At 61.9% G+C, this 57,671-nt stretch carries 53 protein-coding genes (2 of these 53 cut by a window edge); 10 read left to right on the top strand and 43 right to left on the bottom strand.

Annotated features, from left to right (window positions below):
• From ABD884_RS18975 to ABD884_RS19055, 17 genes are all read right to left on the bottom strand, one after another.
• On the bottom strand, positions 1-376 hold the beginning of the coding sequence (locus ABD884_RS18975) for an MBL fold metallo-hydrolase (RefSeq protein WP_345049638.1). Its footprint begins 581 nt before the window's first position; 376 of the gene's 957 nt are visible here — the first part of the coding sequence; it begins with the start codon at positions 374-376; its stop codon lies beyond the left edge, outside the window.
• A 39-nt stretch (positions 377-415) separates the two neighbouring features.
• Positions 416-2,536, bottom strand: coding sequence for a 3-hydroxyacyl-CoA dehydrogenase NAD-binding domain-containing protein (locus ABD884_RS18980; RefSeq protein WP_345049642.1), 2,121 nt, complete (start codon positions 2,534-2,536; stop codon positions 416-418).
• Complete coding sequence (locus tag ABD884_RS18985; protein WP_345049648.1) at positions 2,533-3,735, bottom strand: acetyl-CoA C-acetyltransferase; 1,203 nt, start codon at positions 3,733-3,735, stop codon at positions 2,533-2,535. Before ABD884_RS18985 ends, ABD884_RS18980 begins: the two co-directional genes overlap by 4 nt.
• A gap of 139 nt (positions 3,736-3,874) precedes the next feature.
• The gene (locus tag ABD884_RS18990) at positions 3,875-4,735 is read right to left on the bottom strand and encodes an ABC transporter ATP-binding protein (protein ID WP_345049652.1); all 861 of its coding nucleotides are present in this window, start codon (positions 4,733-4,735) and stop codon (positions 3,875-3,877) included.
• A 14-nt stretch (positions 4,736-4,749) separates the two neighbouring features.
• Positions 4,750-5,538 (bottom strand): ABC transporter permease, encoded by a 789-nt coding sequence (locus ABD884_RS18995; RefSeq protein ID WP_345049656.1) that lies wholly within the window; start codon positions 5,536-5,538, stop codon positions 4,750-4,752.
• Positions 5,538-6,341 carry an ABC transporter permease gene (locus ABD884_RS19000; RefSeq protein WP_345049660.1) on the bottom strand — a complete coding sequence of 268 codons (804 nt, stop codon included), beginning with the start codon at positions 6,339-6,341 and terminating at the stop codon, positions 5,538-5,540. Before ABD884_RS19000 ends, ABD884_RS18995 begins: the two co-directional genes overlap by 1 nt.
• Entirely contained in the window at positions 6,338-7,339 is a 1,002-nt protein-coding gene (locus ABD884_RS19005) for an ABC transporter substrate-binding protein (protein WP_345049666.1), read from the bottom strand. The genes ABD884_RS19000 and ABD884_RS19005 overlap by 4 nt, the downstream gene beginning before the upstream one ends.
• Before the next feature lie 115 nt (positions 7,340-7,454).
• Positions 7,455-8,828, bottom strand: a complete 1,374-nt coding sequence (locus tag ABD884_RS19010; protein WP_345049669.1) for an MFS transporter — start codon at positions 8,826-8,828, stop codon at positions 7,455-7,457.
• 179 nt (positions 8,829-9,007) lie between these two features.
• Positions 9,008-9,781 carry a carboxymuconolactone decarboxylase family protein gene (locus ABD884_RS19015; protein WP_345049674.1) on the bottom strand — a complete coding sequence of 258 codons (774 nt, stop codon included), beginning with the start codon at positions 9,779-9,781 and terminating at the stop codon, positions 9,008-9,010.
• Between the two features lie 38 nt (positions 9,782-9,819).
• The gene (locus ABD884_RS19020) at positions 9,820-10,590 is read right to left on the bottom strand and encodes a methyltransferase domain-containing protein (protein WP_345049678.1); all 771 of its coding nucleotides are present in this window, start codon (positions 10,588-10,590) and stop codon (positions 9,820-9,822) included.
• Between the two features lie 49 nt (positions 10,591-10,639).
• A complete protein-coding gene (locus ABD884_RS19025; RefSeq protein WP_345049683.1) occupies positions 10,640-11,467 on the bottom strand; it encodes an SDR family NAD(P)-dependent oxidoreductase in 828 nt (275 codons plus the stop codon).
• Positions 11,468-11,585: 118 nt separating this feature from the next.
• Positions 11,586-12,065 (bottom strand): cupin domain-containing protein, encoded by a 480-nt coding sequence (locus ABD884_RS19030; RefSeq protein ID WP_345049686.1) that lies wholly within the window; start codon positions 12,063-12,065, stop codon positions 11,586-11,588.
• 57 nt (positions 12,066-12,122) lie between these two features.
• Positions 12,123-13,763 carry a flavin-containing monooxygenase gene (locus tag ABD884_RS19035; protein ID WP_345049688.1) on the bottom strand — a complete coding sequence of 547 codons (1,641 nt, stop codon included), beginning with the start codon at positions 13,761-13,763 and terminating at the stop codon, positions 12,123-12,125.
• A 195-nt stretch (positions 13,764-13,958) separates the two neighbouring features.
• Positions 13,959-14,750, bottom strand: coding sequence for an IclR family transcriptional regulator (locus ABD884_RS19040; RefSeq protein ID WP_345049693.1), 792 nt, complete (start codon positions 14,748-14,750; stop codon positions 13,959-13,961).
• 50 nt (positions 14,751-14,800) lie between these two features.
• On the bottom strand, positions 14,801-15,628 hold the full coding sequence (locus ABD884_RS19045) for a fumarylacetoacetate hydrolase family protein (RefSeq protein ID WP_028266054.1): 828 nt from the start codon (positions 15,626-15,628) through the stop codon (positions 14,801-14,803).
• A 41-nt stretch (positions 15,629-15,669) separates the two neighbouring features.
• Positions 15,670-16,590 (bottom strand): VOC family protein, encoded by a 921-nt coding sequence (locus tag ABD884_RS19050; protein ID WP_345049701.1) that lies wholly within the window; start codon positions 16,588-16,590, stop codon positions 15,670-15,672.
• A 24-nt stretch (positions 16,591-16,614) separates the two neighbouring features.
• Positions 16,615-18,228, bottom strand: a complete 1,614-nt coding sequence (locus ABD884_RS19055) for an FAD-dependent monooxygenase (RefSeq protein ID WP_425548295.1) — start codon at positions 18,226-18,228, stop codon at positions 16,615-16,617.
• A gap of 155 nt (positions 18,229-18,383) precedes the next feature.
• Here ABD884_RS19055 and ABD884_RS19060 point away from each other — a divergent pair, with 155 nt between their 5' ends.
• Positions 18,384-19,265: a LysR family transcriptional regulator gene (locus ABD884_RS19060; protein WP_345049708.1), complete on the top strand. Its 882-nt coding sequence runs from the start codon at positions 18,384-18,386 to the stop codon at positions 19,263-19,265.
• A 24-nt stretch (positions 19,266-19,289) separates the two neighbouring features.
• On the opposite strand, the gene ABD884_RS19065 is transcribed toward ABD884_RS19060, so the two are convergent.
• Positions 19,290-20,258: a quinone oxidoreductase family protein gene (locus tag ABD884_RS19065; RefSeq protein ID WP_345049714.1), complete on the bottom strand. Its 969-nt coding sequence runs from the start codon at positions 20,256-20,258 to the stop codon at positions 19,290-19,292.
• Positions 20,259-20,508: 250 nt separating this feature from the next.
• Between ABD884_RS19065 and ABD884_RS19070 the strand changes: the two genes are divergently transcribed.
• The gene (locus tag ABD884_RS19070) at positions 20,509-22,032 is read left to right on the top strand and encodes an MFS transporter (RefSeq protein ID WP_345049719.1); all 1,524 of its coding nucleotides are present in this window, start codon (positions 20,509-20,511) and stop codon (positions 22,030-22,032) included.
• Here ABD884_RS19070 and ABD884_RS19075 read toward each other — a convergent pair.
• The 3 genes from ABD884_RS19075 to ABD884_RS19085 all read right to left on the bottom strand — a co-directional run bounded on the left by ABD884_RS19075 (position 22,024) and on the right by ABD884_RS19085 (position 26,168).
• Complete coding sequence (locus ABD884_RS19075; protein WP_345049726.1) at positions 22,024-23,211, bottom strand: acetyl-CoA C-acetyltransferase; 1,188 nt, start codon at positions 23,209-23,211, stop codon at positions 22,024-22,026. The genes ABD884_RS19070 and ABD884_RS19075 overlap by 9 nt on opposite strands.
• The gene (locus ABD884_RS19080; protein WP_345049730.1) at positions 23,208-25,361 is read right to left on the bottom strand and encodes a 3-hydroxyacyl-CoA dehydrogenase NAD-binding domain-containing protein; all 2,154 of its coding nucleotides are present in this window, start codon (positions 25,359-25,361) and stop codon (positions 23,208-23,210) included. The genes ABD884_RS19075 and ABD884_RS19080 overlap by 4 nt, the downstream gene beginning before the upstream one ends.
• A gap of 66 nt (positions 25,362-25,427) precedes the next feature.
• Complete coding sequence (locus ABD884_RS19085; protein ID WP_345049735.1) at positions 25,428-26,168, bottom strand: TetR/AcrR family transcriptional regulator; 741 nt, start codon at positions 26,166-26,168, stop codon at positions 25,428-25,430.
• 71 nt (positions 26,169-26,239) lie between these two features.
• Here ABD884_RS19085 and ABD884_RS19090 point away from each other — a divergent pair, with 71 nt between their 5' ends.
• The 3 genes from ABD884_RS19090 (at position 26,240) to ABD884_RS19100 (ending at position 29,457) form a co-directional block, all read left to right on the top strand.
• Positions 26,240-26,959 (top strand): GntR family transcriptional regulator, encoded by a 720-nt coding sequence (locus ABD884_RS19090; protein ID WP_345049741.1) that lies wholly within the window; start codon positions 26,240-26,242, stop codon positions 26,957-26,959.
• A 122-nt stretch (positions 26,960-27,081) separates the two neighbouring features.
• Positions 27,082-28,296 (top strand): CaiB/BaiF CoA transferase family protein, encoded by a 1,215-nt coding sequence (locus ABD884_RS19095; protein WP_345055076.1) that lies wholly within the window; start codon positions 27,082-27,084, stop codon positions 28,294-28,296.
• Positions 28,297-29,457 carry an acyl-CoA dehydrogenase family protein gene (locus ABD884_RS19100; RefSeq protein ID WP_345049744.1) on the top strand — a complete coding sequence of 387 codons (1,161 nt, stop codon included), beginning with the start codon at positions 28,297-28,299 and terminating at the stop codon, positions 29,455-29,457.
• A gap of 43 nt (positions 29,458-29,500) precedes the next feature.
• On the opposite strand, the gene ABD884_RS19105 is transcribed toward ABD884_RS19100, so the two are convergent.
• The 14 genes from ABD884_RS19105 to ABD884_RS19170 all read right to left on the bottom strand — a co-directional run bounded on the left by ABD884_RS19105 (position 29,501) and on the right by ABD884_RS19170 (position 45,054).
• Entirely contained in the window at positions 29,501-29,992 is a 492-nt protein-coding gene (locus ABD884_RS19105; RefSeq protein WP_345049749.1) for an HtaA domain-containing protein, read from the bottom strand.
• A 62-nt stretch (positions 29,993-30,054) separates the two neighbouring features.
• Entirely contained in the window at positions 30,055-31,449 is a 1,395-nt protein-coding gene (locus tag ABD884_RS19110; protein WP_345049753.1) for an MmgE/PrpD family protein, read from the bottom strand.
• Between the two features lie 11 nt (positions 31,450-31,460).
• Positions 31,461-32,255, bottom strand: a complete 795-nt coding sequence (locus ABD884_RS19115) for an SDR family NAD(P)-dependent oxidoreductase (RefSeq protein ID WP_345049759.1) — start codon at positions 32,253-32,255, stop codon at positions 31,461-31,463.
• 31 nt (positions 32,256-32,286) lie between these two features.
• Positions 32,287-33,477 (bottom strand): cytochrome P450, encoded by a 1,191-nt coding sequence (locus tag ABD884_RS19120; protein ID WP_345049767.1) that lies wholly within the window; start codon positions 33,475-33,477, stop codon positions 32,287-32,289.
• A gap of 105 nt (positions 33,478-33,582) precedes the next feature.
• Positions 33,583-34,377 (bottom strand): N-acyl homoserine lactonase family protein, encoded by a 795-nt coding sequence (locus tag ABD884_RS19125; protein WP_345049771.1) that lies wholly within the window; start codon positions 34,375-34,377, stop codon positions 33,583-33,585.
• The gene (gene tcuA, locus ABD884_RS19130; RefSeq protein ID WP_345049776.1) at positions 34,374-35,918 is read right to left on the bottom strand and encodes an FAD-dependent tricarballylate dehydrogenase TcuA; all 1,545 of its coding nucleotides are present in this window, start codon (positions 35,916-35,918) and stop codon (positions 34,374-34,376) included. Before tcuA ends, ABD884_RS19125 begins: the two co-directional genes overlap by 4 nt.
• A gap of 50 nt (positions 35,919-35,968) precedes the next feature.
• Positions 35,969-36,886: an NAD(P)-dependent oxidoreductase gene (locus ABD884_RS19135; RefSeq protein WP_345049779.1), complete on the bottom strand. Its 918-nt coding sequence runs from the start codon at positions 36,884-36,886 to the stop codon at positions 35,969-35,971.
• Positions 36,883-38,412, bottom strand: coding sequence for an aldehyde dehydrogenase (locus tag ABD884_RS19140; protein ID WP_345049781.1), 1,530 nt, complete (start codon positions 38,410-38,412; stop codon positions 36,883-36,885). Before ABD884_RS19140 ends, ABD884_RS19135 begins: the two co-directional genes overlap by 4 nt.
• A gap of 160 nt (positions 38,413-38,572) precedes the next feature.
• Positions 38,573-39,298 (bottom strand): GntR family transcriptional regulator, encoded by a 726-nt coding sequence (locus ABD884_RS19145; protein ID WP_345049784.1) that lies wholly within the window; start codon positions 39,296-39,298, stop codon positions 38,573-38,575.
• A gap of 145 nt (positions 39,299-39,443) precedes the next feature.
• Positions 39,444-40,400, bottom strand: a complete 957-nt coding sequence (locus ABD884_RS19150) for a PDR/VanB family oxidoreductase (protein WP_345049787.1) — start codon at positions 40,398-40,400, stop codon at positions 39,444-39,446.
• A gap of 11 nt (positions 40,401-40,411) precedes the next feature.
• On the bottom strand, positions 40,412-41,683 hold the full coding sequence (locus tag ABD884_RS19155; protein ID WP_345049795.1) for a cytochrome P450: 1,272 nt from the start codon (positions 41,681-41,683) through the stop codon (positions 40,412-40,414).
• Between the two features lie 116 nt (positions 41,684-41,799).
• Complete coding sequence (locus ABD884_RS19160; protein WP_345049807.1) at positions 41,800-42,594, bottom strand: ABC transporter ATP-binding protein; 795 nt, start codon at positions 42,592-42,594, stop codon at positions 41,800-41,802.
• Between the two features lie 17 nt (positions 42,595-42,611).
• A complete protein-coding gene (locus ABD884_RS19165) occupies positions 42,612-43,895 on the bottom strand; it encodes an ABC transporter substrate-binding protein (protein WP_345049812.1) in 1,284 nt (427 codons plus the stop codon).
• A 58-nt stretch (positions 43,896-43,953) separates the two neighbouring features.
• Positions 43,954-45,054 (bottom strand): branched-chain amino acid ABC transporter permease, encoded by a 1,101-nt coding sequence (locus ABD884_RS19170; protein ID WP_345049818.1) that lies wholly within the window; start codon positions 45,052-45,054, stop codon positions 43,954-43,956.
• A 397-nt stretch (positions 45,055-45,451) separates the two neighbouring features.
• Here ABD884_RS19170 and ABD884_RS19175 point away from each other — a divergent pair, with 397 nt between their 5' ends.
• From ABD884_RS19175 to ABD884_RS19185, 3 genes are read left to right on the top strand one after another with little or no spacing between them, the layout of a single operon-like run.
• Positions 45,452-46,651, top strand: coding sequence for a serine hydrolase domain-containing protein (locus ABD884_RS19175; RefSeq protein ID WP_345049824.1), 1,200 nt, complete (start codon positions 45,452-45,454; stop codon positions 46,649-46,651).
• Positions 46,652-46,658: 7 nt separating this feature from the next.
• The gene (locus ABD884_RS19180; protein WP_345049829.1) at positions 46,659-47,474 is read left to right on the top strand and encodes an ABC transporter ATP-binding protein; all 816 of its coding nucleotides are present in this window, start codon (positions 46,659-46,661) and stop codon (positions 47,472-47,474) included.
• The gene (locus ABD884_RS19185; RefSeq protein ID WP_345049833.1) at positions 47,471-48,373 is read left to right on the top strand and encodes a branched-chain amino acid ABC transporter permease; all 903 of its coding nucleotides are present in this window, start codon (positions 47,471-47,473) and stop codon (positions 48,371-48,373) included. The genes ABD884_RS19180 and ABD884_RS19185 overlap by 4 nt, the downstream gene beginning before the upstream one ends.
• Positions 48,374-48,426: 53 nt before the next feature.
• Here ABD884_RS19185 and ABD884_RS19190 read toward each other — a convergent pair whose 3' ends face one another.
• From ABD884_RS19190 to ABD884_RS19205, 4 genes are all read right to left on the bottom strand, one after another.
• Positions 48,427-48,972: a TetR/AcrR family transcriptional regulator gene (locus tag ABD884_RS19190; protein ID WP_028266035.1), complete on the bottom strand. Its 546-nt coding sequence runs from the start codon at positions 48,970-48,972 to the stop codon at positions 48,427-48,429.
• The gene (locus ABD884_RS19195) at positions 48,969-50,939 is read right to left on the bottom strand and encodes an MFS transporter (protein ID WP_345049842.1); all 1,971 of its coding nucleotides are present in this window, start codon (positions 50,937-50,939) and stop codon (positions 48,969-48,971) included. The genes ABD884_RS19190 and ABD884_RS19195 overlap by 4 nt, the downstream gene beginning before the upstream one ends.
• A gap of 233 nt (positions 50,940-51,172) precedes the next feature.
• Positions 51,173-52,510 (bottom strand): NADP-specific glutamate dehydrogenase, encoded by a 1,338-nt coding sequence (gene gdhA, locus ABD884_RS19200; RefSeq protein WP_345049846.1) that lies wholly within the window; start codon positions 52,508-52,510, stop codon positions 51,173-51,175.
• 396 nt (positions 52,511-52,906) lie between these two features.
• Complete coding sequence (locus ABD884_RS19205; protein ID WP_028266033.1) at positions 52,907-53,626, bottom strand: SDR family NAD(P)-dependent oxidoreductase; 720 nt, start codon at positions 53,624-53,626, stop codon at positions 52,907-52,909.
• 254 nt (positions 53,627-53,880) lie between these two features.
• On the opposite strand from ABD884_RS19205, the gene ABD884_RS19210 reads away from it, so the two are divergent.
• A complete protein-coding gene (locus ABD884_RS19210; RefSeq protein ID WP_345049853.1) occupies positions 53,881-54,195 on the top strand; it encodes a hypothetical protein in 315 nt (104 codons plus the stop codon).
• Between the two features lie 185 nt (positions 54,196-54,380).
• Positions 54,381-55,538 (top strand): COG1361 family protein, encoded by a 1,158-nt coding sequence (locus ABD884_RS19215; protein WP_345049856.1) that lies wholly within the window; start codon positions 54,381-54,383, stop codon positions 55,536-55,538.
• A 266-nt stretch (positions 55,539-55,804) separates the two neighbouring features.
• Here the strand turns inward: ABD884_RS19215 and ABD884_RS19220 are convergent, their stop codons facing one another.
• The 4 genes from ABD884_RS19220 to ABD884_RS19235 all read right to left on the bottom strand — a co-directional run.
• Entirely contained in the window at positions 55,805-56,131 is a 327-nt protein-coding gene (locus ABD884_RS19220; RefSeq protein WP_345049859.1) for a hypothetical protein, read from the bottom strand.
• A 193-nt stretch (positions 56,132-56,324) separates the two neighbouring features.
• On the bottom strand, positions 56,325-57,212 hold the full coding sequence (locus ABD884_RS19225; RefSeq protein WP_345049864.1) for a DsbA family protein: 888 nt from the start codon (positions 57,210-57,212) through the stop codon (positions 56,325-56,327).
• Positions 57,196-57,489 carry a hypothetical protein gene (locus ABD884_RS19230; RefSeq protein WP_345049868.1) on the bottom strand — a complete coding sequence of 98 codons (294 nt, stop codon included), beginning with the start codon at positions 57,487-57,489 and terminating at the stop codon, positions 57,196-57,198. Before ABD884_RS19230 ends, ABD884_RS19225 begins: the two co-directional genes overlap by 17 nt.
• Before the next feature lie 4 nt (positions 57,490-57,493).
• A protein-coding gene (locus ABD884_RS19235; protein WP_345049870.1) for a hypothetical protein crosses the window boundary here: on the bottom strand, positions 57,494-57,671 show its 3' portion. The gene runs 134 nt beyond the window's last position; only the last 178 of its 312 coding nucleotides appear in the window; the start codon falls outside the window, past its right edge; it ends in the stop codon at positions 57,494-57,496.

Genomic DNA, 57,671 nt, shown 5'->3' on the forward strand with positions numbered 1-57,671 from the left:
CGGCGCGGCTCACAAACTGGGCAGCGGCGTCGTGCCTATGCATCGCAAGGGTGGCGCCGCTCACCTGCCGCAATCTCTCGGCAAGCCCCCGATGATCCCGATGCAGGTGAGTTACGGTCACGGAACGGACATCCTCAACCACGTGACCGATCCGGCGAAGTCCCTGCGACAGTGCATACCACGCCTCTTCGGTGTCCCAACCGGCATCCACCAAGTGGAGCGCGCAATCGGCGTCCTGAATCGCGTACACGTTGATGTCTGCGGGCCTTTTGTTGCCAGGAAGCGGCACGGGAACCCGCCAGATGAGGTCGGCCACCTCGATGACACCACCGCCGATCTCCTCCTCCATAGATCCCTCCCGTGTCGATTCAACCATTGACGAGTGCCTCGCCGTTTCCTTGCTGCCCAGTGCGGCCTACCGGGCCGTCGGGTGAAATGGCTTCCCGTTGGCGCGCATGGAGGCGCCGGACCGATCCAGGTACGGCGTGATGCCGCCCAGGTGCAGCGGCCAGCCGGCCCCTGCAATCATGCACAGGTCGATGTCCTGCGCAGCGGCCACGACACCTTCATCGAGCAGGAGCCCGATTTCCTCGGCCAACGCTTGCTGGACTCGTTCGAGCAATTCTTCGGAGGCGGCGGGCGATGTGCCGAAATCCAAGGCGTCCAGTGTGGACTGCGTGACGGAGCGGTGGCCGTCGTTATCAACGGCCCAGATTCCCTTGATCCCTTTGTCGATCAGGGTTTGCTGGTTCGCTGAGACGGGGAACCGATCACCAAAGGCGGCGTTGAGGGATTGGGTGACGTGTTGGGCCACCGGGATGCCGATCATCGCCAGGAGCGTGAATGGGGTCATGGGCAGGCCCATGGGTTTGAGCGCATTGTCCGCCACGTCCGCGGGGGTGCCTTGGTCGAAGGCCTGGATGACTTCACCCATCAGCCGCAGGAGGATACGGTTGACCACAAAGCCGGTGGTGTCCCGTGTCAATACTGTGGTTTTCCTCAGGGCCTTGCCCAGGACAAATGCCGTGGCCAGGGCTATGTTGCTGCTCTGCGGGGCGGGGACGATTTCCACCAGGGGCATAACGGCGACCGGGTTGAAGAAGTGGAACCCGACCACCCGTTCGGGATGCCGCAGCTCCGCGGCCATGTCCGTGACGGACAACGAGGAGGTGTTGGTGGCGAGGATGCAGTCTTCGGAGACCACGGCTTCGACCTCCGCGAAGACCTGCTTCTTGACAGAGAGTTCCTCGAAGACCGCCTCGATGACGAAGTCGGAGTCGGCGAAGACGTCCTTGCTGACGGATCCGGTGACCAGTGCCTTGACACGTGTGGCGTCCTCGGCGGAGATCTGTTTCCTGGACAGGAGCTTGTTCACCTCGGCATGGACGTAGCCCACGCCTTTGTCCACCCGGCCCTGATCAATATCGGACATGATTACCGGGATTTGGAGTTGCCGGGCGAAGAGCAGCGCCAGTTGCCCGGCCATCAGGCCGGCGCCGACGACGCCGACCTTCCGGACGGGCCGTGCGAGATCCGGGTCCGGCGCGCCGGAGGGATTCTTGGACCGGCGCTGGAGCAAGTCCAGGAGCGCGTACACCGAGGCCTTGAATTCCGGCGTCAGGATCAGTTCGGTGAGCGCCTGGATCTCCAGTTCCGCGGCCTCGGCCTGGCTCAAGGTCCGGCAGCGTTCAAGCAGTTCCAGCACGCGGGACGGTGCGGGTGTGCTGGTGGCGTTCCTCGCTGTGAGAAAGGCATGGCCCGCGCGGAGGGCTGCGTCCCAGTCGACGTCGGCGACTTGGGCTTTTTCGGTGCGGCGGGCTGCCAGCGCTTGGAGGACCCTCCGGTCGTTGGCGATGATCGAGCCCGCCCACGCGAGGGACTGTACCAAGAAATCGGCTGGGTCATAGATGGTGTCGGCAATCCCCAAGTCATGGGCGGCCCGGCCGCCGAGGGCCTTGTTGCTACTCAGCGCGTTCTCGATCATCACCTTGACCGCGTTCCTCGGGCCGATCAGCCGCGGCAGCCTGTATACCCCGCCCCACCCAGGGACCAGGCCCAGATACGCCTCCGGCAACGCGATCCCGTTCGCACCGGCCGAGACCGACCGGTAGTCGGCGGCGAGGGCGATTTCTAGGCCCCCGCCGATGGCTGAGCCGTTGATAAACGCGAACGTTGGCACCGTCATCTCGGCGAGAATACGGAAGACAGCATGGCCGAGGGCGGCGATCTCCCGTGCCGCGTCCGGATCCGTGAGGTCCCGCATTACCGTCAGGTCGGCACCGGCCACAAAACTTCGGCCTTGACCGATAATACCGACACCGACAAATTCACCAGCAGCCGAACGAGCCATAACATCGCGAAGGAACATACCGAGTTCGTTCAATGATTCAGGGCTGAAGGTAGCCGGTTTGCCGGCACGGTCACCTGTCAGCGTAATGAGGGCGAAGATGCCCACTCCCGGCAACTGGATTTCCTCCAGATACGAATAAGTGGTGCTCACACTTCCGGCCCGAGCGCCGGAGACTGCGGCGTTCACTGGGCTGCCTTGAGGATCAGCGCATCGCCCTGCCCGCCACCACCGCAGAGGGCGACCACGCCTGTGCCCCCGCCCCTGCGCTGCAGTGCCAGGGCCTGGTGGAGGACGAGCCGGGCACCGGACGCGCCGACCGGATGCCCGAGGGCGATGGCGCCGCCGTCGGCATTGATCCGGTCCGTTGCGATCCCCAGATCCCTGGCCGACTGGACGAGCACGGAGGCGAACGCCTCGTTGATTTCGATCAGGTCCAGGTCATCGACGCTCAGGCCTTCGCGCTTGAGCGCGGCCTCAATGGCACGGGACGGCTGGGAATGCAGGGAGCCGTCAGGACCGGCGGTCTGGCCGTGCGCCCCGATCTCAACAATCCATTCCAGCCCGGCAGCTTCAGCCGCCGCTTTGCTGGCGATCACGACGGCGGCCGCGCCGTCTGAGAGCGGTGAAGCCGAACCGGCGGTGATGGTTGCGTCCTCAGCGGTCGAGAAGGCGGGCCTGAGCGCCGACAGTGACTCCGCCGTCGTGCCAGGGCGGATGCCTTCGTCGGCGCTTATCGTCAGTGCCATGCCCTTGCGCTGGGAGATGGTCAGGGGCGCGATTTCCGTCTCGAAGATCCCGGCGTCACGCGCGGCTTCGGCACGCTGGTGGGAACGGGCAGCGACCTGGTCCTGTTCCTCCCGGCCGATGCCGCGGACGGCGTTCCCGGCGTCGGTCGCGGCGCCCATCAGGTCCCCGCTGAACGGATCCTGCAGGCCGTCACGGTTAAGGGAATCGACCATCGGAGAGTCCCCGATGACGACGCCGGCGCGCAACCCCTTGACCAGGTGCGGGGCATTCGTCATGGATTCCTGCCCCGCCGCAACGACAAAGTCAGCTTCCCCCGCGCGGATCATCCGGGCCGCGTCGATGACGGCCGTCAGACCGGACAGGCACAACTTGTTCACCGTCACAGTGGGCACGTCCCAGCCGATACCCGCGCCCAGGCTGGCCTGGCGTGCCGGGCCCTGCCCCTCCCCGGCCTGGATCACCTGCCCGACAATGACGGCCTCGATCAGCCCGACAGCCACCCCTGCACGTTCCAGAGCCGCGCGGATCGCATGGGCGCCCAGATCGCTCGCCGACAACGGGGCCAAGCCGCCGCGGAAACGTCCAAACGGGGTACGCGCCCCACCAAGAATGACGGGTGTTCTGCTATCAGGATTCACGGATTGCCTTTCAGGGAAACTGCGGAAGATATGGAGGCAAGCAAGGAAGCGTGGGCACGACTCTTATTGTAACTATAGTATATTATCTAGCCTCTTAGGACACTTTGGGTCACTCGAAGCAAGGCACGCCTCTTGAAGCTCAGGAGGACGCTGCACGAAATTCGGGAACCGCAGCGCCCTTGCCCCGCTTCGCGAGTTGGATCAGCGAGTACACGTGCGCCCTCAAATCAGCGAAGCGCGGATCGGTGCGGGTGGACAACTGGTCCCGCTGTGTGGGGAGATCAACAAAGACCTCCTCCAGGACAACGGTCGGTTTGTTCGACAGTACGACGACGCGCTGGGCCAGGTACACGGCTTCATCAATATCGTGGGTGACGAAGAGGACGGTAACGCCGAGCCGCTCCCAAAGAGAGCGAACCAGGTCCTGGATCTCTGCGCGAGTCTGCGCGTCCACGGCGGCGAATGGCTCATCCATCAGCAGGACACTGGGTTCGTAGGCAACGGCACGTGCGATGGCGACGCGCTGCTGCATCCCGCCCGAGAGCTGCCAAGGGTGCGCATGTGCACTGTCCGGCAAACCAACAGCTTCCAGTGCTGCGTCCGCCCGTTTGCGGCGCTCGCTGCGGGGCAAACCCTTTTCCTTCAGCGGCAGCTCGACGTTCTCCCTGACGGTCAACCAAGGGAACAGGCTGCGACCATAATCCTGGAACACGATCGCCATTCCGGCTGGTGGCCCCGAGATCGCCCGGCCATCGAGAATCACCTCACCCCCGGACAGCTCGGTTAGTCCTGCGATGCAGCGGAGCAGTGTGGTCTTGCCGGATCCAGAGGGACCAACGATGCAGACGAATTCGCCCTTCCTGACACTGAATGTGAGGTTCTGCACGACCTCCACAGGCCCGGATGCAGTGTGGTACGACTTCTTGATTCCTACAACGTCGAGGGCGATAAGGCCGGCAACGCCGGGTTCGGCGTATGCGCCTGCGGTTGAAAATGACATGTGAATGGCCTTTCTCATGGGCTGGTGCGAGCGGTACGTCGCTGACCGTGGTACCACGCCAGAACCCTGCTCTCGACGAACTGAAATATGGCGGAAAGCGCGACGCCGATGAGGCCGAGCACCATAATGCCCGTCCACATCTGCGGGATGGCAAACGTGCGTTGGAACTGGACCACGGAGGCGCCAAGTCCGCGATCAGCAGCGAACATTTCACTGATCACCATGAGAACGACGCCGATCGCAAGTGACAGGCGGGCCCCTGCCGCAATGCGGGGGCTGGCTCCCGGCAGGATGACTTTGAAAAACCGGGTTGACGGGCGGAACCTGAAGCTTCGTGCGGCATCGAGTAGTCCCGCTTCAAGGGAGCGCACGCCTTCTATCGTGTTGAGCAGGATCGGCCACATGCATCCCAGCCCGATGGTGACGATCTTGGACGTCTCGCTCGTGTAACCGGCAAAGAGTGCCACGATGGGGAGCAGGATCGGTGGTGGAACTGCCCTGACGAACTCAAGGATGGGATCGCACAGCGCACGCAACGTTGGCAAGGACCCTATGGCGGTTCCCAACGCAACGCCAAAGGCGAGCGCCATCGCATAGCCGAGCAGGAGTCTTGCCAGGCTCGGAAGCATGTCGCCCATCAGCCGCTCAGGGGTCCACGTTCCCGGAAAGGCATCGAAGATGACCGCCAGCGAGGGCCAGTACGGGTTGGTGCTCCCGTAAGAGAAGACCCACCACGCCAGGAGGAGAATCGCGGGCAGGGCAACCATTCTCGAAATTCGCCCGACGAGCCAAGGGAGCTTCATCAAAGGTCCTTTCGGGTCGAGGGGTGCCAGCTCAAAATGCGACGCTGGAGTTGGCTGGTGCATTGATTGACGGCCACGCCGATCAGCCCCACCACGATCACGAGTGCATAGGTTTCCGGGACCGCGCCGGAAGCCTGGGCAATCCCGATAGTGCGGCCAAGGCCAGGCACCCCGATGACGAGCTCTGCGGTGATTTCGATGATCAGCGCCACCCATGCGGCGAGACGGAATCCGGTGACGATGTACGGAAGGGCAGTTGGCCAGAGCACCTTGGTTCCCATGGTGAACCTGGAAAAGCGGTAGGCGCGGCCGGTGTCCCGGACAACAGGGTCCACGTCGGCAAGACCGTAAATGACCTGGATGAGAATCTGGAAGAACGCCGCGTAGACAACCAGGACCAGTGCCGCTGGCGGACGGCTGCCAAAAAGCAGCACTACCAAAGGGATGAGGGCAACCGAAGGAATGGGGCGCAGGAACTCGATAGTCGAGGCGGTGTAGTTCCGGGCAAAAGGCACCGTTCCCAGAAAACCGCCGACGGCGATCCCTCCCGCCATCGCGATGGCGAGGCCCACGATCCATCCCGTCAACGTCTGGCCGAGCGCCACCCAGAATGCGCCTTCACCCAGTTGTCCTATGAGAACCGTGGCGATGTCGCTGAAAGGCGGGATGAACCGCGCATCTACTGCCCCGCTGCGCGGTAGGACCTCAGCGACCACTACGACGGCCAGAAGGCCCGCCGCCCCCAGAACTGCGTTACGCCCTTCAGAGCGAAGCAGTCCCGGGGACCGTGGAGCGAGACTCACGGGAGTAGCCCTGCCACATTTGGCTTGGCGGTGAGCAGCTTCCCGTTGTACGCCAAGTCGCCAAGCAGTTCCAACGATCCACGATCGAGGCCTGCAGTCCACTTCGGCAAGTTCAGCTTCGGACCCGTCGCGGCGTCGATCTTGGTGTACGTCGGCAGGATCTTGCGTACGGCATCGCTGTTTCCTTGGGCATACGCCTTGGACTTGTCCAGAGCAGTGACAAACTTCTGGACAACATCGGGATGCTGCTGCGCGAAGTCCTTTGACGTGAAGTAGTAACTGACCGTCAGGTTCGGGTTGGACGTTGCCGAAGCGAAGCTGGACGCCACTGAACGCAAACCCAGGTTCTTGGACTGGGCAAGGAATGGTTCCACGACCTCCCCGGCGTCCGCTTCGCCCCGCTGCACAACTGCGGGAATGTCCGCGAGGGGGATCTCGACGTACCGGATCGTGGTGGGGTCACCGCCGTCGTTCTTTACCGCGGCGCTGACCGCCGTATCCGTCAGGCTATTGCGGACGGCGACAGCGATCGTCTTGCCGGCCAGATCCTTGGCGGACTTGATGGCGCTGTCGTTTCGCACCACCACTCCCTCGGGCTCGACCGCTGGGCCGCCGCCCACGGTGGAGACCCCGCTGGCGATGATCTGGACGGGGATGCCCTTTGAGGCGGCGACCAGCAACGACACGCCGTTGCTGAAGCCGAACTGGTATTGTCCGCTCACGACGGCGGGAACGATGGCTGCACCGGTGGCTGCCGACTCAATGGTCGGGATGAGGCCTTGATCCTTGAAGAAACCCTCCTGGACCCCGAGCTGGACCGGGGCGACATCGATAATGGGGATCAAGCCGATGGTGATCGGAGTGGGCGTCCCCGCGCCTGTTGGGGTGGAAGCCGCAGCGCTGCAGGCGCTGAACCCCAGCGCCACGATGGCTGCCGACGCCGTCAGCAGGAGTCTCCTACGGTTTAAGGGCATGGTTGTGATAGACGAACTCTTCATTTAACTCTCCTTTGAGCCAAAATGGTGCAGGTTCGCAGTACGGCTTCCGCCTGCCGCATGCGTTGGGGTGTGGCGGGCCGTTCAGGCCCGGTCGTGGTGTCGCTTAGTCCTGGTGCTAGAGGGAGTTCAGCTGCTTGCCGTCACTTGACTGCAACGGAGTTTGGATTGCCGCGTTCTCCAGCTGCCTCTGGTGGGACTTTTTGTCGCTGACCATCGCGATGGCAAACGCCGCGATGAGGCCGGGAATGGCGAAGACGAAGAAGATCCCTTGGCTGCTGAGGGAAAAGGACAAGAGGAGTCCACCCAGGATTGGCCCCAGTATTGCGCCGATTCGGCCCATGCCGGATGCTGATCCAAGGGCTGTCGACCGGACGAAGGCGGGGTAGTACTCGGCAATGTAGACCTGCACCAGGTTCTGCACGCCGGTGATGGTCGCGCCGGCGATACCTACAAGTACATAACTGAGCAGGGCGTTGGTACTGACACCGACGCCGGCAATGACAATAGTTCCCGTAATGTACAGGGCGATCACAATCTTCTTGGCGCCAAGCCTGTCCGCCATTCGTCCGGCCACGATCGTCCCGATAATGCCTCCGAGCTGCCAAATCACAAGGAACGCCAGACTTGAGGCCAGGCTGAAGCCGCTTTCGATCATGAGCTTGGGCAACCAGTTCAAAATTCCGTATGCCATCAGCAGATGGGCGAAGAATGCCAGCCAGAACATCAGCGTGCTCATGGCCCTGTTGTTGTTGAACAGGTCTGTCAGCGGCAATTTCGCTTTCGACGGCGATTCCGTAGTGAACTCAATGTCCCGGTCAATCGTTTGGCTGGGGTCAATCCGCTCCAAAAGCTTGGCGATTTCCTCGCGATTGCCCCGCTTCATCAGGACCGAGATGGATTCCGGCAAAGCCTTGTACATCCACGGGAGGAAGAGCAAGGGAATGGCAGCGACCCAGAGGCTCACCTGCCAGCCGGCGGTGGGAATGACCAGGATTCCCAGCAACGGGGCAAGGAGGCCTCCGACGGCGAAACCGCACAGCACGATCGTGGTGATCGTTGCAGTCAGCCGTTTGGGCGAGAAGTCCGCCAGCAAAGCGATGACGTTGGGCATGATTCCGCCGAGGCCCAGACCGGCGATGACGCGGCAAACGGTGAAGAATGTGGGCTCCTGGGCGAAGCCGCACAGCGCCGTGAATACGCTGTAGAGCAATACAGTCACCAGGACGACGCGCTTCCTGCCCAGGCGATCGGCCAAAGCACCAAAACCGATCGCTCCGAACAGCATCCCCACGAGGCCGGAGCTTCCAATAGCTCCCGCTGCGACCGGAGTCAGTTTCCAAGCGGCCATCAGGGGCGGAGTGATGGTGCCGAAGACAGCTACGTCGTAGCCATCACACATGATGAGGAGGAATCCCACCGCTGCGATCATCAGATGGAAGCGGTTGAATCGTGCCTCTTGCACATGTTGGGTCAAGTTGAGATTTTTCATAGGATCCTTCTTCCTTGAAGGTCGACGATCTACGTCGTGGAGATTTCGGCGTGCCTTGATGTCGCCGTCGCCGGTTGGAAAAGATGGGCTCTGAGACAACTGTGACCCACTCCATAGTGAAACAGAAGTACCAAAATTGCAGGCCAGTGATACCTGCAAGGTAATAGTCTTGGTTGCCCCTATCCGAAGACTTCCTGGATGATGGGTGCCGAGGTTCGTAGGCTTGAAATGCCCACCAGCGCGGTTACTTCAAGCGTTTCCACGATTTCCTCCGTGGTAGCGCCATAGCGGATGGCATTTTCAATGTGTGGCCCTACCCCTGCGGTGAAAAGGTGGGTAGGAGACAGATCAATGGCAATGTAGATGAGCTCACGAAGTTTGGGGCTCAGTTCCCCGTGTACCCAGGGGTGCGAGGAGTACTCCGTGTACGCGGCGAACATGTCCTGGTCCACGCGCAACAACATCTCGTTCATGCTGCTCCAATAGCCGCGCCTCGTCTCGAAATGATCCTTGAGCTCCAGCTGCGCCGCTGACAACGGCTGTTCGCTGACCAGTTGCTCGCCGTGGCCCTTCAAGACGGCCGCGACTTCCGGGAAACCTGTCACCAGCGAATGCACGCCAAGCACGGAAACGAGATGAATCGCTTCCAGTGCCTGGGCGCGGGTTGCCCCTGCACGTTGTGCCTGCACTGCGGCGGTCCGGATCCCGGCAGGATCCAGTGTGGTCACCGAAGCGCTCACTGCCAGCGAAATCAGGGCCCGGGACACGGGATCCAACCGTGATTTCCGCTCCGGAACCTGAGCAAGGGCGATGTAGGCCCGCACAAAATCGTGGTCGATGTCGACGGCAGCCTGCCACTGCGCGTCAAGGCTTCCAATCAGCCCTTCCAGGGCTTGGGCGACGCATTCCCGTACGTTGGCGTCGCTTGCGGCAGTGGTGCTGATGCTCGTCATGGGCACTCCTTGAATTGTTTTCGGTGAGGTTCGGGGTCCTAGTCCTTTGCCGGCTTACGACCCCAAAACATTTCGATGCCCTTCCACTCAAGGATCTGCGGGCTTTCGACTCGGTCACCAAAGGCTTCACGGAGCTCTTCACCTGAATAGTAGGGGATGTCTGTTGGGCGGATTTGCTCATAGAGCTTGTCGAACCACTGGCGGAAATGCACGTCGCTGTTGACCCGGTTGTGAAAATTCGGCCCATTGAGCACGGCTTCGGCAAGGACAATCCGACGTCCCGGCTTGAGCACGCGCAGCAGATCTCCGGCCGTCTCTTCCCAGTCGTCGGCGTGTTGCGTGGATTGCAGTACGGCCACGCAGTCGTAGGACTCTGCTTCCAGGCCATCCGCGTAATCCCAGCGCCAACAACCGGTCATGCCGTTGCGTCCCGGCGTCTTGCTGTGCACGGCCTTGCGACCGTCGCGGATAATCTCCACAACGTCAACTTGCCCGTCCGGACCGACAATTTCACCCAGCTCGCGATCCCAGCCTGCCGGTACAACGCCCTCACCGATCAGCAGCACTTTGTCTCCACTGCGGACCTCCAGCAGGCCGTAGGCAATTTCCGTGATGGGGCGGGCCAGTTCCTGCCAGATATAGGGCAAGCCGCCAGCGAGTCGAACAGCCAATTCCCATATTCGACGCTGCTGCGGATCACGGACATCTGGACCGAGCAACTCTTCGTCCCAATCCTGGAGATAATCCCAGGGATTCTTGCCCCCGAAATTCTTTTCGCCGTAGGTCTTGGGCTGGTAGTTGGTTTCCATGGCTTGTACTCCTCTTTGCTGGCAGGCTTTGCTTGTGATCGGGCCGCGGCTAGCGCAGCATGCGTCCGCCATCCATGACTATGGTCTGTCCGGTGATGTACGTGGACTCACCGGAGAGCAGGAACACAGCGGCATATGCGGTGTCCCACGACGTGCCATAGCGGCCAATGGGGATCTTGATCTGGTTGCGTTCCGGACGTTGCCGGCCACCCTTGCGGCCGAGCGGGGTGTCGATGAGCCCCGGAGCCAAGATATTGCAGCGGATGCCCTGCTCGACATATTCGCTGGCTGCGTGGTTGCGAATGCCTTCGAGGGCAACCTTGGAGGCACTCATGGCAGGCACGCCACCCGAGGAAGTGTATGCCGACGTCGAGCTGATTAGCACGAGCGATCCGCCGGGGGTCATCAGGGGAAGTGCGGCTTTACAGGCCAGGAAGTGCGAACGCGCGTTAACGGCGAATACCCTGTCCCAGGTTTCGGCGCTGGTGCCGGCAAGCTTGTGGCCGCCGTCGATCCCGACATTGAGCACCAATCCATCAATTCCGCCCATCAGCTCCTTGGCCTGCTCGACCATGCGCTGCACATCGGCTTCATTGCTTGCGTCACCGGAGACGGTGAACGCCTCGGCACCTTCCTTGCGCACGTACTTGGCCGTATCTTCAGCGCTGTCCTGGTTGAGATCAGCGACCGTGACCTTAGCGCCTTCGCGGCCAAACAGGATGGACATGGCCCGGCCGTTGCCGTGCAAATCCTCTTCGGCTCCGTAGTCTGCCTGACCACCGCCGATGACCAGGATGCGCAATCCCTTAAGACGTCCGCGTCCAGGGGCTGTACCGCGGGCCTCCGCTGAAAGTTCAATGAGGTTCTGTCCGCTCATCAGAACGGTCCTTTCTAAACTAAGGTGGCGTCGCTGACGACGCCGTCAAAATCTGGTGGATAGAGTGTGGGCGTGCGGTCGAAGCACGAAGGACGCACGCCCACACTCTGTGGTGAGGCTAGTTGGCCGGTTCCAGTTCGTTCTCGCCGACCTTGACCGGGTTGGCGTCAAGCAGGATGAACGCAACCTTGCTCATCTGCTCGCTTGCGTTGCGCCAAGTGTGGATGGTTCCGCGCTGCACCACGACGTCGCCGGCCTTCACCACGGTCTTTTCGCCGTTATCCAACTCGAGTTCCAGCTCGCCCTCGAGCACGATGCCGTAGTCGAGCGACAGGGTGCGGTGGTGCTTGGACTCGGTGTGGGGGTACATGCTGACGAACTGCAGGACGCTGCCACCCGGGGAAACGCGGCGTACTTCGCGCAGAGCGCCATCGAAGTCGTCGTTGTTGTCCGAGGGGAACACCGCGGTGGTCCAGGGAACCACAACTTCGGCTTCGGCGCCGAGCACCTTGGTGTCCAGGACCTCGTCAGACTGGAAGATTGCGTTGCCCTCTTCATCGTGACCAGTGACGACGCGACGAACATTCAGATAAGCCATGGGAGTTTCTCCTCTGTAGGTTGAAAGATGGTGTTTCGGGGTGATGAGTGTGAAAAGTTATGCTTGCGCAACAGCGGGCTCGAGTGCGGAGCTCAGGGTGAAGCCCTTGAATCCGTTTGCCTCGTTGGCGTCGAGTTCCTCCCGGTACTTCTTCACGCCACCGAGGTAGGTGAGGAAGAACTTCGGACGCGGCTTCTCGGCGATGTTCGCACCCGACCACCAGGACTCGGTTTTCAGCAGCAGGGTGGCCTCGGCCTGCTGCTGCACCATGTCGGCCCACTCGAACTCAGCGTCGGCATTCGCCTCGGCGCGCTCGATCCCATGGGCCACCAGATAGCCGATCAGCTTGGCCGTCCATCCGACGTTCAGCTCGATGCCGAACAGGAAGTTGGCCATGACCGACGGGCTCTGCGGCCCCTGGCACATGAACATGTTCGGGAAGCCGTGGGTTGCGATGCCCAAATGGGCCATGACCTCGGCGCCATCGAGCCACTTCTCCTGAAGCGTCTGTCCGCCCACACCGCGAATGTCCATGTTGAACAGGGTGCCGGTGACCGCATCGAACCCGGTCGCGAAAATGATCATGTCCAGCTCGTAGAAACCGTCCGAGGTGCGGATACCGTTGGCGGTGACTTCCTGGATGGGCTCTTCCTTGAGGGCGACCAGATCGACGTTGTCGCGGTTGAAGGTCTCGTAGTAATTGTCTGCCTTGATGGGGCGCTTGGTACCGAAGAGGTAGTTCGGCATCAGTTTACGAGCGGTTTCCGGGTCACTAACGATTTCGGCGATCTTGCGACGCACGAAATCAGCTGCGAAGCCGTTGGCCTCCTCATTGGAGGTCAGATCGTTGTATGTCGCCAAGGCGAACGCCTGTGCGCCGTACTCCCAGGCGGCCTGAAAGACTTCGTCCCGCTGCTTCGGGGTGTGTTCGAAGGCGGAACGGTCAGTGCTGGTTCCAGGGGCGCCGAAGGAGGAGTTCTTCATCTCCTCCACCAGTGCTTCCAGGTTGTCCTTGCGCTCACGCACGGTTTCTTCGTCCAGAAGCATCTGTTTGGCCGGGGTGATGTATTGCGGGGTGCGCTGGAAGACAACCATGCGGCCGACCTGTTCGGCGATACCGCCATTGCAGATCACCTGGGCGCCGGAGGATCCGGTACCAATCACGGCGATGCGCTTGCCGGTGAATTGCACGTCCTCGCGCGGCCACGTGGCGGTGTGGTAAACCTCCCCCTCGAAGTTTTCCATGCCAGGCAGTTGCGGGACGTTGGCGGTGGACAGGGGGCCCGAGGCAGTAACGAAGAATCGGGTGGTCAGCTCGGTACCGTCATCAAGTCCGACCTTCCAGGTGTTGGTGTCTTCCTGGAAGTGGGCGAAGGTAACGGACGTTTGGAACTGGATATCGCGGCGCAGGTCCAATCGGTCGGTGACGTACTCTGCGTAGCGCTGGATTTCTTCGCGAGGTGCAAATCGGCGGGACCAGGTCCAGTCACGGTAGAGGTCCGCGTCGAAGGTGAAGCTGTAGGAGATCGTCTCCGTGTCGCACTGCAAGCCCGGGTAGCGGTTCCAGTACCACGTGCCGCCGACGGCGGTTCCGCGCTCGAACACTCGGACGTTCAGGCCCTGCTCACGCAGCCTGTGCAGCATGTATAGGCCGGAGAAGCCGGCGCCTACGACGATTGCGTCGAAATCTGTCTTCACGGGGGGTCCTTTCGGTGTTTCTGACTCATAACTACTGTGACCCCGAACATAAAGATACTGAAGTACTAAATTTGGTAGTCAGCAATACCTAAAAGGTAAAACTAAAACGAGGTGATTGGCGTAGAAGAGTTGTTGCCGGACATGCCAATAACCGCCCTCCATGTCGTGGAGCGCGGTTATTGGTGGTGCGTCCGATCAGCCTGCGGCGATCCGGAGCGTATGGCTGATGTGTTCAGCGGCTTCCCGGACTGCGGCGACTATTTCCTGTCGTTCTTCAGTGTTCACGCGACTTCCTAGTGCCACCACGCTCAAACCCGCCGCGACCTCTCCATCAGGAGCAAAGATCGGCGCTGCGATACCCAGCGCGTCGGGGTCGACTTCGGCATGGGTCATAGCGAACCCGTCGGCGCGGATCTCGTGTAGCCGAGCCAGGAGATCCTCGGGAGTCGACAGCGTGCGCTCCGTGAACCGGGGCCGCTCGATGGCTTCGAAAAGCGCCAAGGCCTGGGCATCCTCGAGCCACGCCAGGAGCACCAACGCTGAAGCACCTGCTGTCAAAGGCAGCTGGCTTCCACGTTCATACGAGATACGAAGCAACTGGCCAGAGGGCGCTTCTCGTTCCAAACACACCACGGAAGTCCCGGCCCGCCGCGTGAGCAAAACTGTTTGCCCGAATCGGTCGCAAAGGGAACGCATCCGCGGCAGAGCCACCTCGGATAAGCCATATCCTTGGCGAGCCACGCGTGCCAACTCGAGAATCCGGAGGCCCAGGCGGAAGCCTCCAGCGGGCGACTCCTCGAGGAAGCCGCGGGAAACCAGGGACTCAAGGTATCTGTATGCAGTGGAACGGGCCACCGACAAGGCTGCAGCCACCTCCACAGCGGAAACCGAGAACTTTGCTTCGCCGAACATCTCCAGGATGGTCAATGCTCGATCTGCGGTACTGTTGCGGTCCCGGTATCCGCTGGTGGAGGTCTGTGAATCCATGTGCCTTAGCTTATAGAGATCTCCGAAGTGAGATGGGGCCTCGGTCGAGCCTAGAGGACCTCGGCGACAACCTTGTTGCTCACGGTCCCTACGCCTTCGATGCTCACTGAGACGGTGTCCCCGTCCTTAAGGAAGAGCTGAGGATCGCGGCGGTACCCGACGCCGGCGGGAGTCCCGGTGAGGATGACGTCGCCCGGAGCCAGTTCGGTGAATTCCGAAACCGTGGCGATCAGCTTGGCAACGCTGAATATCAGGAAGGACAGATCCGAGGACTGCACGACCTCACCGTTCAGCACTGTCTGGATGGCAGCCGTGGACAGGTCCACTTCGCCCGGGGTAATGACATATGGGCCGATCGGAGTGCTGTTGTCCCAGGCTTTGCCCTGCATCCACTGGTGGGTCTTGTACTGGTAATCACGCATGGTCACGTCGTTCGATGTGGCGTAGCCGAGCACATGATCCAGGGCATCGACCTCGCTGATTCGACGCCCGCCGCGGCCCACGATGACCGCCAATTCGGCTTCGTAGTCCACCTGGCTAGCCTCTGGCGGCAGCTGGATGTCATCCTTCGGGCCGATCAAGTTGGAAGCATACTTCGGGAACATGACCGGGTAGGTGGGCAGCTCCCGGTTGGTCTCTTCGATGTGCGACTTGTAGTTCAGTCCAACGCAGACGATCTTTCCAGCCTCTGGCGATGCCGCGCGCAAGGTCACGTCGGTCACAGCAACGGCCTGGTCAATGAGACGCTCAGCGGCCTCGAGGACCTCTGGGGTAGTGTCCGCGTTGATCGAGCTCAGCCCCTTCAGCGGGACAACCTTGTCGCCGTCGACTTCGCCGAGGAAGTTCCGTCCCTGATAGGTGTAATTTGCATATGCCATAAGGATTCTTCTCCTGAGATGTGGGGGTGGTTAGGACGCGCTTAGCCGGAAACCTTGCGCCAGGACGGAAGCTGGCCGCCCCAGAGGTTGACGCTGACCGGGGTCGGTTCCCAACGACGCGGCACGTACGTCACGCGATCGTCGTAGAACTTCTCCATTTCGGCAGACAACTCGATGTGGTTTCCGGCCGGATCGTCGAAGAACACGAAGAGGTTGTTGCCCGGGCCGTGGCGGCCCGGACCCCAGGCCACAGGGACGTCCAGTTCCGTAAGACGGTCGCACCATGCTTTGAAGTCTTCCCACTCGGCCAGGTCATACGAGTAGTGGTCAATGTCGCCGCCCTTGCCGACGAACACCACGGCAAGGGTGTGATGGTCCTTGTCCGAACGCAGCCAGCAGAAGTTTCCGTCGTGCAGCTGATCCGAGATACGGAAGCCAATGACTTCGGTGTAGAAACTGACCATGCGTGCCACATCGCCGCTGCCCAACGTGGTGTGCTGGAACTTGATGGGTCGGCGGCCGGTGTCGGCAGCGTTTTCGCCCTGGCGCTGGACCTGCGAATGGAAGTGAATTTCGGTGCCGTCGGGGTCGACGACGGAAACGCCCTCGACGCCGCCGACAGGCGAGGTGATGAACGAGGCATCCAGGTCCATGACTTTGTGGCCGGCAGCGAGCAGACGCTCGCGAATCCCGGCGATACCGTTTTCGTCGCGGACCTCAAAGCCATAGTAGGCAAGCTTCTTCTCGCCTTGGATGAGGTCCACTACGTGGTGGCCGGTACCCCAACCGAGGCGAACTCCGTTGTCGATTTCGGCGTGGCGGACCAGGCCGAGGACACGGGTGTAGAACTTCTCGGCTGCACCCACATCCGGGACGCTGAAACCGATGTGCGATACGGCAGTGTGGCGCAGTGAGCCCGCGGCACCCTTTTCCTCGAGGATAACTCGCTCTGGACGTTCCATGATGACTCCTTTGTTCAGTGTGCTCTAGACGGAAGCGACGGCTAGCGACGCTTTGTTCTGCCGCAGCGAAGCGGTCTTTTCCAAGATGACTGCGAGTTCGTCGGGTGCGAACACCGCTGAGGTGAAGTGGTCAGGGCGTACGAGCACAAACTTCCCGCGATACTCTTCGAACTCCCGGTACAGCGAGCCATCCAGATCGATCAGCAAACCGTCCACCTCGGCAGTACGTGGCTGAACGTCATCGAACGGGATGTACCAACGGGAGGCATCGAAGCGCTCGGCCACCTGCTTGGCTTCGGCCCAGGATTCCGACGCCACGTCAACGCCCAACAGCACCCAGTCGTTGCCGACGACATGATCCATGCGGGCGGTGGTGCGTGAAGTGGCGTCAAAGACCAGTGGTTGCCCGATGGCGCGGCCGGCGTTATGGGTGACGGACAAGTCCGAGACGAATTGGGCGATGGGACGGTAGCGCATCTCTTCAAAGAAGGCCCGCCCATCAGCGGTGCCCAGCTTTTGGCGAATGACTTCATCGCGATTGCGGGCCACTCGCTCCGAGGTGGTCATCACGACGCTGCCCAGACGGACCGACTGAGCAATAATCGCACCCGCATGAGGCTTGCGTTCAGGCTCGTAGCTGTCCAAGATGCTGTCCGGCGCCTTGCCTTTGACGACTTCCGCAACCTTCCACGTCAAGTTTGCGGCGTCACGAATACCGGAGTTCAGGCCCTGGCCGGCGAACGGAGGCATCATGTGGGCAGCATCCCCGAGCAGGAAGAACCTGCCTTCGCGGTAGCGGTCTGCGTTGACTGCGTTGAAGCGGTAGTTGATGGCACGCTCAACCTGGTGCGGCTCGATGTCGCGGTACGGCGCCACGAGCCGCTTGATCAGTTCGAAGTCCGGAGCCTGGCTTGGTTCTCCTTCGCCCGCGAAGAGGCGGAATTCGTAGCGGCAACGCCCGTCCAGGCCCGGAACAATGACGTGGGGACGTTTCGGGTCTCCGTGATGCATTCCGTAACGCTCGGTGTGGGGATCCTCCAGGGTATCGGCCACGAGCCAGACATCCGAGTAGCTGCGACCGGACATTGCGTTGTCCATGACCAGTTCCCGAACGACGGAACGACCACCATCGGCGCCGAGGACGTATCGCGCGGCGAGAACTTCAGTGCCTTTCGGACCCTCCGTGGTGACGTAAGCGAAATCGTCGTCCTGCTCAACATTCGTGACTTTGGTGTCGTACTCCAAAGTGACCCGTTCGTGGTTGATCAAGCCCTGAGCCAAGACCTTTTCCAGATCAGGCTGCGCGAAGGGATTCTTGAAGGGGTGGCCCAAACGGAATGGGGTTGCCCCGCGCGCCTGGAAAACCGGGCGATTGCCGGCGTCGTAGTAGCGGGTTCCCGTGCCCGGCACGATGATGCTGGAAATGTCATGGTCGATACCGGCCTGCTGGTAGGTGCGCAGCGCCTCGTCATCGATGCTGATCGCCTTCGGTTCCTCACTGGTTCCGGAGCGCATTTCCAAGACAATCACGTTGATTCCACGTGCAGCCAGCAGGGCAGCTGAGGTCATTCCGACCGGCCCCGCACCCACAACTACTGCGTCCGTGGAGCGCGCCACGTTGCGTTCGCTCATCTCCATGTCCTCTCTCGACTGTTGTATTCAGACTAGGAGTTTCATGCCCTATTTTCAAGGGCATATGTCCTGGAATATAGGAATTGATTCAAATTCTGGAGTTTTGCATCCGCAATGAGATCACTTGAGTATCTTTGACTGGTTACCTATACTCTTTTGATATGGATGTCAGAAATGCGCAAGCCTTCGTGGCCGTGGCGGAGGAGCTTCACTTCGGCAGGGCAGCCCAGCGGCTCCACATAGCGCAGCCGCCCCTCAGTCGCTTGATTCGGCAACTCGAAGCCGACCTGGGTGCGCCGCTGTTTGAGCGCAATACCCGCAAGGTTGAACTCACCACGCATGGCGAGGCCCTCCTGGAGCCGGCCCGCGAGTTGATCATGCTCTCCCAGCGAATGCGGGAGATTGCCAAACAATCCGAGTTGGGCGAGACCGGCAGGATCAGTTTGGGGTTCGGTGAGGCTGCGGCCAATCAAATCGTCGGCGAACTCGCCCGCAGGGTCAGGCAAAACCACCCCGGCATTACCTTGGACCTGGTCAACTCCCAGTTCTGGCACACGGGTATCGAAAAGCTGATCGATGGTCGACTGGATCTGTTGATTGGCCGCTGGGACCTCCTGCCGGCAGAGGTCGATTCATTTGTGATCGGATACGACGACGAGCTGATCACCCTGCCTGACAACCACTCCCTGGCAACCCGCGAAAGCATAGCTCCTGCCGAACTCGCCGCTGAGCCATGGGTGGTTCTTCAGGGCGGAAACTCGCAGCTGCCCAACCGGATAAACCGCTTGGCCCAGGCAGGCGGATTCGTCCCTCGAATTGTCCAAGTGGCCCCGGACTCGTCCACCGTGCTCTTGCTGGTAGCCGCCGGTATCGGGATCTCACTGTCACTGTCGAGCATTCGGGACAATCTTCCGACCCGGGGTGTCGTGTTCAAGCCGTTAAATCCGGGCAACGACCCCGTGCCGGTTCGCATGATTTGGCGCAGGGTGGACAGGAGCCCGGTCCTGAACAAAGTCTTGAACATCACCAAGGGACTGTTCTAGGGGCCGAGCAGTTGATGTGACGATTCAGGGAACCAGAATGGTCTTTCCCGTCGTTGCGCGCCCCTCCAGGGCAGCGTGGGCCGCAGCGGCTTCGGCCAGCGGGAAACGGGAGCCGATGTGGATGTCGAGCTTGCCGGCTGCGACCAGATCGAAGACTTCGGTGGTCCGCCACCGCCGCTCTTCGTCGGTACGCAGGTAATCACCCGTTTTGGGCCGGGTCACGTACAGGGAACCGTGGGTGTTGAGCCGTTGCAACTGCACAGGCGGCACCGGCCCGGAAGAACCTCCGAAGAGAACCATAGTGCCACGGACCTTAAGGGAAGCCAGCGAGCCGTCGAACGTATCCTTCCCCACGCCGTCGAACACGACGTCGACGCCGCGACTGTCGGTGAGTTCGCGAACGGACGTCGGTACGTCCTCATAATTCAAGACGTAGTCGGCGCCGGCTGCCCGGGCAATCCCGGCCTTGGCCGGGGTGGAAGTGGTCGCGAAGACAGTGGCGCCCCGCAGCTTGGACATTTGAATCAACAGACGGCCAACTCCCCCGGCACCGGCGTGGATGAGGACAGCCTCGCCGGCTTTGACCTCGTAGCAGGAGTTCACCAGGTAGTGGGCCGTGATTCCTTGGGACATCATGGCACCGGCAGTCTCCAGAGGAACACCGGCCGGAACCGGGACGGCCTTCGAAGATCCGATCAAGGTGTGGGTAGCGTACGTCTGCTTGCCCCACATGGTGGCCACGCGGTCCCCGATCTCAAATCCGATGACACCTTCGCCCAGCGCTTGAACCGTGCCCGCACATTCACTTCCCGGCACGAAGGGGTAATCCACAGCGTAAACGCCGGCCCGCCGGTAGGTCTCAATGAAGTTGATGCCCGTAGCGGCAACCTTGACCAAAAGCTGCCCCGGGCCAGGCGCAGGGATGCTCATGGGAACGAGTTCGAGAACTTCGGGACCGCCGGCTTTGCTGGCAACAACTTTATGGGAAGTCATGTTTGGAGCTTTCTGTGGTTTCGGGGCGTTGCGGAAGGCGCATTCAAGGCGCGTGACACTGATTGAAGTATTCAACATTTACCCATAACCATCAATATCAAATCGCATATATACCCAATAGGTAAATATTCCTATCAAAATTGGTCTTATAATACCCACCTTCTTGTCGTGTAACCTGACTTTCTCGAACCCACTTCACGCAGCTTGTCGGCACTCGTCAGGCCAGCTCGAACGTGAGAGAAGGAATATTGTGCTGATCGACCGGCAACAAGCCATCCATCCGACGCCAGATCCGGCACGGTGGCGCATCCTGGCCGTGCTCTTGACTGCGCAGTTCATGTCCCTGGTCGGCATCAGCATCGTCAATGTGGTGCTGCCCTCCATCCAGGAAGGGGTGGGCGCCTCGCAGGCTGACCTGCAGTGGGTCTTGTCAGGTTATTCCCTGGCTTTCGGCGTGGTGCTCATTGCGGCAGGCCGAGCCGGGGATGTGCTTGGCCGAGGCGCCTTCTTCATCATTGGCGTCACCATCTTTACGCTGGCCTCTGTTGTCGCAGGGCTGGCCACGGATCCGTTGAGCCTGAATATTGCGCGATTTGTCCAGGGAGCCGGATCCGGGCTGATCAATCCCCAGGTGATGGGAATGATGCAGCAGAACTTTCGGGGCCGCGACCTCGGAAAAGCATATGGATTCTTTGGAACCGTGGCTGGAATCTCGGTTGCCGTCGGTCCGCTCCTCGGCGGTGTCCTCATAGCCTTCCTCGGCGCCGCCGCAGGGTGGAGATGGACTTTTCTGGTGAACGTCCCGATCGGTTTGACGACCATCATCCTGGCGTGCCGTTGGTTTCCGCGTCCGCTGTTCTCCCGAACCGAACGCGAGCGGCTCGACGCACAAAGGAATGCACAAGGGAATGCACAAGGGAAGCAGCAGACCCGCCGTGACTCCCGTGATCTGGATCCCGTGGGCTGCGTGCTTCTCGGGCTCGCTGTGCTGACCTTCCTGCTGCCTTTCGTCCAGGGGCGCGAAACAGCTTGGGTGTGGTGGCTGCTTCCCACGAGCCTGGTGCTTCTCGGGCTGTGGATAGCCTGGGAACGCTCCTACGCCTCGCGAGGCAGGTTCCCCATGGTTGACCTGGCGTTGTTCGGCATTGGATCCTTCAGCCTTGGAAACATCATCGGCGGCCTTTACTATCTGGGCATCACGAGCGTGTGGGTCTTGGTGGCGATCTACACCCAGCAGGGACAAGGATTCAGCGCACTGCAAGCCGGGCTGCTGGGCCTTCCGTCCGCTCTCTTTGCCGCCGCGAGCTCGCATTGGGCGGGCCGACGGGTGACGGACTACGGACGCAAGATCGTGATTTGGGGAATTTTCAGCGCGCTGCTCGGCCTGGGGTTGAGTATCGGCGTCATCGAACTACATGCGATGGGAAACGTTAGCTTGTGGTGGCTCCTCGTCTCGCTTTCCTTCATGGGCATAGCCCAAGGCGCCATCATTTCGCCGAATCAAACGCTGACCATGATGGAAGTTCCGGTTGAACAATCCGGTACCGCAGGTGGGTTGACCCAGGCGTTCCAGCGGATCGGCACGGCAGTAGGCATAGCCATGATCACGGCAGTCTTCTTCAGCACCCTGCGCCTGAGCACGTGGGACACAGCGATGAGTGTCGCGCTGGCGTCGATCGGCATGGTCGTCGTGATCACGCTCATTGTGGCGCTCGGCGATCAACGCCGTCGCAACGCAAACGGCCGTCAGGAAAGAGCGAGTATTTCAGCGTGACAGGAGCAGTGCCTCGCCTTGGCCGCCGCCGCCACACAAGGCGACTGCGGCTTTGCCGGTGCCGCGACGCATGAGCTCATGGACGGCCGAGACGACAACCCGTGCGCCGGAGGCGCCGATGGGGTGGCCGAGGGCGATCGCTCCCCCGTTGACGTTGACCTTCTCCATGCCGAGACCGAGCTGTTCGGCTGAGTGCAGGGCCACTGAGGCGAACGCCTCGTTGATCTCCACGAAGTCCAGATCAACGGTGGTCCAGCCCTGTGCCTTGAGTGCTTTGCTGATGGCGCGGGCCGGTTTGTCCGGCAGGGAGGTGTCCGGGCCCGCGGTCTGTCCCGCCGCGCCGAGCACCGCCAGCACTTCAAGGCCGTGTGCCTGGGCGTAGCCGCGGGTGGTCAGGACGACTGCGGCAGCGCCATCGTTGAGCGGGGAGGCGTTGCCCGCGGTCACCGTGCCGCTCGCTGAGAAGGCCGGCCTGAGCTTGCCGAGTGATTCCGCGGTGCTGTCCGGGCGTACGCCCTCATCGGTACCCACAAGTTCGGTCTCGCCGCGGCGCCGGGGAACCTTGACCGGGACGATCTCGGCGTCGAAGAGACCGGCGGCCTGGGCAGCGGCGGCACGCCGGTGAGAATCGGCGGCGGCTTTGTCCTGCTCGGTGCGGGGAATGCCCAGGGCATCACTGGCCCGGTCGGTAGCCAGGCCCATGGATACCTGTTGGAAGGCGTCCGTCAGCCCGTCGTGGGCGGCGGAGTCGATCAGCGCAGCGTCCCCATAGAGGTGACCTGCACGGGAACCGGCCAGCAGGTGCGGGGCGTTGCTCATGGATTCCTGCCCGCCGGCCACCACCACCGCAGCTTCACCCAGCCGCAGGAGCCGGCTAGCCTCGATAATGGCGCTCAGTCCGGAGAGACAGACCTTGTTGACGGTGACGGCGTGCGCGCTCAGTGGTACGCCTCCGGCGACGGCGGCCTGCCGGGCCGGATTCTGCCCGGCCCCCGCCTGGAGCACATGTCCCATGATGACCGCCTCGACGGCGTCAGCCTGAATCCCGGCCCTGTCCAGCGCTCCCGCGATCGCCGCTCCGCCGAGCTCGACGGCGGACAACGGGGCCAGCTGGCCCATCAGCTTGCCCTGCGGGGTCCGGGCGGCACCGACGATGACAACATCTGCACTGGAAATCATTTCTCTCCTTGGAGGTGGCGAGCGAGGTCGCGAGGGGATGGAAGACCGGATACACGCAGTTCCGGATGGAACGCGGTCCCCGCTTCCCGGTCCAACAACGGGGTCAGCCCCCCGGTGTGGAAGGGGTAGTTGGCGCCGAGGATCATGCACAAATCGATCTGCTCCGGCCCGGCCACCACACCCTCCTCCAGCATCGCCGTGACTTCCTCGGCCAGCGCGGCCAGGATCCGGGAACGGACGGCACCCGCGTCTGCTGCCTTGGGCGCGGGGAGGAGGGAAGCCGCCTCCGGTGAGAGGCCGCCGTCGTCGTCCAGGTAGCCGGGAAGCCCGGCGGCGACCAGCTTCGCGAGGCTGGCACTGACGCCGAACCGTTCCGGATAGCTCTGGTGCATCTTCTCGCAGATGTGCAGCTGGACCGCAGGCCCGATGAACTGCAGGAGCTGCAGCGGTGTCATGGGCAAGCCCAGCGGGTCCAGCGCGTGGTCAACGGTGGCCGGATCGGCGCCGTCGTCAAGCAGGGAAAGAACCTCGTTGAAGAGCCGGGTCAGCACCCGGTTGACCACGAAGCCTGCCGTGTCCGTGACGAGCACGGCCGTCTTGCGCAACCGTTTGGCGAGCTCGAACGCCGTCGCGAGCGTGGTCTGGTCCGTCTGCGGGGTGGTGATGATCTCCACGAGCGGCAAAACGGCTACCGGGTTGAAGAAGTGGAAGCCGATGAGCCGCCCGGGCCGCTCGAGGCCCGCGCCCATTTCCTCGATGGAGAGCGAGGACGTGTTGGTCAGCAGCAGCGCGTCCGCCCGCAGCAGCGGCTCCAGTTCGGCGAACACCGCCCGCTTGACCTCCAGCTCCTCGAAGACCGCTTCGATGACCACGTCGCAGTCTGCGAAGGCTTTCTTGTCGATGCAGCCCGTCACCAGAGCGCGGATGGCCTCCGCCTCGGCGGGGTCCAGCTGTCCCCGAACAGCGAGCTTGTCGAGCTGCGTGCCGATCCATTCGAGCGCGGCGTTGATGCGGTCCTGCGACAGATCCGTGATCCGCACCGGCACCCGCAATTGGCGCGCGAAGACCAGGGCGAGCTGGCTCGCCATCAACCCCGCACCGACGACGCCGACGGCGCGCACAAGCAAGGGTTCGACGGCGGGACGTCCGGCGGGCTTCTTCGCCAACGACTGGGTCACGTGGAAGGCATAGATGCTCGCGCGGGCCTCGTCAGAGAGCAGCAGTTCGCCGAAAGCCTGGATTTCCGCCTCCTGTCCGGCCGCTCCGGCGGTGGCCGTGGCCGCCTCTACGATGAGTTCCAGTGCCCGGTAGGGTGCGGGCGCGGCACCGTGCAGGCGGGAATCGAGCTGGGCCCGGAGATCCTCCACCGCCGCGGGTCCGACGGTGGGGGCCGGCTCCGGCCGGGCGCCGCCGTCACGCGCCGCAGCCGCGGGCACGGCCGCAGGCACGGGCACGGGCGTGCCGGAAAGGACACCCGAGGCGAAATCCAGCGAGGCGGCCAGGAAGCCGTCCTCCGGGACCACGGCATCGACCAGGCCAAGTTCCGCGGCGGCCCGGCCGCTCAAGTTCCTACCCCCGAGCGAATCGGAGACCACCAACCGTGCAGTCTCCGCGGGGCCCAGCAACGCTGCAGCCCGGGGAATGCCGCCCCAGCCCGGGATCAGGCCGAGGCGGACTTCGGGAAAGCCCAGCGCCCGAACGGAATCCGAGACGGTCCGGTAACGCGCGTGGAGCGCCAATTCAAGGCCTCCGCCCAGCGCAACCCCGTTGATGAAAGCGAACGTGGGCAGCGGAAGCGCCTCCAGCAGGCCGAAGGCCTCAAGGCCCCGACGTGCAACGTCCGCGGCCTGCTCGGGAGTAACCGCCTCCGTCATCTTCTTCAGGTCTGCCCCGGCGCAGAAGACCGGGCCGGTTCCGGTCACCGCGACCGCATCCACCCCGGACACGTCCAGCGCGCGCACCGCGGCCTCGAAATTATCCAACGACGCCGGACCCAAGGTCACGGGGCGGCCGTCAGCATTCCGCAAGACCAGGATGGCGAAGCGGTGACCAGCATAGGCCACATACTCGGTCGTTACCTCGGTGACAGACTCCACGGAGGTGGTTCTGCGCTCCCGGACAGTCTCCAGCGTTGCGGGCTTCTCAGACACGGCACTCCCTTGCGAATAATGGATACGCAAAGTTTCACTTGGGACTAAGTATCACGTCAAGCGGGACTACGTTTCATTACCCTGTTGCATGGAGCCAGCCAAGGCGGCGCTGAATCTCCGAGCCATGGCTGCAGCCGACATGGAGCGGGGAAAGATGGCAACCACCACCTCATCGTCCGCCGCCCGCCCGTCATTGAGCACTCCATGCAAGCGGCACACGTCGTCGAGCGCGTTCCGCACGTCCTCCTCCGTGGGCGGGTTGTCGTCGCGCATGAGGGTGCGGAGGAAGTAGTTGTTGGTGCTGACGACGGCGGAACTGAACCGGATGCCGTCCAAGGGCGCCATGCCCGGCAATGTCCGGCGCAAGTGCTGATTGAAGAGCTGCTCGTAGCGGAAGACGGAAACCAGCTCCTTGTCCCGCAGCGCCGGAACGGCATTGACCACACGGTATCTTTGCCTCGCCATCGCGCTTTGGCGGGCGTAATGCCGGAACACCGCGGCAGCGGCCTCGCAGACTGCGAGCCAAGGATCATCGTTCGCCTCGGACAGGAATTTCTCAGCTTGTTCTATCAGCTCATCGTGGTCAGCAAAGACCACATCCTCCTTCGAGCGGAACTGCCGAAAAAAGGTGCTTCGGGATATTCCGGCCGCGCGCGCAATATCTTCAACACTGGTGGCCTCAAAGCCTTGCTGCGCAAAGAGCCGCACGGCCGTTGCCGCAACACCAGAGCGAAAACCCGCATCGCCTCCCCTGCGCGCACTGTGATGGGCAGCATCGATGTTTCCGGTTGGGTGAGCTTTGTCCATCGTCCTACGCTACCGCTCGGACACCCTCCAACCCTCGGGACAATGAGCCGTAGAATTTCAGGATGAGTAGCATGCAACAGATTGATCACGGGGTATCGCTGACGGTCCAGGTCACCAACATGCTGCGGGCTGCCATTACATCCGGTGAGATGAGTCCCGATCAGCACTTTTCGGCCATCGGGCTCGCCGAAAAGCTCGGAGTGTCCCGGACGCCGGTCCGCGAAGCCCTGCAACTTCTTGAAAAAGAGGGCATCGTCCGGATCGAGAAGAACCGCGGCGTCCGGGTGCTGCAGATGTCGCTGGAGGAGATCGTCCAGATCTTCCAGATCCGAATCATCCTCGAGCCCCCGGCAGCAGCGCGGGCCGCTGAAGCCGCCACAGACGAGGACCTCGCGCATTTCCGATTGCTACACGGCAGAATCCTGGACGCAGCAGCCAGCGACGACGGCCCCGGCACCCTCCAAGCGGACAAGGACTTCCATCTCTTCTTGATGGGACTGGCCGGCAACCCACGGCTCACTGCATTGGACAGCGAACTGCGCAACCTGGTGCTCGCACATGGCCTTGTCACCATCCCGGCAGCCCGGAGCAGCCAGGACCTGGCCAACGACCGCAAGGAGATCCTCCGAGCGCTGGAGCGCCGGGACCCCCGCGCCGCGGCTGATGCCGTCCGGGACCACGTCACCCGGACGGCCCAGCTGCTTATTACCGGGGTTTGCGCCCAGACACCGGGACTGTCCGCCGAGGAATACCTGGCGAAGCTTGAGCATCTGACCAAGTTCTCCAGCTGACGGTATTCGCCAGGCCAAGTGGGGCGCGGCCTGCCCGGGCGCACTTCTGCCGGCACCGCCTCTTTACATATGAAGAGAATTATTCTACAGTTGCATGCAACATGCGAGTTGTAGCATGCAACATGTACCAGAAAGGATGCGCTGTGGCATCCCCCTCCCCCATTTCATCAAGCAGCCAGCCGCTGGCCGGAATCCGAGTAGCGGATTTTTCCCGCGTCCTTGCTGGCCCCCTGTGCACCATGATGTTGGCCGATTATGGGGCCGAGGTCATCAAGATTGAGAGTCCGGCCGGGGACGATACCCGGGCATGGATTCCACCCGTGGATGCCAGCGGCACGGGGACATACTTCGCCAGCGTCAACCGCAATAAGAAGTCCGTGGTCGCAGACCTCTCCACGGAACGTGGGCTGGCATATGCCCGGACCCTAATCGCTAAGTGCGACGTCGTCGTCGAAAATTTCCGTCCTGGCGTGATGGCGAAATTCGGACTGGATTACCAGACCCTGTCCGAGAGCAGGCCGGACCTCGTTTACTGCTCGATCTCGGGCTTCGGTGCCGGAGCTGGCGCGGACATGCCCGGCTACGACCTCCTGGTCCAAGCCCTCGGCGGCCTGATGAGCATCACCGGCCCCTCCGAAGGGGAACCCAGCAAGGCGGGAGTCGCCCTGGTCGATGTCCTGACCGGACAAAATGCACTCGCCGGAATCTTGATGGCACTGCGGGTCCGTGATGCTACCGGGATGGGGCAGGAGGTGCAGGTCAACCTGCTCTCTTCACTTCTTGCCGCCCTGGTGAACCAAGGCACGGCTACCCTCGCCACCGGGAAATCCCCCGCTCGATTGGGCAACGCGCACCCCAGCATCGCCCCTTATGAGACCTTCCGCACCGGGAGCGGCACACTCGCCGTCGCCGTCGGCAATGATCGGCAGTTCGCAGCCTTGGCGCGGGTCCTTGGCCTGGAGGGTTTGGCGGAGGAGGCAAGGTTCCTCAGCAACGAACGCCGGGTGGCCTCCCGGACGGAACTGCGCGCTGTTGTCGAAACGGCGCTGCTTGCCGACACGGCCGCGCAGTGGCAACAGAAACTGCTCGCAGCCGGGGTTCCCGCAGGCAAGGTCAACAGCGTCGGCGAGGCTTTCGAACTGGCAGAGAGCCTGGGACTCGGCCCGTCGACCATTGTCACTGATCCCGCAACCGGCCGGGAGTCCCGGCAGCTGGCCAACCCCATCCGCCTGTCCGCAACCGGTCCGGAATACCGGCAGGTCCCTCCGAGCCTTGGCGAACACCAAGGCACCATCTTCTCTTCGGAACCCTCAACCACCACCGTGAAAGGCCAATAAATGTCTGATATCAGCGATCTGATTGATTTCGATTCCCTCCTCAGCGCGGACGAGCGTGCTCTGCGCGATTCCGTGCGTTCCTTCGTGGACAGCGAGATTAAACCGAACATCGCCCAGTGGTATGAAAAGGCCGTCTTTCCGCTGGAGATCGTCCCGGAACTGGGCCGGCTGGGCCTGCTCGGGATGCATCTGAAGGGCTACGGCTGCGCGGGCCGATCCGCCGTCGACTACGGACTTGCCGGCGCGGAACTGGAAGCCGGCGACTCCGGGCTGCGCACCTTCGTTTCCGTGCAGGGCTCTCTCGCGATGAACGCCATCTACAAGCATGGCTCGGAAGAGCAGAAGCAGGAGTGGCTGCCGGCGATGGCCAAGGGCGAGGCGATCGGTTGCTTCGGCCTGACCGAGCCCACTGCCGGCTCGGATCCGGGCGGCATGAAGACTTTCGCCCGCCGCGACGGCAGCGACTGGGTCCTCAACGGTTCCAAGCGCTGGATCGGTCTGGCGTCCGTGGCCAAAGTCGCCATCATCTGGGCCCAGGCCGACGGCGGCATCCGGGGCTTCCTGGTCCCGACAGAAACCCCGGGATTCACGGCCACCCCGATCGAACCAAAACTCTCCATGCGTGCCTCCATCCAGTGCGATATCGAACTGACCGAGGTGCGGCTGCCCGAGTCCGCGGTGCTGCCGAACGTCGTCGGACTCAAAGGCCCGTTCTCCTGCCTGAACGAGGCCCGTTACGGGATCATCTGGGGCGCCATGGGCGCCGCCCGCGACGCGTTCGAAGCGGCTCTGGACTACTCCAAGGAACGCCTGCAGTTCGACAAACCCCTGGCGGGCTACCAGCTGACGCAACAGAAGCTCGTGGACATGGCCCTTGAGATCAACAAGGGATTCCTCCTCGCCCTGCATCTGGGTCGCAAAAAGGACGCCGGCACACTATCGCTGGACCAGATCTCCTTCGGCAAACTGAACAACTGCCGCGAAGCCATCAAAATCGCCCGCGAAGCCCGCACGATCCTGGGCGGCAACGGCATCACGCTGGACTACTCACCTCTGCGTCACGCCAACAACCTCGAATCAGTACGCACCTATGAAGGGACCGACGAAGTCCACACCCTCATCCTGGGCAACAAACTCACCGGCGTCCCCGCGTTCCGGTAGAAGACGCGCCCGACGGCGGACCGGGCACCTTATCGAGCGCAATTCAGTTCGCCAGGACTTCGATGGAGATGGGGTCCAGTGCCTCGCCGGCCGCGTAGACGTCGCCGAAGATCTCTCCACCCTCGGTGGAGAGTGTCGCCGACACGTTGTGCCAAGCCAGACGACCGTTCTCATGCGTTGGCTGTCCGAGGACCAGGTTGGCCAGGACAATCCGGGCCGCACGCCCGGGCCACCGGACAGTGCTAAGAACCGCACCCTCCGGAGTGATCTGAATCCAAGGATCGGTCACCGTGGCCACGCGCATGCCGTGGTGGCCCGTGAATTCCACTGTGCCCTCGAATCGGAGCATTCCCAGCCCGGTGGAGATGTCATAAGCGGACGCCGTGGCAGGGAAACCAAAAGACTCAACATCCAGTGGCACCACGCTTCCATTGACGGTAAATTGACCGTCCGCGGGCCCGGCAACGTATTCACGCAGACTCTTCTTGATGCCCCAGCGGAGGATCCCGCCGTCAGTACGTTTGTCGTCACTCAATGGTGTAGCCTCTCCAGTCCAGGCGGAACTCCCCACGGGAGTCGACTGCCGCTTTGATCTAACTATTGCTCTGTCGGGTAGGCCACGCAGAGCCACACTAGCTGATCCACCGACGCGGCTTCGCCAATGTTTTGCACATGCTCCACCAAATCGCTCAGCCTTTCGGCGTCGATGGGCATTTCGGCATTCATGGCTGCCAGAAGCCCTGCCTCCTGGGCGAAGGACGGACGCCAGTCCCGCTCCCCCAGCGCCAGCGTATTCTCAAATTCGCTGCCATCCAGAAGCCGGACTGTGATGCGGGACTGCAACATCCGCAAATCGTCAGCGGCAACCACCTTGCTAAGGCACACCAAGCGACGCACACCCGGATCGTCATAGCTTTCCATGGCTGCCAGCGTGATATCGGTCCCCAAGAGTCCAAGCGCCACACAAAACGGGGTGCTCATCAGGGTGTTCACCCGGTTCCGGAAAGGCCCATATCCCGCGATTCCCGGGTGGTTAGCCTCATACGGGTTCATTTCGATCCGGATGGATTGCACCTGCGAGATGTCACCGATCCGCTCGGCGAGGATCTTGGCGTTCCTGACCGGCACTTGGTTTCCGGCACACACGGGGAGTGGTTTGAGGTTCACGTTGAGAATTTCATACGTCTGCCCCAGCTCTGCAGCGGCCCGGAACGGCTCGGTGCGATCTCCCGCATAGGCCTGAAGATAGCCTGCCACGCCCTCGAATGCCGTGCTGGCCGCTGTCACACCTTCCTCCGCCATGATGGCAGCGAGGATGCCGTTCTTTGCGGCCTGCCCGTTATTGAAGTGGAACTCCGGGCTGCCCGCGCCGAAAGGCTCGCTCGTTCCACAGGCAAAGCCCGCAGCGATTCCCAGTGCGTGAGCGGTGTCCGCCTCGTTGAGGCCCATAAGTTTAGCCGCGGCTGCGGCCGCGCCGATCACACCGAAAACGCCGGTTGCCCGGATTCCGCGGGGCGTGGTCAACGCCGTGTACTCACGGCTGAGGCCACCAGCAATCTCATAACCGGCAACCATGGCAGCGAGCAGATCAGCGCCGTTTGCTCCACGTTCCTCAGCCACGGCGAGCGCGGCGGAGATGACTGCGGTTCCAAGGTGGGCGGTATGGTGCGTGTCGTCCTGGACCCGGGCGTGGAAGAGGGCGCCATTGGCGAAGGCAGCGTTCATGGCCGAGGTGCGCTCTCCCCCGTGCAGCATCGTTGCCGTCGGCCGCGCCTGCTCTCTGGCGGCGATGTGGGCGGCCTGGCCAACGCACGCGATACCGTGCGCCGCCAGCCCCATCCCCAGTTGATGGAGCAGACAAATCCGTGCCTTTTCCGTCACCGCAGGGGGCAGATCGGCAAACACAAGCCCAGCCACGAATCGTGCGAACCGCTCACTCAGCGTCGCATCCGCTTGCGCCCCCTTCGCTGCGGGCAATTCAGCCGTCACCATTTGTCCACGCGCTAGTTCGCCGCAGCAGCATCAATAGCGTCGAAAATGGGCTTGTTACCTCCATGGGAGGTAAATCCGCCGTCGATCGGGATCTCGCTGCCGCTAATGAAGCTGGAGTCCGCTGACAGCAGGAACAAGACAAGATCCGCCACTTCATCCACGCGCCCTCCCCGGCCTGCCGGGGTCAAAGCGAGTTGAGTGTTGAGAAATGCGGCGGGCATGTCGGCGTTGATCGGCGTCTTGATGTACCCCGGGTGAATCATGTTTACCCTGATTCCCTGATGGGCCAGCTCAACCGCGGCGGTCTTCGACAGGCCACGGAGAGCCCACTTCGCCGCGCTGTATGCCACATTGTGGTATGCGATCAGGCTCGCAATCGAGCCGACATTCACAATCGAACCGCCCTGGTTCATGATGGGACTCAGGGTCTGGATTCCGAGCATAGCTCCAGTCACGTTGACGGCGAAGGAATTGTTCCACGCCTCGAGGGTGACATTGGCCAGGCGCCCAGGAACAGAGATTCCAGCGTTATTGACGAGCCCGTCCAACCCGCGGCCGGCGGCCACGAGGGTCTCGCGCAAGCTGGCCCAATCCGACGCGGAGGTGACATCCAGATGCTGGTAGCTTGCGTGTCCGCCACCGGCTGAGATTTCTTCGGCCAAAGCCTGGCCCACTGCGTCCGTCACGTCGGCAATAATGACTGTGGCACCTTCTGACGCCAGAGCGCGTGCCTCTGCGGCGCCCTGCCCCCGCGAAGCGCCGGTGACGACCACCGTCTTACCAATGAAGCGTGTTTTTTCTGTCATGAGATTCTTCCCATCGTTGGTTTGTGAAAAGTCAATTTCCGGTAAGTGAAATCCGCAGAGAGGTGACCTCGCGGACGAAGGGACCCTCATGCTGCTGCCAGGGTTCGATCAAGCGCGCTTTCGGGAATCGCTCCATGACGGCGGTGAGCAGTGTGTGCATTTCAAGCCGTGCCAGATTCTGGCCGATGCAGGAATACTGCCCTTGACCGAACAAAAGAGGACCCGGAACCATAGGGCGCGTCATGTCGAACTCGGACGGGTTGTCGAATACCGTCGGATCGTTTTGTGCGGCCTCAACGTGGATGAAAATGAGGTCATCCTTGGGCACGGTCGTACCGAGTACGTCCATGGTTTCGGGAACATAGCGCATATGCGTTCGGAAGCGGGGGTAGACCCGGAGCGTCTCCTCCACCGCGTTCGGCATGAGACTGGGCTCGGCCAGGAGCTGCTGCCACCGCCCCTCGTCTTCGAGCAACATTCCCATCATGATCGCGCTCTGGTGAACAGTGTTGTCAACGCTCGCCTCTAGCAGACCCACCCCCGTGTCATAAAGTTCCTGCGTACTGAGGTTGCCTGCCATTTCCTCCTCGATGAGAGCGGATGTGAAATCATCGTCGAGGTTCTTGCGCCGGGTCTCGATGTGTTCTTCGACAAGGGAAAACACCTCATAGTGCGCATCAATGACTTCCTGCTTGCGGCTCGAATCCACGGTGAGGAGCGGGCCAAGCAGGCTGTCGGAAAGCCGCCCGATTGTCGGGGCCAGCTCACGGGGAATCGACACCATATGGCAATACACTTCCGGAGGGAGACGCCAGGAGACTTCTTTAAGGAAATCGACGTCATCGGGATTCTGCACCTCGTCGAGCAGGGTGTTGACGATGTCGCGCACGGCCTCAGTGAGCGTCTTGGTCTTGCGCGGGGACAGCAACCGTGCCATTGGAGTCCGTAGATGCTTGCGCTGCTCGCCCTCCTGGGTATTGAGCATTCGTTCCATGAAGTCACGGGCATAGCCCTCGGTCAGGCCGATGTTGTCTGCCCGGTAAAGGAACAGCTTGGCCCGGCGGATATCGGGGGAACGCAGCACCTGCAGACTGTCTTCGTAGTGGAATATTTCATATCCGCGCGGGCTCTTCACAATGCGCGCTGAAGCAGCGGCTTCCAGCTGCTCTTCCAGAGACGCAATCGCCCCCGGGGATACCGTCAATTCTTTGACAGCTACCATCTGTTTCTCCTTCTCATTCCCACACCTGCTGGAGATCAATTGTTTTCGTATTGTATGCAACTTTGACAGGACAAGACTGTGCCCGTCCCTGACGGGCACAGTCCCCTACGCCAAACGAACAGCGACGCCCTCAAGCCCAGGCACTGCAGGGAATCTTTCGAGCACCAGAGGATCGTGTCCCGGAATGATGAATTCGGGCACGCTCGCTGTCATTTTGATCCAGTCAAACGCGTCGTACATCGACGGAAGGTGATCAACGATTGAATAGGGACGGTCCTCGTCTATGTTGGCGTAGAAGTGGGTGGCGTCGGAGGCCAAGACAAGCGTGCCGCCTTCAGTCGCCACCGCAACAACCTGCAGACCCTGGGTATGGCCGCCAACACGGTGCACCTCCACTCCAGGAACAATCTCCGCGTCGCCGTCGACGAGCGTGACCTTCCCGTTCTTCAGCTGCTCCTTCACATATGCCAGGTCGCCCGGTTCGATGAGGTGGGGGTTCTCTCCTCGTCGGGCATAGGGTCCGGTCCAGTAGTCGAGCTCCGTGCGTTGCAGGTGCACCTGAGCCGACGGAAAGTCCGGAAGGTGGCCCGTGTGGTCGTAGTGGAGATGAGTCAAGATGATGTTCTTGACACTGTCGGTGGCGATGCCGAGCTGCCGCATCGTCTCGGCCGGGGGTTGCAGAAAGGTCCTGTTCCCCCGGCGTTCGGCAACTTCCCGGGTGAACCCGGCATCCACCAACACGGTTGTTCCGCGGCCTACGATCACCCATACGAAGTAGTCGATCGGCAGGCTTTCATCCCCACAGGGATCACCCCGGTAGAAGTGCTCCTTGCGAAGGGATGCGTCCCGGGAAGCGAAGCGGATCGCGTATACGGCGAATGCGTTTGCCTGGATGGTCATGACACCAGTAAACCGGCACGGGTGTGAGAAGCCGCATGGGATCCGGCTAGGCGTCCGAAAACCGCTCCGGATGTCAGGCCTGATCCGCCAGGATAGTTGCCGGAGAAGAGCCCGCCCACCATCTCACCTGCGGCGTACAGTCCCGGGATCGGGGTGCCCGACTCATCGACAGCCTGCGCGTTCTCGTTCACTTTCAACCCGCCGAAGGTGAAGGTGATACCGCAGGTCACGGCGTAGCCGTAGAAGGGCGCGGTATCGATAGCCAGGGCCCAGTTCGACTTGGGCGGCTCGACTTCGGCGGCTCGACCATCTTTAATGGACGGGTGGAATGGCTGGTCGACGATTGAGTTGTTGAACTCATCCACCGTGCGCCGGAAGTCGTCGACGGCTATCCCCAGCTTCTCGGCGAGTTCCTCGATGCTGTCGGCCTGGGCGCCCGAAATCGGCGTGGAGTCGTACTCTTCCGTGCGCAGCATGGGGCGCGTCTTTGCATCGAAAATCTGGAACGCAATCCCTTCGGGCTGCTTGAGTATTTCGCGCCCGTAACGCGCGTAGGTGTAGTTGCGGTAGTCCGCACCCTCATCGACGAATCGCTTGCCCTCACGGTTTACAACGATGCCGAGCGGATAGCTCTGCCGCGTCATCTGGTTGGTCAGCTCGCGGTTGCCTCCGTTAGCCGGCCCGCCGGCATCCCATGCCACGCTGTGGCAGCTACCCCAGTCCCCGAACCGCTGTACTCCGGCTTCGAGCGCCATGTCGAGCACCTCGCCTGTGTTGCCGGGATTGCCGCGCACGAGGGCATTTGACCAGCCTTCGCCAAGGTAGCGTTCCCGTCGCTCGGGGTCTGATTCGAAGCCACCCGCTGCGAGTACGACTGCTCCGGCCGAAACTGTTCGGGCGGTGCCGTCGGCATCGGTGTACTGGACTCCAGTGACTTCGCCGTTGTCACCGCGGAGCAATCCGGTTACCCGGGCGCCGTAGCGGAAGCTCACACCCGAGGAAACAGCCGCCTCGGTGTGCTGGGCGATGAGCCCCTTGCCGCCTCCCACGGACCCGACGACGAGATTGCCGTAGAACGTGAACACGCCGTTGTCTTCATAGGACTGGCGTTCGTACATCAGCCGGAACTGCAGGCCCTTGGAGTGCAGCCAGCGCAGCGTGTCGTATGAGCGCGAGACGAGGATCTCTGTAAGGGTCGCATCGTTGCGTCCTTCGGTGATGCGGCTCATATCGCTGGTAAAATCAACGGCCGGATACGCCGGGACAACGGTCTGCGGCAACCGCTTCACAGTTTCGTCGTCGAGCAGGGGAACGAGGTCAGAGATATCGTTGAACGCGATTCGATAGGCGCCAGCGGTGTAGAAGCTATTGCCTCCAGCATCCTCGACCGGCGCTTTCTCCAGAAGAAGCACGGACGCTCCGAGCTCCCTCGCGGCGTGGGCTGCACTGAATCCGGCGTTGCCGGCACCGACGACAACGACGTCGTAGTGCCCTTCGTCTCCGATTTGGGATTCTTCGGTGGTGGGTATCACATCTGTCATGTCTGTTGTTCCATTTCAGTCTGTTGGTTTTGGCCGGGATACCTAGATGCCTAATCGGCAGTCGTGTGGGTCCGGGTGCTATCGGATAATGGGCTGTGCGTCCAGCCTTCCCACAGGGTGGCGATGGACGCATAGTCGTGACGGGCAAGGCCTGCAGCAAGGGCCAGTTCATACACGCTGTGGGCGCCTTGGATGGCAAACAGCGGTACGTCATGGGCTTGCGCTAGCTGCAAGGCCAGCACCGAATCCTTCCGGGCGGCCTCGGTCGGCATGCCGCCCTCGTAGTTGCTCTGCCGAACACGCTCGTCGATTCGGTGGGTGAGGGGGCGAAGCAGGCCGGCATCCGGGTCGCGGAGCAGATCAGCGATCTGTTCAACGGTGACTCCGGTGGCGACGGCCAGGGATGCTGCCTCGGAAAGGACGACCATTACGGCGTGTGCCACGGCGTTGTTGATGACCTTGGCCGCCATGCCGGTACCAAGCTCGCTGTAACGGATGATGCGGCCGCTCATTGCCTCCAAGACCGGCGCCACTGCGTCGAGATCCTCGGAACGGCCGCCGGTGAGCAGCACGCTGGTACCGGCGGCCATGCCCCCGACGCCGGAGAGGATGGCGGCGTCGACCACGCGGATGCCACTGCTTGACACTGCGTCGGCGAGGCGTCCCATGTCGGCGGGGTTGACGGTACTCGTCTCAACGATGATGCTGCCTGGGCGCAAATATTCGGCCAGGGTGCGTCCGACCGTGAGGGAGATCTCAGGCGTAGGAAGAGACAGGAGGACGACGTCGGCGTCAGCCAGCTCCGCTAGATCGTCCACGGCTGTCACGCCCATGGCTGACGCGGCGTCGCGTCGTGACGCGTTGAGGTCGAATCCCGTCAGCGGGCCGACGCGAACCAACCGTGAGGCGACTGCGGCGCCCATGTTGCCCAGCCCGACCAGAGCTACGGTGGTGGCGTTGTCAGTCACGGTTGGTTCTCCTTTGTGGAATCTGAATCCTGTAGGTGGATCGGAGGCTCCCCGAGTGCGGCGGCGAAAGGGTCGATAGTCTCTTCGCTGAGGTCGACCATGACGTTCTTGGTTCGCAAGTACTCGTCCAGGGCTTCTTCGCCTCGTTCGCGTCCGTGGCCGGATTTTCCAACGCCCCCGAACGGTGCCTGGGCTGCGCTTGAGCGGTAGGTGTTCACCCACACGGTCCCCGCCACGATCTTCTCGGCGACACGGTGTGCCCGGCCGAGATTGTCAGTCCAGATGCCGGAAGCCAGACCGAAGCTGCTGTCGTTGGCAATCGCGACTGCTTCCGATTCATCGGAGAAGGGGATGATCGACAGTACGGGACCGAAGATTTCTTCCTGAGCCAGCGAAGAAGCATTGTCAACGTCAGCAAAGACAGTTGGCCGGATAAAGAGTCCCTCGGAGAGCTCCGTGGCGTGCGGAACCGCCCCGCCGGCCACCATGCGCGCGCCGGCGTCGACGCCCGAACGGATCATTCGTGTGATCCGCTCAAATTGCGGTTCATTGGCGACTGGTCCCATATGGGTAGCAGGCTCAAGGGGGTTTCCAAGCCGGATGGCGTCTGCCCGGATGGCGATTTCGCTGACGACGCGGTCATAGACGCTGTCCTGTACCAGGAGCCGGCTGCCGGCGATGCAGGTTTGTCCACCCGCGGAGAAAATTCCGACGAGCGCCCCCGTGACGGCGCGCTTCAGATTGGCATCTTCGAAGATGATGTTCGGGGATTTTCCCCCTAGCTCAAGAGTGACCGGTACCAATGTGCGGGCGGCGGCCGCGGCAATCGCCTGCCCGGTGGGCACGCTTCCGGTGAAACTGATGCGGTCGAGGCCAGGATGTTCGGAGATGGCACGGCCACACTCAATGCCGCCGGAAACGATGTTGATGACGCCTGCAGGAAAGCCCGCCTCTTCGACGAGGTCGGCGAGTACCAGAGTCGTGAGTGAGGCGTGTTCCGACGGTTTGATCACGACGGTATTGCCCGCTGCCAACGCTGGTGCCAGCTTGTTGGCCAGGAGCTGCATAGGCGAATTCCATGCAGTCACAAGCGCTGCGACGCCCACCGGCTGCCGCAGCGTGTAGTCGAGCGTGTTGGGAGTGTCCAGGGGAATCGTGCGTCCATAGAGCTTGTCGGCATAGCCGCCGAAAAAGCGGTAATTGCGGGCTGAGAACCGGGCCTGTGCGGTCGTCTCCCGCAGAAGCTTGCCGTTATCCTGCGACTCGAGAAGGCCTAGAGCGTCGGAGCGGTCGTCGATGAGGGTGGCAAGCCGGTTCATCAACTCGGCGCGACGCGTCCCGGAAACTTCGGACCACACATTGTCGAAAGCATGGCGCGCTGCGGCGATAGCATCATCGACGTCCGAGGCCGACGCATCCGGAATCGTGCCGATCTGCTGCCCGGTGTAAGGGTTGGTGACCGGCAAGCGGCGGAGCGCGGTGGCATCAACTCTTTGCCCGCCGATCAGCATGCGGTAATCAGTCATTCGTGCACCTGTTCCGTTGAAGATTCATAACGCGATACGTGTTTCGTTTTGAGGAGTGTGATTGCGCACAACAAAAATATGCAGATTGTTCACACATTGCATGCAATAACCATGCCGATTGGCCTCTTCTCTGTCAAGTCGAGGAAATCGGGCGGCCGGCTTAGCGCGCAAGCATCTGCTTCACCCGCACCTCGCGGGCGCGGCGCATATGGGCCACTGCTTGCTCTTCGGCACGATCGGCATCACCGGCCGCAATGGCCTCAAGGATCGCATAGTGTTCCTTGAGGCTCTCGACGGAACGCCCCTCGGAGTCATACGTCGTACGGCCAAAGCGGCGCACAGCGTGTTCGACCTGCGTCAGAAACCGTTCGAGGTATGGATTGCCGCTCGCGTCCCGAATGAGACGGTGGAATTGCAGGTTGAGCTCAGCCAAGCGCCTACTGTCGCTGACCTGTCCTTCCATCTCGCGGTGCACCGCGGTAAGTGCATCCACCAGGCCTGCCGGCCTGCGGATGGCTGCGGTGCGGGCCGCTAGTCCTTCAAGGCTCTCGCGAACGGCATAGACAGCCAGGATTTCGTCGATCGACATTTGAGCGACGACGGTCCCCCGGTTGGCCACGCGCTGGGTGAGACCCTCGTCAGACAAACGGCGAAGAGCCTCCCTCACCGGTGTCCGGCTGACGCACAAGGTTTGCGCAAGGTCATCCTCGCGCAGCCAGGCGGGAGGTGCCAGTACCCCGCTGAGAATGGCCTCGCGCAGAGCATCAGTGACGGCATCCGTCATGCTGCCATGCTCGGGGGCGACAAGGAATGACCGCAGCGAGTTTGCCGCCGGATCAGCCGGCGTCCGGGGTTCGGTTGACTCCGTCCGTTCTGAATGAGTCATGATCTTTTGCTCCTGACCGTGGCTTTGGACCGTCGATTGCACGGGTTCGCAAAGACAGTTGGGATTGATATTAGACCGTCTGTATGCAATCTCGACAGTCCTACACTTGTCACGTGATCCATAGGATCTCCTGTGTCTGCGGACGTCAGAGCTTGAGCACAAGCTTGGGGCACCCGTGTTCGGCGCGGGATACACAGATCATCATGCTGGACTGCTCGTCCTTCTCGGAATCGGTGAGCAAGGAGTCCCGGTGCTCAGCGCGGCCCGCCAGGATCGAAGTTTCACAGGTGCCACAGGTCCCTTCCTGGCATGAGGAGAAGACGTTAATACCGATCTTCTCGGCAACCTCAAGGATGGTCGTGCCCGGGGGAACTATCGCGGCAAGCCCGCTTTCCGCGAACTCGACTTCGAACGATTCGTCTTCGCCGACAGTCTCGACCACCTTGGGTGCGAACCGTTCCACTCGCAACGAGTTCTTCGGCCAATGCGCGCTGGCCGCTTCGGTTGCCAGCAGTAAAGGCTCCGGGCCACAGGCGTAGATCAAGGTGCCGGTTTGGGGCACAGCGAGCAGGGACTTCAGATCCAGCAGCCCTACTTCATCCTGCGGGGCGATGGTGACGCGATCGCCGTACCGTCCCAGCTCCTCCAGGAAAGCCATGGACCCCCGGGTACGGCCACCGTAGAGCAGTGACCAGTCAGCGCCGTCGGCCTCCGCCTGCTCGATCATCGGCAGGATCGGCGTAATGCCAATACCACCGGCGATGAAGATATAGCGGCTGGCGCGGTGGAGCGCGAATTTGTTCCGTGGAACGCTGGCCGTCACGCTGGCGCCTGCCCTTAATGAGTCATGGATGCGGGCAGATCCACCCCGCCCGGCAGGCTCACGTAGCACCGCGATCCGCCAGGTACCTGCGTCAGCCGGACGTGAACACAGCGAATACTGGCGGACCGTCTCGTCGTCCAGAACGACGTCGATATGGGCGCCAGGGGCCCATGCTGGCAAGGGTGTGGCGTCGGGTGAGGCGAGCAGGAGCGATATTACGCCCTCAGATTCATCGCGACGCCCGGAGACGGTCAGGGGGATGCGGGTTTCCGTTTGCATATTTTTCTCTCTTAGATCAGTTCACGGGCACGGGCTGCGTCAGTGACGTCCCAATGCACGGGCAAGGTCCTGCGGATCGGCAGGAGTGCCATCTGCACAAAATCCAGCGGTGTGTCAGCATCAGCGCGCAGGGACGGAAGGCGCTCGAACAGCACCTTCAGACCCGTCGCTCCTTGGACCCGGGCCAATGGCTGCCCAAGGCAAGTATGTCGCCCCTTGCTGAATGCAAGATGATCGCCGACGTCCGCCCGGTGAATGTCAAAATCGAACGGCCGCTCGTAGTATGAAGCGTCCGTATTCGCACTGGCCAGACCCAGCCAGACCACATCGCCCTTTTTGATCTCGGCACCGCCGAGGATCACATCTTCTTTGGCCCACCGCGTCGCCGTGCCGGACGGACGGCGGCGGACGGTCTCGTCGAAGACGCGCGGCCAGAGCTGCGGGTCGGCCATTGCGGCCTCAAGCGCCTCGGGGTTTGCAGTGAGAAACAGTACCGCATTGGCCATCGCTTGCGCCGTCGTGTCGGTGGCGGCGCCCGAGAACTCTCCGACGTGCACGGCGATCTGCTCGGGCGAGAGCACCATGGCGCCTTCGCGGTCCCTGACCCCTGCCATCTCCGAGATGAGGTCATCGCCGGGGTTCTCGATGCGCTCGTGGACGATCCCGCGCAGGTAAGTCTGCGCCGCGGCATAGCGGCCCCACACTTCCGAACGACGGGGTTCCTCCATGGGCTCCAGAGCACTGGCGAGAATAGCAAACTGGTCATCCCGCAGTTGGCGCATCATCGGCTCGGCCTCATGGTCAAGACCGGCGAGGGCCATGAATGTCTGCGTAGTCAGCTCGAGGCAATAGGCCTCCATGAGGTTGGTACTTCCCTCGGCGGCGAAGGAGTCGAGGATACGGTGCGCACGCTCCTCAATGACAGGCTGCAAGGCATCCATCCGGGGTTTGACGAAAGCTCGGCCAGCTACGCTGCGGGACAAAGTGTGACCGGTCGGATCGGAACCCACAAGAATCTTGGCAATCAGTTCCTGCGGAACGATGTGCTGAAACTGCTCTGGCACCTCGATGGAGGCACCTTTGTCTCCGCTTGAGAACTTCTTCCAGTCGCTGAGCACGTATTCGCAATCGGCCTTGGCCGTGACGACCCAGGCGTTGAGGTAGGGGTAGAAGAACGTCGGCATTTCGTCGCGTACGTTGGCAAATGCCAATGCCGGGTCACGGAAGTAGTCATCTCCCATTGCATCGAAGGTGTGCGAGACGGGGCAGCGTGCTGCTGTCACGAGGAGGTCCTTTCGTTTCTGCGGGAGCAGATGCCCCGCCATGCTTGCAATATGTTGTGCAGCGTCCAGTCTTCAAAAGATCGCAAAGGTCGTCCCTTTCGAGACCGGTTGTTGTGCTATCCGGCGTGGCCGCCGAGGTAGGCGGCCTTGACTCTCTCGTCGTTCTTGACTTCCGCAGCAGGACCTGACGCGACAACAGCTCCGGATTCGAAGACATACGCCAGGTCAGAGGCCTCGAGGGCCATAGCTACGTTTTGTTCAATGAGGAGCACCGTCGTGCCGGATCTTTTGATGTCGGCGACGACCTCGAAGACGCGCTCGATCAGCTTGGGCGCCAGCCCAAGGGAAGGCTCGTCGAGAATGAGCAGTCGAGGCTTGGCCATCAGTGCGCGACCGATCGCCAGCATCTGCTGTTGGCCTCCGGATAGGAAACCCGCCTTGGACGAGCGGCGCTCCCTCAGCTCCGGAAATTGGTCAAAGACCCGTTCCAGGTCGGCCCGGATCTGGTTTCCGCCCCGGCGGGTGATCGCCCCTGCGCGGAGGTTGTCGTCCACGGACAGCTGCGTGAAGATGCGGCGGCCCTCCATGGCTTGGGACATTCCCTTTCGCACGCGCTCCGATGCTGAAGCGGCGGTCACATCCTGCCCGTAGAGCAGGATGCTCCCCGACACGACCCGTGCCTGATGCACGTCAAGAAGGCCGGTCGCCGCGCGGACGAGGGTTGACTTGCCGGCGCCATTAGCGCCGAGGAGGGTGACAACCGAACCATCGGGCACGTTAAGGGAGACGTTGTGGAGTACAGGCGCGTGGGCGCCGTAGCTGACCGAGAGGTCATTGATGGCGAGGGCGGTTGACGCCGGGCGGTTATGCCCGGCACCAACCAAGTCACTCGCAGTATGCGTTTGCGACATTAGTTTCCTGACATTTGCTACTTCTTGTTCTGGAAGGTGTATCCCTTTGAGGTCTTACCCTCGACGCCGAAATCCTTGATCTTTTGGCCGGTCTGGGTGGAGACGTCGATGCCGATAACGGAGTACACGCTCGATGCCGCGCGGACTGCTGGTGCGCCCCAGGGCATATTGCCCTGAAGGCCCTTGAAATCGAGTGCCGTTGTCGAATTGAACGCCGCCATCATGCCCTTCCGGGATAGGTCGCCACTGGCTATGGCTTTCTCAATGACGGAGGTAAGTGCCATCGCGGAAGAGTAACCGTTGGTGTAAAGCCACACCGGCGTCACGTTGGGGGTGTACTTGTCATGCGCGGCCATCATGTCGGCCATACCCGCTGCGTTGGTGTCGCCGTAAATGGTGGCGTCCTTCACGAGCAGAAGATGCGCCTGCATGTACGCGGCGAGGGGGGAAGCCTTCATGGACGGGATCCAGTCGGAGGACGGCGCCATCCACTGCGGTGCGAAGCCAACTTCGGCTGCCTTGCTGAGCAGCTTCGTGAGAACGACGCCAGAGCCCTTGGTCATGATGATCTGGCAGCCGTCTCGACGCAGCTCCTGGATCTGGGGCGTGTAGTCACCGTCGAGCGGCAGGGTCACGGAGGTTCCAGTGTTCAGGCCCATCTTGCCGGCACCCCAGTACAAGGCATCCTTGCTTGACGCACCGAGAGCCCCTTCAAGGGCGGCGTAGCAGACCCGCGCGTTTTTCTGGCCCGGTTGGGATGTTGCCCACTCGATTCCGTTAATCACGTCGATCTCAGCGGGGGCAGTTGTCATCATGATTGAGGGCTGGTGCAGCAAGGTCCCGTCACCGCTGCTGGGGATGCCGATGATGCCGTCGGCATTGAGGTCCGGGAGAATCGCGTTGGTCATGGCGGTCCCGAAAATCTGGGTGTACGCCAAAACGTTGGCCTTGCTGGAGTTGTACTCCTGGATGACTTTTGCGGGGTCGTATGCCGTGTCGCGGACGAGCAGGTCGACCTTGTACTTGCCGGCGATGCCGCCCTTGTCGTTGAGCGCCTTGTAGTACGCCTGCATGCCCTCAAGAATGGTTCCGGACGGCTCCGCGAGGGCGCCCGTAGTTACGCCAAGAACGCCGAGAGTGATTTTGTTACCGTCAAAGCCGGGAGCGCTGGCGAGGCCGCCCTCCGCAGCGGGCGCTGTCGCGGGCCCGCTCCGACCACATGCCGTGGCCGTAACCGTCATCGACAGGGCGATCAGTCCGATGCCCATCATTCGTGCGGCAGAAGTAGTTCTCTTGTTCATGCTCAATCTCCTTTGGTTGAGTTGTGCTGCGTCCGTGAAGCTGATGGTTGAAAGTGCGTTATCCCGCCCGGCGGCGCCATGTGGCGACCCCGAAATCCCAGAGGCTCACGAGACCCTTCGGGGCGTACATGAGGAGAAGGACGATCATGAGTCCATAGGCAAGGATGTTGAAAGCGCCGACCGTCATGAGGCCCGGCCCGCTCTCGGTTGTTTTGAGGAAGAGGCTCAGCACGGGGCCCTGGGATTCCTGGGCGATCAGTTGTTGGGCCGACCAGACTACGACGGCGCCGAGGATCGCGCCGGAGACCCTCCCCATTCCGCCGATGACGATCATGGCAAACAGCAGGATGGACGTCGAAATACCGAAGGCCGTGGGCGAGACGAACTGCTGGAGCACCGCGTAAAGGACTCCCGCGAGGGCACCGAGCCCGCCTGCCAGCGCCGAAACCTGAATTTTGTAGGAACGGACGTTGACGCCCACGGCCTCGGCCGATCTCTCTGAATCATGGATGGCCTGCATGGCACGGCCGGGACGGAAGACCACGATCGACCCCGCCAAGTAGGCAGCAACAGCAAGGATGCCCCAAGTGAGCCAGAACATCGACTGTGATCGGGTGAAGTCTCCCAGTGCGGCGAAATCGACAGGCCCGAGCGCGATCGACGCGGACCGAAGACTGATCCCGGACTCCCCTCCGGTCACCGTTTTCCACTCGTTGAATACGTATTGCCCGACCATGAGGATACCCAGGGTCGTGATAGCGAGTTCGTCCCCGCCCAGCCGGATGGAGAGGAACCCGGTCAGGGCGCCGAGTCCGGCGCCGATGGCGAGAGCCAGAAGGGTGTAGGCCCCAAATGGAAGGCCCAGCTGAGCTCCGAAGTAGGCGGCCCCGTAGGCGCCAACCCCCATGAAGAACGGCATCGCCATGGTGACCTGGCCGGTCTTGCCGGTGAGAAGCGTCAGCCCGATCGATGCGATCGCATAGACGGCACAAAGCGACAACACCCCGAGGCGTGCGTCATCGAGCATCAACGGGCTCCCGATGTACGCAATCAGCGCCACAAGCAGAGCCGCCCACTTAACTATCCGTGGGATTGCCCGCGGGTGGTGCGCTGCCGCCCTCGGAGCAGACTTCGATTTCGGAGACTGCAGTACGGTCACCGCTGCACTCTCCTCGTATTTTTGATTTACCAAATCACCGCTCCCTCAAGGTGGGACTTCACAGTTCCCGCAGGCCAGTTGCCACGGGTAAAAGTTCACCGTGACCAGGGTCACCTAGTATGTATATCTTTTGTATTCAATATTGTCCAATTGGCAAATCTTGGATTGAGATTCACTACTCGACCTCGAGATATTTCATCAGTTGCAACCTGATAGACACTGAAATTTCGGTATAGGCCTGTTTGTTGCCGGTGAGATTGCTGCTAGCATCCACCAATAAGATTGAATTCAATCATAATGAGAGCGCAGATGACGGTGGATCTGAACAGAGCCGTCGCAGCCGACATCATCTGCAACTACGCGCCGCTGGCACCCACAATGAAGCGAGGTCCCACCCATGACACAGTCCACCACCACGCGCATCGACGACAGGGCGCTGTCACGGCTTACTGATCGCATCAAATTCGACGTCGAAGCTGGCGACTATGACGGAGCCGTCATCGCCATCGCCCACAAGGGTGAGATTGTCGCGCACGAGGCAATCGGGTACGCCGAACGTGACACCGGACGACGCGCGCATACGGATGATATTTTCCGCATTCTGTCTCTGACCAAGGCGTTCACCAACACCCTCGTCTACCAGGCGATTGAACTGGGGCTGCTGTCCATGACGACGAAAGTCGTGGACGTCATCCCTGAGTTCCGCTCGAAGGACCGCTTTCTCAACAAGCGTAAGGACCGTATTTCGGTCACCGACCTCATCACTCACCGGTCAGCACTTCCACCCACGCCGGAGCCCGTTGAGTACGAGCGGCTCGGTAGTCTGGAGGCAACCATCGAGGCGATCTGCTCCATGGATGCCATCGGCGACCCAGGCCATACTGTCGACTATTCTCCTGCCTTCAACCACGCGCTCCTCGGTGAAATGGTGCGACGGGTCCACGGCAACTCGTTGTCATTTGGCGAGCTGCTGCAGCGCGATGTCTTTGAACCGCTGGGAATGACCAACACCGCCCTCGGCGCCCCGAAGGCCTGGGCCGACCGCCTTGTTCCCCTGAAAGCACGCTTCGAGGCCACCGGATGGCTCAGCGCGGCCGATATCGAGATTCTTAACACAGTGCTCGATGAGAAGGCAGAAATGCCGTGGGTCGGCGCAGTGTCGTCGGCCGGCGATGTGCTCCGCTTCGCCGAGATGCTACGCCGGGGCGGCGAACTCAACGGAGTCCGCCTCATTGCCCCCGCGATCCTGGAACGTGCTACGAAGAACCACACAGGTACCCTCATCAATAACTGGTGGATTCCGATGGCGCAGCGTCGAAACTGGGACGTCATGCCCGCAAATCTGGGCCTCGGATTCTTCATCCGAGGCGAAGGGATGCACCCGAGCATCCTCGGAACTCTCACCTCGCCCGGCACCTTTGGTAACTACGGTGCCGGATCAACCCTGTACTGGGTGGATCCCGCGCGTGAACTTTCCCTTGTGTGCCTCACCTCCGGCGTCATGGAGGAAAGCGCCAACATCGAGCGCTTCCAACGCCTCTCCGACATGACGGTGAGCACGGTCGTGAACGACAGTGTTTACCCCGACATGAAATAGGCCACCAATGACCGACACTTTGACCACCCCGGCTACGCCATCCGTGAATGCCCATGCCAAGCCACTTGAGGTCGTGGGCCTGAACGTTAAGATCGGCGGCCTGCGCATCCTCAACGATGTCAGCATCACTCTCGACCAAGGTGAAATCCTCGCCGTGATCGGGCCGAATGGCGCCGGCAAGACCACTCTTTTCAACTGCATCACCGGCCAGCATCGGCCGACCTCGGGCAGCATCACTGCGGATGGTCGTTCCCTGATAGGGATGGTGCCCTCGAAAATCGTTGCCCATGGAGTCGCCCGCACGTACCAGAACCTGGCTCTGTTCGGTTCGATGACGGTGCGTGAAAATCTGATGCTCGGCTACCACTACGTCATGCGAACAAGCATGGTCAGTGCAGGCCTTCGTCCGCGACGCACGCGCAAGGAGGAGCAGGCCTTCCTGGAACGCGTTGATGGGCTGATCGCGTCGCTGAGCCTCGAACCCTTTGCCGATAAGGCTGTGGGGGAACTTCCACAGGGCATCTGCAAGCGGGTGGAACTTGCCCGTGCTGTGGCCATGTCGCCGAAAGTGCTGCTCATGGATGAGCCCGCTGCGGGCATGAACAGCGAAGAGACGGCGGAATTCGGTCGATACATCAAACAGCTGCACGAAGAAACCGGCATCTCCATCGTCCTCGTCGAACACGATATGCCGTTCGTGCTGTCGCTGGCCCACCGCATCGTCGTCCTCAACTTCGGTGCAATGATCGCCTCCGGGACACCGAGCGAGATTCAAAATGACCCCAAGGTGATCGAAGCGTACCTAGGAAAGGCAAAGCAGTGACCTGGAACGACATCCTGCAAACCGCGGTCTCCGGATTCGCCCTCGGCAGTACCTATGCCCTCGTCGCCCTCGGCTTCGTCATCGTTTTCGCGGCGACACGGATCATGAACTTCTCGCAGGGCGCCTTCGTTCTACTTGGCGCATACCTTACTTATCAGTTCGGCGCCGTCTGGAACCTTGGCTTCTTTGGTGGCCTGCTGTGTTCGGTGGGCGTCTGCGGCCTCACTGCAATCCTCACCGAAAGATTCGTGATGCGGCGGTTCGCACACCGCCCGACGTTCAGCGTTCTCATGGTCACCATCGGGGTGCTCTATATTTTCGAAGCCATCGTAAGTTCCATCTGGGGAGTTAAGTCCCAGAACCTCGGCGATCCCTGGCGCCTGGACACGATCACGATGGGTGGGGTAGCGATCTCCGTCAGTGACATCTGGACCCTCGCCATCAGCGTGACTCTCATCATCGCCTGCTTCCTGTTCCTCACCTACACCCGGGGTGGTCTGTCGATGCGCGCCTCTGCAAGCGACAAAGAGGCCGCGGTATCGATTGGCATCAACCCCCGCAGGGTGACTTACGGCGTGTGGTTTGTCGCCGGCGCTCTCGGCGCGGTCGCAGGAACGCTGCTGGCCACCGGATCATCCGGGGTGACACTGGGTCTGACTTCGGTGGTGTTTGCCACCATGCCAGCCGTCGTTTTGGGCGGACTCGACTCCCCTGTGGGCGCGATCGTAGGAGGTTTCGCCATCGGTTTGGTACAGCAGTTCACCGCCCTCGTACAGCCCGTGCTGTGGCCGGATCTCGGAAGTCGTTTTGCCACCGTTACGCCGTTCATAGTTTTGCTGCTGGTACTGCTCATCCGTCCTAAGGGTCTCTTCGGCACACGGGCCGTAGAACGCTTCTAGCGCATTCCTGCCGGTATCCGACCGGCAGGGCAACACCCAGACATCAGCAATGCCTACGTTGCCGCCGTGCATGCGTCGATCTGGGCCTGGACGATTGCTCCGTAGTGCGACATCAGTTCGTCAAAACTCCAGCCGTCGAACAGGCCCAGGGTGCGTACGCCCTCGCCGAAGCCGATCATCAAGGTAGTCACCGTGGATGCGAAGCGGCGGTCCGCTGAGCGGTCGCCGATGAGTCGGGCGATGGCGGAGAGGTAGCGCTCACGAATGTCGGCCCGGGCGGCGTCCGTGCTGGGCGCGTCCAGCACCGCGAACGGGATGGCGGCCCAGGGTTCCTGGTGTCCGCGTTCCCGACGCATCAGCACGCGGAACACGAGAGCCCTGCCGAGCTCCGACGTCGGGACGTCCAGTTCGGCGAGCGCCGATTCGTCCGGTTGCACGGCCGCATAGAGCCTTTCCTTGCTAAGAAACTGTTTTATGACCAAGGCCGCCGACACGCCCGCCTTTGCGGCGATGTCCCGCACCGTCACGGCCCGGTAGCCGCGCTCGCCAAAAAGGTGTGCAGCTGAGCGGAGGATCGCTTCGTGGCTAGTGATGCTCACATTCCCACCGGTTCTTCGGAGATTTCCCCAACGGGCGGCGCGGCGAGATCCAGGGTGACGGAGCGGTTGTCCACCGCGAGCTTCTGAGCGATTGCCCGCTCCGTCAACGGCTGAAGCATGGTCACGACGTAGCGGCCTGCCGGGGGCAGCGGAAAGGCGTACATCCCGTCAGCGTCGGTCCTGGTGGTGGCAACGTGTCCGCCGCCGGCTTCGAGCAAGGTCACCACGGCACCGGCAATCCCCTCGCCGGCCACGCTTACTTCGCCGCCGATTGTCAGCCGGTCGCGCAGCAGGACGTTGTGCTCGAGAGTGCGTCCGTCGAACTCAAAGACTTCGGCCGTGGGTGTCCAGCCGGCTGCATTGGCCACCATGAGGTATTTGCCTGCGCCGGGGAGGGCCACGGAATAGTTCCCCTCAGTGTCCACGCGGCCCCAATCCACCGGCTGGCCGCCGGTCTGGAGAACGGTGACGACGGCGGGAGTGAGGGGGCGGTGGTCGGGCGCCAGTACGCGTCCCTGAACCACGAGCTCGCCGGCTTCGACTGCGCCCGCGGGCGGACGCAGGGCAGCGGCGGCGCGTGGGATGAAGACTGCCGCCAGAATGGAAGCGGCCGACGCAAGCACGGCCATCCAGAAGACGTCCTTGAAGGCATCGAATGCGGGGAGTCTCTTGGACCCGACCGTCAGGGTGACCGAGGTGAGGACGGCGGCAACCGCCGCACTGGACGTCGACGTACCGATGGACCGGACGAGGCTGTTCAACCCGTTGGCGGAGGCAGTTTCGGTAATGGGCACGGCACCCATGATGAGTGTCGGCATGGAAGCATACGCAATGGCTGTACCCACGCTCACCACCGTTGAGCCGATGATCACGGAAGCTATGGAATCGTAGAAGAAGACGCGGCCTACGTAGCCGGCAATCATGACGGCTGCCCCGGCCATCAGCGCGGTCTTTCCGCCGAAGACCCGGATGATGCGCCCGGAAATGGGTGCGAATATCACCATCGCGAGGCCGGACGGGACCATGCAGAGGCCCGCAGTGATCACGCTCAGCTCGAAGCCATAGCCGGTGGAGGCGGGCAGCTGCAGCTGCTGGGTGGTCAAGAGCATGTTGGCGAACATGGCGAAGCCGATCAGCAGCGAGGCCACGTTGGTCATCAACACGGGCCGGCGGGCCGAGGTGCGCAGGTCAACCATCGGCTGGCTGACCTTAAGCTCATAGGGGACCCAGACGGTCAGCAGTATCGCGGCGGTGAGGAAAAGCAGCAGAACCGACTCCGAACGCCAGCCCCAGGAACCTCCCTTGGAAATGGCCAGCAACAGGGCGGCCAACGCTGCGGACAACACCAACGCGCCGGCATAGTCGAAGCGACCCGGGGTGCGGACCTTGGACTCGGGGACTACCAAAACCACCGCAACGAGCAGCAGTGTGCCTGCGGCCGCGGAAACCCAGAATATCGAGGCCCACCCCAAGCTCTGGTACAGGACTCCGGCGAGGGGCAACCCCAAAGCACTACCGATTCCCAGGGTGGCACTCATCAACGCAACCGCGGAGCCCATCTTCTCCTTAGGCAGCTCATCGCGCATGATGCTGATACCCACGGGAATCAGGGCCGTGGCGAAGCCCTGGAGCGTCCGCCCGATGATCAGCCACACGAACGAAGCCCCAAGCGCTGCCATCACTGAGCCTGCCACCATGATGGCCAGGCACACCACCATCATCTTGCGTTTCCCATACATGTCCGCACTGCGGGAAACGATGGGCGTGGCCACCGCGCTCGCGAGCAAGGTGGCAGTCACAAGCCAGGACGCGTCGTCGGCAGATACTCCCAGGATTCCGGGGAAATCCGGGAGGAGTGGAACCACAAGTGTTTGCATCAGGGCAACAAGGGTGCCGCTGAGGGCCAGTACCGCGGTGATGGCGGTCGAGGACGGCCGTCCTGTTGTCAGGGCAGTGGAGCGAGTCATCTCTTGCTTTCAGCTAAGGGGCGGCTTGTGGGGACGGTGAACGCGCGTTTACCCCTAAGGAGTAGAACATCATTCAATCCAAGCAAGCAAGACTCGTCAGGTGTTCGTTCTGTCACGCCCCAAGGCTGGGCGGCGCCTTTGGCGCTGGCTACTCCCGCCCCACGAATACCCGCGCCGCCAGTTGAAATCTGACGAAACCGGCCTTCCTGGACCGCTATTTTCCGCGCGGCAAGCTAAATGAGTCCCTGGGCCAGCATCGCGTCCGCAACCTTCACGAAGCCGCTGATGTTCGCTCCCAGTACGTAGTTCCCCGGGTCACCGTACTCGTCCGCGGTGGCTGAGCAGCGTTCGTGGATCCCGACCATAATCTCGGTGAGCCGTTCTTCGGTGTGCGCGAAGGACCAGGAGTCGCGGCTAGCGTTCTGCTGCATCTCCAGCGCGGACGTCGCCACCCCGCCGGCGTTGGCGGCCTTGCCCGGGCCGAACAGGATGCCGGCTTTTTGGAAGACCACGACGGCGTCTCGCGTCGAGGGCATGTTGGCGCCCTCCCCCACCGCCAGCAGGCCGTTGCGGACCAGCCGGGCGGCAGCGTCGCCATCGAGTTCGTTCTGCGTGGCGCACGGCAGCGCCACCGTCGCGTCGATGTCCCAGACGGAGCCTCCCTCCACATAGGAAACGGCGGAGCGCCGGGCTTCGTAGTCCTTGAGCCGTCCGCGCTCGATCTCTTTGATCTGGCGCAGGAGGTCGACGTCGATCCCGGCCTCATCCACGATGTAGCCGGAGGAATCGGAGCACGCCACAACCGTGGCACCGAGCGCCTGCGCCTTGGCGATCGCGTTGATGGCGACGTTGCCGGAGCCGGAGACCACCACGCGCTGGCCCTCAAACGACTGGCCGCGGGTTTTGAGCATTTCCTCGGTAAAGATCACGGTGCCGTAACCGGTGGCTTCGGGCCGCACCAGCGAACCGCCCCAAGAGATGCCCTTACCGGTGAGGACGCCGGATTCGTAGCGGTTGGTGATCCGCTTGTACTGTCCGAAGAGGTAGCCGATTTCGCGGCCGCCGACGCCGATGTCCCCCGCCGGAACGTCGGTGTATTCGCCGATGTGGCGGTACAGCTCGGTCATGAAGGACTGGCAGAAGCGCATGATCTCGGCGTCCGAGCGTCCTCTGGGGTCGAAGTCGGACCCGCCCTTACCACCGCCGATCGGCATGCCGGTCAGCGCGTTCTTGAAGATCTGCTCGAAGCCGAGGAACTTAATGATCCCTAGGTTTACCGAGGGGTGGAAGCGCAGGCCACCCTTGTAGGGTCCCAACGCCGAATTGAACTCCACCCGGAAACCACGGTTGATCTGGAAGCCGCCGGCATCGTCCGTCCACGGCACCCGGAAGATGATCTGGCGTTCGGGCTCGCAGAGCCGTTCGAGGACTGCGCCTTCAAGGAACTCCGGGTGGCGGTCGTGCACTGGGCCGAGGCTGTCGAAGACCTCAGTGACTGTCTGGTGGAACTCCCCTTCGCCGGGATTTCGTGCCAGCACCGTATCCCGGATGGCTTCAAGCCGTGCGTCCATTGCAACTCCCTATACCTCAGCGCCCGTCACTGGGCGCAACAAATAAGCTTTTCCATAGTTGCACCGGGCCGGATGGGATTGCTAAATGAAGCCCTGACAGGCACTCCGTATGACTCAGATGGCTTAACCTTCCATGCCGGCCGTCCATGATTGGACCCTAAAGGTCTTGCGCCGCCGGGGTCTCGGGTTCTGCCCATTCCAGTGCCGCCGCGAAGTGTCCTTCGTTGGGGAGGGCCTGGTGCCACAGGGGCATGCATCGGGCGAGGTTTGTGAACATCCCACTGCACATAGCCAGCATCTCCAATTATCACCAGACACCCGAAGCCGAGCGAGTTCCTGGAAACGAGGCGCGCCCCTGAGATGGCGGGGGCGCGCCCAGATGCTGCTGGCTTCGTATTAGACGGCCGTATAGCCGCCGTCGATCGGAATGATCGCGCCGGTGATGAACTTCGCCTTGTCGCTCGCGAGGAACGTGATGAGGTCGGCGACCTCCTGCGCCTCGCCAACGCGACCGGCCGGGTGGAGGTTTGCATACTGCTCCAGGGTCGGCTCGTCAATGAGCGGGGTACGGATGACGCCCGGAGCCACCGCGTTCACCCGGATACCCTCCTTGGCGTACATCGTCCCGGCCGCGCGGGTCATGTTGACAACGCCGCCCTTCGAGGCCGAGTAAGCAATGTTGTTCGAGACGGCCACGAGACCGAACATCGAAGCAAGGTTGACAACCACGCCGCCGTCGCCCTGTTTCAGGAGCTGCTCGATGACGTACTTGTTCGTATAGAACACCCCTGAGTAGTCGATGCCATTGGTGCGCTCCCAGTTTTCGACGGTCGAGGTGACGACGTCGCCCTCGCCGCCGACACCCGCCGAGGCGACGGCAATGTGAAGGCTGCCAAACTCCTCGACCGTCTTCGCGACGGCGGCCTCGACGCTCTCGGCCTTTGAAACGTCGCCCTGGACGAACTTCGCGCCGATCTCGTCGGCGACTTCCTGGGATTTGGGGTTGAAGTCGAAGATCATGACCTTCGCACCTTCCGCGATGAAGGTCTTTGCGGTGGCGAGACCGAGCCCCGATCCGCCGCCGGTGATGAATGCGACCTTGTTCTCGAGCTGCATGAGTCAGTCCAATCTGTAAGCGATTGCGGTCACGGTTGTGTCCACGCTCCCGTGATACGCATTTATATATGCGTATGCATTTAGCTTGGCACTAATACTTGATTTGTCAACTAAGTGTGTGACGGCCCACATCTCGCACGACCATTGAGGAAGGGGACTCCTCGGGCGAGAAACCTCAGGACCGGGAGAGCCGGTCGACGGCGCACTATTATTCGGAAAGCGTGCGACTCCAACCTTCGTGGTTGGGACCGTAAATGGTGACCATCCGCGCATTGGCCGGTGCCCGGTGTCTACCAGTTCGCCCTGGATTCAACCGTGCCGAATCCCCCGGAACCGTCACCACGGCCGAAATCAACGTACTTGCCCAGCGCCTGGTCGGCACTGCTGCGGCGGCCAGCGCAGCGGCATCTGCGTGCGGGTCGATCACCTCCAGCGCCGCCTTCGACCCGACCATCAAGGACGGCCGGGCAGCCGCCGTCGCCCCCCGAAGAGCCATTGGGCCGTTCCGCTGGAGACGGGGCCGTTCTATGCCTATCCGGTCAGCTACGGCATTATCCGCGGCCCCTTGACCTGTCCAGACCCGCCGTCTGCGCACGATTTCTCTCTGATGGTGAACGGTGCTGGTCAGTGGCCGGACTCCGTCACAATCTGCTCCGTCTGGTTACTAGCCAATGGCCGCCCCGTCAGGGGATCGGTATCAATGAATCAGACGGGCCGGGTCTGAGGTGGCCCGGCCAAAACCAGGGGGAAGATTATGAAAAGTATCACTAAAAGGCGTGCTGGACGGGTGGTGGGGCCCTTGCTTGCCGTTGCGTCCCTTGCCGCGGGGTCTGTTGCAATGGCATCACCGGCATTCGCCGTCACATTTATCGGGCAGAACCAGCCGACGGTTGTACAAGCCGTCCAAGGCCAGACGACCACGCTTAACTGGACGTACAAAAACACCGGAGGGGCTGGCAACGTCCCCGCTTCAGGTGCCACCATCACCTTCAACGCCCCGGCGGGTACCACGTTCCCTGCCCAGTCCACGGTTCCGTGGTATTACTCCGATGACGGGACTACATTTAGCCAGGTTCAAGCACCTTGGGCCCTGAACGGATGCACGGTGGGTGGCGGCGGAACCACACTCAGCTGCAACGCAGTGGACACTGCGGGGAACTGGAGCTGGACTTCCGGCCGTATCGAGCGGTTCACTCCGCAGGTCAATGTGAGTCCGACCGCGGCCCCTGGAACACAGTCTGCGGCAGCGTCCATGCAGTACACCGACCCTGCGAGCGGCACGAATTACACGATCAACAACGGCACGCTGGACGTGAATGTTGTGTCAAAGATGGAGTCTGAGGCGCCTGCTGTGAACCCGGCCAACACTATTGCCCCGACGCAGACGGGCGATGTGGGGGCCACTGTTGAGAACGCGTGGGGCACCCCTGCAACGGGCAACGTGACGGTTTATCTCACCGCTCCGGCAAATTCAACGTTCACCAGCAACCAGGTGTGGGGTACTGACATCATCCAGGGCGTGCCATCAGCCGGCTCAAGCCCGCGGTTCACGAACTGCACGTTGTCCAACGGGAACAAGAACATGACCTGCAACGGGAACATCACCATCCCCGCAGCCGGTAACGGTCAGCGAAGCGCCGTGAAGTTCACAACCCCCGTAGCTGTTGATCCCTCGGCTGCACAGAACACCCTTTACAGCAACGGCGACTTCAACATGACCAACAGCCCCGGGAACAACAACACCATCAAGGGCGGCCGGACCAACCTGCAGTACAAAACCCCGGTGATTGCTGCGGTCCCCATGATCAACGAGCAAGTCGGCGCAGCCGCAGCAGGCATAATCGGCGCGGCCGGCCTGGCAGCGGGCGGCACCTTCCTATACCGCCGCAGGAACCGGAACCAGACAGCATAAACAGCGGTACCAGCAACACCACGAATGCGCGGAGCAGCCCAACCTCTCCGCGCATTCGTGCATCCAGCTGATGAACGAAATGATCCCCGAGCGGAGGGGATCCATGCAGTCTTGCCGTTTGGGCACCGGCTCTTGGCGGGTGCGATGCTGTACCGATGACCATATGGCCGGGTTTGGGTGTCCGCGGGGGGAATAATATCTGCCACTTGTACACCCTTAGCAGTCGGCATTAGGACGTTCGAGAAGGGCTTTTTGGAGCTCTTGCATCAACGCTTCCACTTCGGCCCCCGGTGATTCCATGATTTCGGCTTGGCCGCCTGGCCACAGGGATTGTCGACCGACTTCCCGTAAGACAGCCGCGAGATCGCGCGCGATCCTTCCCGCGCGTCTGCCCCTCCTTCCCCGCCCGCACCGCCATGAACCCGCTCTGGCATCTGCATGGATTCCTGCGTCGTCATGCCTGCCTGTCGAGAGTGGAAGGACCAAGCGATGCCGAACCGTGAAGCGTCGGAGCGGTTGGCTCCCCGAGCAGGGTGAAGGCTGGTCTTAGCTAACCAGTTGGTGCTGGGGCCCGTTGTTGCCCTAGTCTGCACGCCAAACAGGACGGGCCCCAGCACTTTCTGATGAACCCACACAAAGGTGGGTGCCTGGCTGGCCCGGGAGTATCCGATGGCCGAGGCCAGCCAGTCATGAATTAGTAGCGCAGTGCGGCCGAATCATGACGGAGACGAGGACGGCTCTGGAGTCAGGGTTGCCGACAAGCAACGTCCGGAACCCGCCATCAATTCAGGAGGCCTTCTTCTTTGCATCAATCGCTGTTTGGATGTCGGTGGTGAGGTTGGTCCTGCCGTTCCATTGCTTGCCCTCGATGAATACGGCGGGCGTGCTTGTGATGCCGGCTGCTGCGGCTGCCCGGGTGGAGTGATTGACCCAGGGGCGGAATTGTTTGCTGTCGACGCAGGAGTCGATGTTCGCTGCGCCGACTTCCTTTGCCATGGCCTTGAGGTCCTTGTCGGGGATCCCCGATCCGCCTTCAGCCGGCTGGCGTTCGAAGAGCAGGTTGAAGAAGTCGACGTATTTCTCCGGCGAGGAGTTCACCACGCAAGCAGCCGCATTGGCTGCACGGGAGGAGTAGTTGGTGGTGGAGCTTCGATCCAAGAACCCGACAGGGCGGAACTCGAGGGAGATTCTCCCTTCATTGCGTAGGTTCGTAAGCGACTCACGGTTGGCGGTTTCGATTTGTTTGCAAGCTGGGCAGATGAAGTCAATGTACGCGATGACCTTGACGGGCTTGCCAGCCTCGGCTTCGCCACCGGGGACCGTCACAGTGGCGGGTTTCGTGGCCGCAGAGGCCGGTACATCGGTCACGTTGACGGTGGCCGGTTCTGACTTCACAACTTCGGTCTTCGCCAGCAGCGTCACGCCGCCGTGCACGTTGGCGTTGGCCGGTGTGGGTCCTTGATCGGCGATAGGCGCGTTTTGCTGGATGCTGCTGGTCACCACGAGGGCGATGACTGTGAGGATTGCCACAGCGGCCGCAACGATGCCCCAACCGACAAGGAGCTTTTTGCGTGTGTCCTTCTTTATCTGTGCTTCGCGGATTGCGCGGGCTTTTTCCCGTGCCTGGGCGGTGCGTTCAGCCTTGGTCAGGCGGGATTTATTTACGGGGCTCATCAGTTCCTCGGGATGGTCGAAGGCGTCGTGCGCAGCCAGAGGCAGCAGGGCGCTGTGTCATATCGACGTGGGTTGCGCCGTCAAGGTGTTGCTGTTCCAAGTGCCACTTGACGTGCCTCAGCCTGAATGTGGCGTTGGCTGCATCTACTAGTAGCCCTGGTTTGAACTGGAATGACGGCTCCTGGATCTTTGCCGATGCCGGCAGCCGGGAAATCCTCGTGGCGCTTTCTTGTCCGGTTCTCCGGAAACCGAACAAGAATCCTGCTCGCCAGCGCACGATGTCATCCGGTTTCTGCAGCTCCGAGGCAACAGATACCGAGCCAATCGATCACCGGCACGTCGTCCACCCGGGAGATCCCCTGGTCGGCGAGGAAAACGATGCCCAGGATGTCGACCAGTGAGCGGATCTCCTCGTACCCGGTGTCCGGAATCGTCGCGATGAGGTAGGCGTCGTAGCCT

Source organism: Arthrobacter methylotrophus, assembly GCF_039539965.1.
GTDB lineage: Bacteria > Actinomycetota > Actinomycetes > Actinomycetales > Micrococcaceae > Arthrobacter > Arthrobacter methylotrophus.

Coding starts and splice junctions, on each gene's coding strand:
- ABD884_RS19085 (WP_345049735.1), bottom strand. CDS start 26,168: ATGGACAAAGCTCACCCAACCGGAAACATCGATGCTGCCCATCACAGT.
- ABD884_RS18990 (WP_345049652.1), bottom strand. CDS start 4,735: ATGTCATTTTCAACCGCAGGCGCATACGCCGAACCCGGCGTTGCCGGC.
- ABD884_RS19225 (WP_345049864.1), bottom strand. CDS start 57,212: ATGAGCCCCGTAAATAAATCCCGCCTGACCAAGGCTGAACGCACCGCC.
- ABD884_RS19180 (WP_345049829.1), top strand. CDS start 46,659: ATGACCGACACTTTGACCACCCCGGCTACGCCATCCGTGAATGCCCAT.
- ABD884_RS19060 (WP_345049708.1), top strand. CDS start 18,384: ATGGATGTCAGAAATGCGCAAGCCTTCGTGGCCGTGGCGGAGGAGCTT.
- ABD884_RS18995 (WP_345049656.1), bottom strand. CDS start 5,538: ATGAAGCTCCCTTGGCTCGTCGGGCGAATTTCGAGAATGGTTGCCCTG.
- ABD884_RS19150 (WP_345049787.1), bottom strand. CDS start 40,400: ATGCAAACGGAAACCCGCATCCCCCTGACCGTCTCCGGGCGTCGCGAT.
- ABD884_RS19195 (WP_345049842.1), bottom strand. CDS start 50,939: ATGACTCGCTCCACTGCCCTGACAACAGGACGGCCGTCCTCGACCGCC.
- ABD884_RS19140 (WP_345049781.1), bottom strand. CDS start 38,412: ATGACTGATTACCGCATGCTGATCGGCGGGCAAAGAGTTGATGCCACC.
- ABD884_RS19160 (WP_345049807.1), bottom strand. CDS start 42,594: ATGTCGCAAACGCATACTGCGAGTGACTTGGTTGGTGCCGGGCATAAC.
- ABD884_RS19215 (WP_345049856.1), top strand. CDS start 54,381: ATGAAAAGTATCACTAAAAGGCGTGCTGGACGGGTGGTGGGGCCCTTG.
- ABD884_RS19120 (WP_345049767.1), bottom strand. CDS start 33,477: ATGGTAGCTGTCAAAGAATTGACGGTATCCCCGGGGGCGATTGCGTCT.
- ABD884_RS19175 (WP_345049824.1), top strand. CDS start 45,452: ATGACACAGTCCACCACCACGCGCATCGACGACAGGGCGCTGTCACGG.
- ABD884_RS19005 (WP_345049666.1), bottom strand. CDS start 7,339: ATGAAGAGTTCGTCTATCACAACCATGCCCTTAAACCGTAGGAGACTC.
- ABD884_RS19040 (WP_345049693.1), bottom strand. CDS start 14,750: ATGGATTCACAGACCTCCACCAGCGGATACCGGGACCGCAACAGTACC.
- gdhA (WP_345049846.1), bottom strand. CDS start 52,510: ATGGACGCACGGCTTGAAGCCATCCGGGATACGGTGCTGGCACGAAAT.
- ABD884_RS19030 (WP_345049686.1), bottom strand. CDS start 12,065: ATGGCTTATCTGAATGTTCGTCGCGTCGTCACTGGTCACGATGAAGAG.
- ABD884_RS19090 (WP_345049741.1), top strand. CDS start 26,240: ATGCAACAGATTGATCACGGGGTATCGCTGACGGTCCAGGTCACCAAC.
- ABD884_RS19010 (WP_345049669.1), bottom strand. CDS start 8,828: ATGAAAAATCTCAACTTGACCCAACATGTGCAAGAGGCACGATTCAAC.
- ABD884_RS19065 (WP_345049714.1), bottom strand. CDS start 20,258: ATGACTTCCCATAAAGTTGTTGCCAGCAAAGCCGGCGGTCCCGAAGTT.
- ABD884_RS19025 (WP_345049683.1), bottom strand. CDS start 11,467: ATGAGCGGACAGAACCTCATTGAACTTTCAGCGGAGGCCCGCGGTACA.
- ABD884_RS19210 (WP_345049853.1), top strand. CDS start 53,881: ATGGTGACCATCCGCGCATTGGCCGGTGCCCGGTGTCTACCAGTTCGC.
- ABD884_RS19045 (WP_028266054.1), bottom strand. CDS start 15,628: ATGGCATATGCAAATTACACCTATCAGGGACGGAACTTCCTCGGCGAA.
- ABD884_RS19100 (WP_345049744.1), top strand. CDS start 28,297: ATGTCTGATATCAGCGATCTGATTGATTTCGATTCCCTCCTCAGCGCG.
- ABD884_RS19165 (WP_345049812.1), bottom strand. CDS start 43,895: ATGAACAAGAGAACTACTTCTGCCGCACGAATGATGGGCATCGGACTG.
- ABD884_RS19110 (WP_345049753.1), bottom strand. CDS start 31,449: ATGGTGACGGCTGAATTGCCCGCAGCGAAGGGGGCGCAAGCGGATGCG.
- ABD884_RS19020 (WP_345049678.1), bottom strand. CDS start 10,590: ATGGAAACCAACTACCAGCCCAAGACCTACGGCGAAAAGAATTTCGGG.
- ABD884_RS19125 (WP_345049771.1), bottom strand. CDS start 34,377: ATGACCATCCAGGCAAACGCATTCGCCGTATACGCGATCCGCTTCGCT.
- ABD884_RS19115 (WP_345049759.1), bottom strand. CDS start 32,255: ATGACAGAAAAAACACGCTTCATTGGTAAGACGGTGGTCGTCACCGGC.
- ABD884_RS19015 (WP_345049674.1), bottom strand. CDS start 9,781: ATGACGAGCATCAGCACCACTGCCGCAAGCGACGCCAACGTACGGGAA.
- ABD884_RS19205 (WP_028266033.1), bottom strand. CDS start 53,626: ATGCAGCTCGAGAACAAGGTCGCATTCATCACCGGCGGCGGATCGGGG.
- ABD884_RS19055 (WP_425548295.1), bottom strand. CDS start 18,228: ATGGAGATGAGCGAACGCAACGTGGCGCGCTCCACGGACGCAGTAGTT.
- ABD884_RS19075 (WP_345049726.1), bottom strand. CDS start 23,211: ATGATTTCCAGTGCAGATGTTGTCATCGTCGGTGCCGCCCGGACCCCG.
- tcuA (WP_345049776.1), bottom strand. CDS start 35,918: ATGACAGATGTGATACCCACCACCGAAGAATCCCAAATCGGAGACGAA.
- ABD884_RS19095 (WP_345055076.1), top strand. CDS start 27,082: ATGTACCAGAAAGGATGCGCTGTGGCATCCCCCTCCCCCATTTCATCA.
- ABD884_RS19145 (WP_345049784.1), bottom strand. CDS start 39,298: ATGACTCATTCAGAACGGACGGAGTCAACCGAACCCCGGACGCCGGCT.
- ABD884_RS19050 (WP_345049701.1), bottom strand. CDS start 16,590: ATGGAACGTCCAGAGCGAGTTATCCTCGAGGAAAAGGGTGCCGCGGGC.